The sequence below is a fragment of the Acetobacterium bakii genome (assembly GCF_001263355.1).
GTDB lineage: Bacteria > Bacillota > Clostridia > Eubacteriales > Eubacteriaceae > Acetobacterium > Acetobacterium bakii.
In genome coordinates, this window is sequence record NZ_LGYO01000011.1 from 115,343 (window position 1) to 173,013 (window position 57,671).

Below are 57,671 nucleotides of genomic sequence, written 5' to 3' on the forward strand. Positions count from 1 at the left end.
ACTTGCTGCCGATAGTGCCCGAAAACATCGGCCGAATTCTTCACGAATTGGAGGTTCATCAGATTGAATTGGAACTGCAGAATGAGGAGCTTCGCTGCGCCCATCTGGAACTCGATCATGCTCGAGCCCGGTATTTTGATCTGTATGATCTGGCACCGGTAGGTTACCTTACACTGAGTGAAAACGGATTGATTTTGGAAGCCAACCTCATGACGGCAATTTTACTGGGTCTTGATCGCAAACTCTTAAAAGGAAATCCCATCCAAGAATTTGTGGCCTTTGAAGATCAGGATATTTATTATTTTTACAGAAAGCATCTTCTTGAAACCAAAGAGTTTCAGGAGTGCGAGTTACGGATGGCAAAAAAAAATGGCGCATTATTCTGGGTCCACATGATTGCCACGCTTGCCAAGGATGAAGAAGGCGTTGTAGTCTGTCGGGTTGTGATCAATGAAATTTCCGAACGCAAAAAGGCGGAAAAAGAAATAAGTCACCTAAATTATTACGATTATCTTACCGGATTATACAATCGAAGATTTTACGAAGAAAAGTTAGTGGAACTAGATACGAAAAAAAATCTACCCATCACTTTGGTGATGATTGATATTAATGGTCTCAAGCTGATTAATGATTCTTTTGGACATCTGGTTGGTGATGAACTTTTAAAACTGTCCGGTGCCACAATCGAAAAAGGATGTCGGGAGGGTGATATTGCTGCCAGACTGGGGGGTGATGAATTTGTTATTATATTCCCTAAAACCAATGCCATTGAAGCAGAAAAAATTATTGCATCTATCCAAGACTATGCGGCGAAAGAAAAAATTGGTTCAATCAATTTGTCAATTTCTTTTGGACAGGGAACGAAGGTTACCGAGGATGAGAGCATTCAAGATATATTTAAAAATGCTGAAGATGATATGTATCGGCATAAGCTTTATGAAAGCGGCAGTACCAGAAGCCAGACCATTGGTCTTATTATGACCACGCTTTATGAGAAAAGCCCTCGGGAGATGCAGCATTCAAAAAGGGTCAGTGAAATTTGCATCGAGATTGCTACCTTGATGAATTTTGATGAGGATGCCATCAATCGAATTGGGATTGCCGGACTCATGCATGATATCGGGAAAATGGGAATCGATGAAAACATATTGAATAAGCCGGGAAAACTAAACCCTGATGAATGGAAAGAGATGCAAAGACATCCGGAAATTGGATATCGGATTTTAAGCTCGGCAAATGAATTTTCGGAAATGGCAAAATATGTGCTTGAGCATCAGGAAAAATGGGACGGTAGCGGTTATCCAAAAGGACTTAAAGGTAAAACAATATCATTGGAAGCCAGGATTATCAGCGTTGCCGATGCCTACGATGCGATTACCAGTGATCGATCCTACCGAAAAAAAATAAGCGATGCAGATGCTATGAGTGAAATTAAAAAAAATGCCGGAACTCAATTTGATCCTGATGTCGTTAGAATTTTTACGGAAAAGAGCACAGTAAAATAAGACCCAACATAAGGTTCAACAAAGGGCAGGGTAAAGAAACGTAAGAATAAACTGAAACTGTAATTTTATAACGAAACCATGCAAATTATGTTTGAAGAAAAAAGGAACAAATACAGTAAAATACTACAATAAAAGCAATAAGTTCCGTTAAAGAAAGTTTAAAGGAACTTATTCTTTTTAACGGAATAAACTCCAATGTTTCCATGATTTTAAACGTTATTTATGTTGACAACCTTGGTATTTTAGATTACTATGAAATCAGTTGAATAGATGGCATACTTACCGAAAAGTAAGGACGCAAAACTAGAGGGTCTAAATAATTTATTATATGACAGCCAGTTGCAAAGTATGGACATTCCTGATATATTTGATGCAACGCGACAGTCGTTGTTTTTTTATTGCAAAAATTAAAAAAAATAAACCCGAATCATTTTGAATAACATAAAACGAAAAGAATTATCCGTGGTATTCAAAATTATTTACTTTAAAATAATATAGATGATACATTCAATCATCATTCCCTGGTATCTTCATTTTAAGCGGCTCAATTTATACCGAGTTAGGGTGATTGTTTATATAAATGATGGAGCAATTGAGTGATTGATGGGCTCCTGTTTTTTATTATCAGGAACACTGGCACTGCCAGAAAAATTAATGAAAGGAGGTGAAAAAATGAACGCAGAGTTTCATGCAAAGATGAGTTCAGCGATAAACGGCATGACTGTAGCAGCCAAACCAAAAGGAAGTTCCGTGGCACTCAATGGCTTAAAAGACGAAGCCGACCGCTTTAAAGACATGCTGAATCGGTCAATAAAGGATCCGGGTCAACCGGCAAGAGATAAAGCAGCGTTAACCGATCGGCCAATTAAAGAGCTTTCGCCGGATGAACAATTGGCAGTCCAGGAAAAAGAAGAGAAAACTGAAGACCCACTCATTGATGGGGAATTGACGGCATTGTCCCCGGAAATGGAAAATCCGCCCACGGAGATAAACGAAAATGATTTAAAGAATTTGCTTCAAAGCAATGCAATGGGATTTGCGATGCTAAGGACAAATTCCGAGGTGAACAGCAGTTTCGATGAAAACGCGGAGGCCGCGCTTGAATCAGCTGGGATCAACCCGTTGGAAAACAAGCTGGCGGAAACAACAGAGAGTGCACCGCAGATGATTCAAAACCCAGACACCGCACAATCACAACAGATGGACAAAACCCCGGCAAGTATTCAGGGAAAAAGCTTTAATGAAATTTATTCAGAAGAAAACAATGCCAACCCGGAAAACTTTTTAGAACAAAAAAACGTGAAACCGGCAGATCCATCTTCAGCTGAGTTAAGCAACATGGAAGAGAGTGATCAAATTGATCCGCGTGTTGGTTTAGAAATGGGTACATCTGAAAATATCAAAGGATCTGAGCACATAGAAAAAAGCTCGAAAATTAGACCCGATTTAATTGATAGCAAAGAGATCCAAAACCAACTGGAATCGCCATCATCGACGATTCAGGTTGCTGAGCAGGCATCTTTTGGAAAAACAGATTCAGAACAAGAATCCATAGGTATAGAAGACAGAAATGCGGTATCCTCAAAAGAAATACAGGGGATTCCTTTCGCTAATATGGTATCCGGGAAAGCCACAGAAATACAGCCCAATAATCCGGTGGCATTGGCGGGACAGCTTGAACAGGCAATACTGAGCCAGCTTGATAAGAACAAACCCGTAAAATTTATGATGAGCCTGGAGCCCGGGAATCTGGGTAAAATAGACATCGAATTGAAGTTTGACCAGGGAAAATTAACCATCGATATTACGGCGCTTAGTAAAGAAACCCAAAATTTATTGTCCACCCAGGTTGATAAATTGATCAAAGGCCTTGCCCTGCAGAATGTTCAAGTGGAAAATGTTCAGTTAAACAGCCAGAGCCAGGAGCGCATGAATACCGACCCAAAAACCTTGATGATGAATATGGGAATGGATTTTACCCAGGGTCAGAAACAGGAACTTTTGAAGGAAAACATAATGAATCAAAACAACCGGGCCCAAAATGGAAGCCTGGAAAATACCGGCGACTTAGTCGGGGATAACCTGGAAGCGGCACCGATCACGATAGACAGAAGCCGCAGAATAAATTATTTAGTATAAGAAAGGAAAGACAATGGCAATCGATGGAATTAACAGTTTAACCAGCACGGCAGCAACCAGCACTGCAAAAACCGCAAGTAACGGGGACTTATCCACAGATGATTTCTTTAAATTAATGGTAGCCCAGCTGCAAAACCAGGACATGAACAATCCCGTTGACAACACCGAATTCATTTCCCAGATGGCACAATTTTCTATGGTACAGGCACTGTCGGATTTAAGCGATGTTACAAAAACTACCTATGGCGTGAGTTTAATGGGAAAAGAAGTAACCCTTGCTCAGACAAACGATGATGGAACCATGGATATAATCACCGGGACTGTTGACGGAATTAATCTGTATAACGGCGACACGCAACTCGTGGTGAAGGGAACAACCTATCCCCTGAGCAGCGTCATGGAAGTGGGTACTGAAAAAACAACTAAGTAGGGGAAGCTTAAGGATTTATAAAATAAGAGGTGAAATAATGGCAAACCCGATTAATCGGAATTATTACCAGTTAAATGATGCGATTATCAGACAAACGGAAAGAATTAACAAAACAACCCAGGAACAAAAGACCAGCGTGGCAAAAACAGAGAATGGAAGCTTTCAGGAGATCTTTAATCAAGAATTAAAGAACACTGTTACCTTTTCAAAGCATGCCAATGTTAGAAAAGAACAGCGAAACATTGAGGTCACCCAGAATGATTTGGAAAAATTAGGGAACGCCTGTGATAAGGCCCAGGAAAAAGGAATTGATAACGCACTGATTATGATGGATGATTCAGCCTTTATTGTAAATGCAGCGAGTAAACATGTGATTACGGTAATGGATAAAAACGAAATGAAAAATAAACTATTCAATGATATTGATGGTGCCGTATTTTTATAGTTGGACCTCGATGAGGAAACTATTAGAGCTTTGAATGAAAGATAAGCTCTTACGAACGGTACAGAAAGGATAAAAAAATGATCATAGCAATGTATTCGGGGGTTGCCGGAATGTCAGCCCATCAAACTAAATTAAATGTAATCGGTAATAATATTGCCAACGTGAACACCAATGGATTTAAATCCAGCAGAATGACCTTCAGTGATGTTTTTTACCAAAATCTTCAAAATGCATCCGCACCAACTGCCAATTCAGGTGGCGTGAATTCCAATCAGCTGGGTTATGGCTCCAAGGTTGGTTCCATTGATGTGGTGAACACCATTGCCGGTGGCGCTGATACCGGACGTGCGTTAGATGTTTACATCAACGGCGAAGGTTACCTTCCGGTAAAAGGAAATGACGGCACCGTAAAATATACCCGGGTGGGAAATTTGAAATTTGACACCCAGGGAAATTTAACCGATGCCAACGGAAACATGGTTTTGGGAATTCCGATTGATGCAACAGGCATTGCCCAGTTAAGCGAAGACGGAACAACCAACGCTCAAAATCTGACAGCAATAAATGTTCCACCGGCGGATCTTGAAAAATACACCGGCATTGCCATAGGTATTAATGGGGAAATAACCGGAATCAAAGAAGGTGACCCTGTTTTCACCGGCGCCGCCGGAACCGGATGGTTTAAATCGGTTGAAATTGATCCTGGATCTTTTTATAATGGTTCGGTTACAATGACGAAGAATCCCACATTAAAATTTACTGCTGCAACTGTGCCAATCGCAGGAATTACGGTTGCTGACGCAGCATTACCACAAACTGCTAATCTGAAAGGTCCGTTAACTCTGACCAAAACAATTGATGCTACAACATCAGCCATTACGTATACATTGTCAGGAACAGATACAAGCGAAGCTGTTGTTGGACCTATTACAGGGACACTGGGATCAGGAACCGTAACATTTAAAGTCCCTAATACAGCTACTCCTTCTGAAATGGTCGATTTTACAGTTAGTGTTGACGCTACATTGGCACCGGGAGCTAGCACAATTGGAACCGTTGAGATAAGTCCACAGACTTACACGGTTTCAGTATACAATGAAGGTGGTGTATTGCAAAAAATTGATATCACACAAGCACAGGTTGATGATTGGGATGAGGGAGAAAACTTTACCATTGGCGATATGACCTTTACAATTGCCGATAAAACAAAGTTCTTGCCCACCAGTGAAGGTACCACCATTGGAAAAGTCGGCCCAGGCAATGGTACTCCAGTCACTCTCGCCTATCTCGCCGTAGCAAAATTCGCCAATGCTGATGGTTTGAACCAGGATGGCGACGGTTATACCCTACAATCTGCCAATTCAGGGGAAGCAACCATAGCAATGGCCGGAACCAAAGGAACCGGAAACCTGCGCACCTCCGCCCTGGAAATGTCCAACGTCGATCTTGCCCGGGAGTTTACGGATATGATCATTGCCCAAAGAGGGTTTCAGGCGAATACTCGCATGATCACCGTGTCGGATTCCATTCTTGAAGAGTTGATAAACCTAAAACGATAGGCTAAATTGAACAAGAATAAAATAATTCAACAGTGCTTTTCCTGGAGGATAAGGTTATTCTCCAGGAAAAAATTTTTTTATTTGAACTGGAGGCAACTAAATGATAGAATTAACAAAGCTGAATAGAAGAAATGATGAAAAATTTATTTTGAATTGTGAGTTGATTGAAACAATTGAAGAAAAACCCGACACCACCATAAAGCTTCTTAATGGTAAATACTATGTGGTCGGAGAAAGCTCAGGAGAAGTTCTGTCAAAGATTATTGCCTTTAAAAGAAAGATTTTCACAAGATAAAGACTACATTGAAAGGAGAATGAGCTTTTGGAAATTACCACAATATTAGGGTATGTTCTGGTTGTATTTACCATTATTTTTGGGATGACATTTGGTGCGACTGGATTTGACTTTGGGGCCATCGGAAATTTTATTAATATACCCAGTGTTTTTATCACCATAGGGGGAACATTTTTTGTTTTACTGGCTTCATTCCCTTTCAAGACCTTTAAAAACATACCAAAGCACCTTAAGATGGTCATTCAGAAAGATAAAAAAGATCCCTATGAATATGTGGAAATATTAACTGAATTATCCAAGGAAGCCAGACGAAAGGGACTGCTGGCTCTGGAAGATAAGGCCAACGAATTTGAAGACCAATTTTTAAAGGAAAGTGTTCTGCTGATTGTGGATGCTATTGAACCGGATAAATTAAGGGACTGGTTTGATCAAAAACTTTCCTATATTGAAATGCGCAACGAGGAAGACCGTAAGTTTTACGATATGGGCGCCACCCTTGGGCCGGCCTTTGGTATGATCGGAACCTTGATTGGTCTCGTTAATATGCTGGCAAATATGAGCCTGGATGGTGGGGCAAGCACTCTGGGTGCCGATATGTCCGTTGCCTTGATTACCACCCTGTATGGTTCGATCCTGGCAAATTGTATATTTATGCCAATATCTACTAAACTCCAGATCATCCAGGAACGAGAAGTTCTGTTTAAAGAACTGATTATTGAAGGCGTTATTTGCATAAAAGAAGGGGAAAACCCCAAATACATCAAAGAGAAACTGCTTAATTTTCTGAATGAAAATGAAATTGCCAAAGCCATGGGAGCAGAAGGCGCAGACGGAAAAGAAGGTAAAAAAGCAAAAGGCAAGGCCAAAACAAAGGTTAAAGCCAAGGTTAAAGAAGGCAATGCATAAGAAACAAAAAAGACAAAGGGATGATTATTATGGCAAGACGTCAAAGAAAAAAGAGTACAATCAATAAAGATGCCTGGTTGAACACCTATGCGGATATGATCACCCTGGTGCTTGTTTTCTTTATTCTTTTATATTCCATGTCAACCATCGATGCTAAAAAATATGAAATGTTGGTGGAAACCTTCAATCCTTCAGCCATTGAAAAACCGGCAGGGGAGGCAAGTACAGCAACCGAGACTCCCGATGCGGCCACAGCTCCGAAAGAGGATATTGCCATTGAAGAAATTGTGGATCTTGATGACTTATACCAGTACCTCAGTGAATATACCAAGAAAAACGGTCTGGAAGACTCGGTCCAGGTCGTTAAAGGTGAAGATACCGTCTTCATAAAATTCATGTCCGATATTTTTTTTGAACCTGATAAGGCGCAGATTAAACCGGGCGGGGTGGCCATCCTTGCCAATATCGGAGGGGCTTTGGCGGCGGCTGAACCGGCCATAAAGGCCATCAGAATTGATGGACATACCGCCCAGGCGGATTCCCCGGTGAATGATCGCGACCTGTCCACCGATCGCTCCAATGAGGTGTTGAAATTTTTTGATGATGGGTATATTGTTGATTCTTCCAAATTGCTGGCGGTGGGTTATGGGATGTTCAGACCCATTGCACCCAATGATACCGAGGAAAACCGCGCCAAAAACAGACGGGTTGAAATTCTGATTTCCAAGGACGATACCATCCAGGATGAGTTGGATAAAATATATGAGCAGCAAAAGGCACAAACTGAAGTGCAGAATTAAGAGCACAACATTAGGTAATTGAAGAATTCGAAAGAATTGAACAATGGTTGCTTTGATGTCAGTTTTCACAAACAATTTTGTAACGTGTAGGCGAACAGTCGACAGACTGTACGCCGTGCAGTGTAAAAATTGTTTCGTGTAAGCTGGCAGCGAAGCTCACGGTAGTTTCGCAATTACTTAGCACAACACTAAATAGGAGAAATGATAATGGCGGAAATTCTTTCACAAAGTCAAATTGATAGTCTTTTAAGCAGCTTAACCAGTGGCAAAGATGAAGTTGAACATCAGGATATCAGTACCGAAAAAAAAGTTAAAGACTATGACTTTAGAAGACCTAAGTTATTTACCAGAGAACAGCTGAAGCTTCTGTTCAGTATTTATGAAAACTACGCTAAATTATTATCCTCTCACACCACCGGAATTCTCCAAAGCCACAGCTTAATTGAAATTGTTGAAATTGAAGAGCAACAGTATTATGAATTCAATAATGCGCTGCCGGATTCGGTGCTCATGGGCCTGATTAATTTTGAAATAAAAGACAGTGAAAATGAAGAAGATTTGGTCATTATGGATATGTCAAAGGATATTGGATTTTGCAGTATTGAAAGGCTGTTAGGGGGGGTGGGAAAGCCCCTTAAAGATGACCGGGAATATACGGAAATAGAAATTGGCATCCTCGAATACTTCTTAAGAGGCATGGTTAACCTCATGAAAAATGTCTGGTTTGATTACCTGGAAACAGCCCCTCATTTAATGAAAATTGAAACAAACTCAAGAATTTTACAGGGCATCAGCGCGGATGAAAATGTCGTTATCATTGTTATGAATATTACGGTCAATGAAACCCAGGGAAAAATTAATATTTGTATACCGGCGACGACGTTGGACATGTTGTTTAAAAAAAGGATTTCTCAAACTAAAAAAAATGTCAAAAGAGGAGATCAGGAAGCAGAAGAGAAAAGAAGAAAAAATATTATTGATGAAATTAGGAAAACAGAGCTGGAAATCACCGGTGTTTTAGGGGAAGTGGAAGTATTATCCCAGGATATCTTTGATTTGGAAATCGGAGACATTATCAAGCTGAATAAACCCAAGAATGCAATGGTTGATATTGTTGTGAATGACGAAGTTTGGTTTCGGGGCGAGATGGGTGCCTATAAGAATAAAAGAGCCATCGTAATAAAAGAATTTAATGAGACGGGAAGTGAGCCAAACAGATGACCAGTAATGAAAATAACATAAACAAATTGACAGATATGGAAATTGACGTTATCGGGGAAGTAATGAATATCAGTATGGGAACAGCGGCCACGGCCATGTCAACCATACTGAGCACCAAGGTAAGTATTACAACTCCAAGAATTGAGACTATTCTTGTGAATGATTTCGAATTTTCTCAATTTGAGCCGGTCATTGGTGTATTAATCAATTACATTGAGGGCATTGACGGATCAAATGTCCTACTGCTAAAAGAAGAGGACATGAAAAAGATTCTTTCCCAGCTATTCGGCATGGACACCACCGACACCGTGGAATTTGATGAAATAAGCAGAAGTGCCATTGGCGAAATCATGAATCAGATGATGGGTGCCGCAGCCGGAGCCCTGGCATCTTTTTTGGGAAGAATTGTCAATATCTCACCTCCTGAAATTCTCGACACCACCAATAAAAAAAGCATCCGCGAGCTGTTTTCATTAAAAGGTGAGAGCCTGGTAAGCATTAAATTCAATTTAAGTATTGATGGTTTGGTGGAAAGTGAATTTATCAGTGCCATGGATCCCATCTTAGCCAGGGAAATTGTTAAAATGTCCATGGCGGTTATGGGCATTGATGGTGGCGAAGAGGAAGAATCTGAGCCAGAAGAGGAAGCATACGTACCACCTCAGATTCAGGAAAAACCGGAACCTAAGCAAGCGCCTTCATCCCAATCTGTTGTGAAACCCAGACCGAGTTCAGCGCAGGCAGAACCCGAGCGGATGGTTGCCAAGAAAAAACAGGTACAGGTTTCGTCCTATAACTATAAACAACTTGATGATGAAGACGCCACTGTGGAAATGGTGAAAAGCAATAATCTGGACTTAATTATGTCAGTCCCCATTCAGATCACGGTTGAACTGGGTAAAACCCAAAAGAAAATAAAAGATATTGCGGATTTAACCCCTGGAAATATTATCGAACTGGACCGACAGGCAGGGGATCAGGTTGATGTTATCGCTAATGGACGGCTTATTGCCAGAGGTGATGTGGTGGTGGTTGATGACAATTACAGTGTGAAAATCACTGAAATTATAAAAGTTAAACAGGATGACAGTCGTAAAAATAAAAATAATTGACATTATTGAAAAGAGAGAGGGTTTAAAAATGGTTAAAATATTAATCGTGGATGATGCCGCATTTATGCGAATGATGATTAAAGACAACTTGAAAAAAGGTGGTTACACCGACTTTATCGAGGCCGAAAATGGCGAAGTGGCAATTGCCGAATATAATGAGAATCACCCGGATATGGTTTTACTGGATATTACCATGCCCATAATGGATGGCATACATGCCCTGAAGGCAATTAAAGAATTGGATCCCCAGGCGAAAATTGTAATGTGTTCCGCAATGGGTCAAGAAGGAATGGTGGTTGAAGCCATAAAATTCGGAGCATTGGATTTTATTGTTAAGCCCTTTAAACCCGATCGTCTCATCCAAACCGTGAAAAATGTACTTGGCGAATAGTCGGAGGAAAAGCTAAGGTGAGTGGCAGCGAAATATTTTCTATAATTCCCGGATTACTTGGCGCCATTGGCGTTCTTGTGCTCACCTATTACGGCAGCCGCTGGTATGTTAAACGATACCCCGGCGGACCGGGGTCCTTAACTGGTACAAACAATATTAAGGTGGTGGAACGGCTTGTTGTCAGCAAAACCGGATCCATTATCATTATCGATGTTCAGGGGATTCAATATATGGTTGGCATAAGTGAACAAAACATTCAAATCATGAAGCAGCTGGATGAACCGATTTTATATCCCCAAAAGGCAGAAATCACAAAGGAAAGCTTTTTGGGTGTTTTAAAAACATTCACCCAAAAGGAAAACCACAATGAAAAAACTTAAATGCCTGATTAACAAAAAAAAGGGGAAGCTCAAAAAAATTGTGGGGATGATCCCTATTTTCGCCCTTGTTTTTCATCTGACCTTGACCACGGTATACGGCGCGGCGGATTTATCGGTTGAAAATATGTTGACCGGCGAAGGGTCGGACAGTGTTAAAATTATTGTGCTGCTGTCTCTGATTGCTGTTGTTCCCACTATTTTACTGATGATGACATGTTTTGGACGGATTATCATCGTGTTGTCATTTTTGCGAAATGCCCTGGGTCTTCAGCAAACCCCGCCCAACCAGGTTCTCGTTGGTTTGGCCCTGGCGATCACGTTTTTTGTGATGGCCCCGGTGTTGACTCAAATTAACCAAACCGCATTGCAGCCATACAATGCTGGCACAATCGATACCCAGGTGTTTCTGGAAACCGCTTCGGTTCCCATCCGGGATTGGATGCTGAAACAAACCACCACCGAAGATGTCAATCTGTTTATCAGTCTGTCGACGCAAACGGATTTAACCAATGTTCTCCCTGGGGATTTACCCATGACCGTTGTGGTTCCAGCCTTTGTCATCAGTGAGCTCAAGCGTGCCTTTCTGATTGGATTTTTAATTTATATACCATTTTTAATCGTTGATATGATCGTGGCAAGCGTGCTTATGTCGATGGGAATGATGATGCTTCCTCCGGTTATGATTTCTTTACCGTTTAAAGTAATGCTATTTGTTGTGGTGGATGGTTGGGGATTGTTAGTAAAAACCCTGATCATGACCTATAACTGAAGAAAGGGGCGAAATCCTTGGGTACAGAAGAATTAATGGACATTTTCAGAGATGCCATCTTAACCGGTTTGAAAGTTGCCGGACCAATCCTTGTGGTCAGTATGCTGGTGGGGTTGATTATTTCAATTATTCAGGCAGCTACCTCCATTAATGAGCAAACCATGACATTTGTGCCAAAATTAGTTATTATGGGTATTCTGCTCATTATATCCGGAGGATGGATGCTCCAGCAAATGATGGATTTTGTTTTTCGGATCTTTGAACTAATCGCAACAAAAATTTGAGAATGACAGGATAGATGAGTCATTCAGTAAAAATGGGTGACAACATTGCCATTTGATATGAACCAATACATGATTTTTCTTTTTGCCAGTTGCCGAGTCGCCGGCATGATTTTATTCAATCCAATTTTTGGAAGAAAAAGCATTCCCAATGGTTTGAAATTAGGACTGTCCATAATGATTGCGCTCAATGCTGTGTATCAGATTGATGATATTTCGGTGATCGACTATACCACCATCGAATTAATGATTGCCATGATCAAGGAGTTTGCCATTGGGTTTGTCATTGGACTGATTATGCAGATGTTCCTGTCAATTTTTCACCTGGGCGGTGAATTGATCGATATGCAAATTGGTTTGAGTATGGCTTCCGCCTATGATCCTTCCAGCAATGCCAGTATTTCCGTAACCGGAAATCTTCTGAGCACCATGTATATCTTCATCTTTTTTATTTCCAACAGCCATTTGGCGCTGATCAACGTTGTGGTTAAGTCATTTCAGGTCATTCCCATTGGTTTGGAAGCAATCAGCACCCGGGTTGGCGTATACTTTATCGAACTTTTTGGTTATATTCTGATTTATGCGGTGCAGCTGGCTCTGCCGATCATTGTGGTGGAAATCATTGTGGAAGTCGCCGTGGGCATTCTGATGCGACTGGTGCCCAATATTAATGTCTTTGTCATCAACATGCAGCTTAAAATTATGATTGGACTGGTGGTTATTTTAACCATTATCCCGGCCCTCACCCAGTACATGACCAAAGTAGATATGATTATGATGGAAAAAATAACCCAGGTCCTCACATTTTTTATGTAATAACCTTAAAATAATCGGAGAAATATATGGCTCAGTCAGATAAAACAGAAAAAGCAACCCCGAAAAAGAAAAAAGACGAGCGAAAAAAAGGAAATGCCTATCAAAGCAAGGACGTTGTCAGTGTCATTCTTTTATTTATGGGCTTTTTTTTAATCAGTCAGTTGGGATTGTTTATTGTTCTGCAAATCAGAGGTTTATATCAGGGACAAATGGCTAAGATCGGTGAGTTACAGACATTAACCGTGACCACCTGCATGCAAATCCTCCGCGAGTCGATCCAAGTTTTTTTTATTGCAACCCTGCCCATTGTGATTGTTTTAGCCATTAGTGCGATTATCATGGTTGGCGTGCAAACTGGATTTTTAGTTTCCGGGGATCTGATTAAATTCAAGCACAGCAGAATCAGTTTAATGCAGGGCATAAAACGGTTGTTTTCCCTGCGATCGCTGATGGAACTGGCTAAATCCATTGTCAAAGTGTTGTTGGTTCTGATTACTATTTATACCTTTGTTAAAGGGCTGCTGACGGTGGCCCCGGACCTGTTAAGCACCCAGTTAAATGAAAGCATATCCTATATGGGGGAACAAATCATCGCTATGGTTACTAAGATCTGCCTGATCTTTTCAGTGGTTGCCATTTTAGATTATGCCTACCAGAAATATGATTATGAGAAAAAACTGATGATGACAAAACAGGAAATAAAGGATGAATACAAACAAAGCGAGGGCGATCCGCAAATCAAGGGCAAAATCAAGGAAAAACAACGTCAAATGAGTCAGAACAGAATGATGCAGCAGGTGCCCACAGCCGATGTAATTGTGAGAAATCCAACCCATTTTGCGATTGCCTTAAAATATGACATTGACCATGATGCGGCACCTATTATTATTGCCAAAGGAAAAGACAGTCTGGCCCTGCGAATTGTGGAAGTCGGCGAAAAGCACAACGTGCCCATTAAAGAAAACCGACTGCTGGCAAGAGGACTTTACGAAATGGCCGAAGTCAATGATTATATCCCGGCGGAACTTTATCAGGCGGTTGCCGAACTCATCGCCTGGGTTTACAGTGAGAAAGAAAAGGGTAAAGGAGCAGCATGAAAATCACACAACATCTTGTCGTCGCTTTTGTTGTTCTGATAATTGCTCTGATTATCATTCCATTGCCGCCTTTTTTACTGGATTTTATGTTTATCATCAATATCAGCATCTCCCTGATGATTTTATTGACCACCATGTTCATCGGCGGACCTTTGGAATTTCCTATTTTTCCATCACTGCTCCTGATCACAACCCTCCTGAGGCTGGCCCTGAATATATCCTCAACGCGTTTGATTTTATCAAATGGCGGCGATGCCGGACAGGTCATTAAAACCTTTGGATCATTCGTTCTCGGCGGAAATGCCGTGGTTGGGTTTATTATCTTTATTATTATCATCCTGGTTCAGTTTCTGGTTATCACAAAGGGTGCAGAACGAATTTCCGAGGTAACCGCACGGTTTACCCTGGATGCCATGCCGGGAAAACAGATGGCCATCGATGCCGATCTGAGTTCCGGGGTCATCACCGACGAACAGGCCAAGGAACGACGGATCAACATTCAGCGGGAAGCGGAATTTTACGGATCCATGGATGGGGCCACAAAATTAGTCAAGGGCGATGCCATTGCATCGATGATCATCGCCGTGATCAATCTGATTGCCGGGAGCATCATCGGGATGGTCCAGGGATCCATGGACATTGCTGAAGTTATCAGCGTCTATTCCATTGCCACCGTCGGTGACGGTCTGGTGAGTCAGGTGCCGGGGCTGATGATTTCAGTGGCCACCGCCATGATTGTAACCAGAGCCGTGTCCGAAAGCAATTTAAATGAAGAAGTTATCAAGCAGTTTTTATCTCAGCCACGAGTCTTAATCATCGCCGGAATTTCGGTTTCGATGATGTGTTTGATTCCCGGAGCGCCGATCCTGCAAATTCTGCCCATTGCGCTGTTTCTGATTTTCCTGGGGTACTCCCTCATCAGAAAGGCAAAAGTTGTGGTGGAAACCGGCGTAGAGGATCAGATGAGTCAAATGATGGATGAAGAAAACAACGAGGTTGAATTCTATCGCAACATCGACAACGTCTACAATGTGATCGGGGTTGAACCCATTGAAATGGAATTTGGTTATTCGCTGCTGCCGATGGTGGATGAACGCAGTTCCGGAAATTTCATCGACCGGATTGTAATTTTCAGAAAACAATTTGCCCTGGATATGGGAGTGGTGATCCCAACCGTACGGCTGCGAGACAACGGCATGATTAATCCCAACCAGTATCTGATTAAGATTAAAGGCGAAGAAGTGGCCAAGGGCGAGGTATTGGTTGACTACTTTTTAGCCTTGGACTCCGGTGGCAACAGCGAGCCCATTGAAGGCATTGAAACCATTGAACCCGCCTATGGCATTAAAGGCAAATGGATTACCGAAAACGAAAAAGAAATGGCGGAAGTTTACGGTTATACGGTTATTGATGCCATTTCGGTGATTGTCACCCATATGTCTGAAGTCATAAAAAAACACATCAACGAGTTATTGAGCCGCCAGGACATCAACACCCTCCTTGAAAATGTTTCGAAAACCGATCCGGCCATTGTTGGTGATGTGATTCCGAACATCATCTCCATTGCTGATTTTCAGAAGATTCTCATTAATCTTTTGAAAGAAGGGGTTCCCATTCGCGATTTGCACAGCATTCTGGAAACTCTGAGCGATCATGGTGTGACCATCAAAGACACCGATATGCTCACAGAATATGTGCGACAAAAACTAAAACGGACCATCACCAGAAAATACACCGATGGAAACAGCATCAAGGTGATTACCCTGGACCAGGAAATCGAAAATATTATTTTGAATTCCGCCAAGAAAAATGAACATGGCACCTATCTGGCCATTGATCCTCAGGTGGTGGAAAAAATTGTTGAACGGGTAACCGAGCAAATTGAACGGGTAAAAGATATCATTGACCGATCAATTATTTTAACCTCACCCATTGTGCGCATCTACTTCAAACGGTTAATTGAACAGTTTTTTGGTGATCTGACGGTGCTATCCTTTAATGAGATAGAGGCAAACATTCAAATTCAAGTCATTGGTATGATCAAATTAGAAAATTAAAAATGCGATTCCCTTTGAAACCAAGGAGTGTGAAATATGAACGGTGAAGAACTGCAATGCGAGGAAAGACAAGTCGAAGAAAAAGACCGGGATCAATGGCAATTGTACAAGAAAACAGGAAGTACAGAAGTCAGAAATGACATTGTTCTGGAATATACCGGCCTGGTCAAAAAAATTGTATTAAGATTCAAGGGAAGCTACAATAATTTTGGTCAACTCGATGACATGGTGAATCAGGGGATGATTGCCCTGATCAATGCTGTGGAAAAATTCAATCCCGAGCTGGGCAATAAGTTTGAAACCTTTGCTTCCTTAAAAATCAGAGGTGCCATCATTGATTTTATGCGCAAACAGGATTGGGTCCCCCGCAGCCAGCGCAGTCTGTCGAAGGTACTGGAAGACACTTTTGGCGAACTTTATGTTCAAAATGGCCGGGAGCCCACGGAAGCCGAAATTGCCGAGAAAATGGGAATTACTATTGGAAATTTGCAAAAAATCCTCCAGCAACGCCACAATTCCTTCGTTTTATCCTACGAGGAAGCCATCAATGAAAAAATGATGGAAGTATCGCCGCTGATCACCAATCAGAAAAGAGATGACTTACCGGAATCGCGGATTTTGCACGACGAACTCAAAGCAAAACTGGGAGAAGCCATTGATCAGCTCAAGGAAAAAGAAAGAATTGTCGTGTCCCTGTACTACTATGAAAATCTTAAACTAAAGGAAATCGCCGAGGTCCTGGGAGTCACCGAATCCCGAGTATCGCAGATTCATTCCCAGGCAATCATTAAAATGAAAACCAAGCTTAAAAATTATTAGAATAGATTTTAGCTATTTGCAAACTACCGTGAGCTTCGCTGCGGGTTTTCACGAAACAATTTTTACACTGCACGGCGGACAGGCTACCGCCTGTTCGCCTGCACGTTACAAAATTGTTTGTGAAAACTCACATCAAAGCAATTATTGTTCGATTCTTTAAAGTTTCGAAATTACCTAAAAATAGATTAAATAAGGAGGCAGGAACATGAATAGAGGATTTTATTCCGCAGCGGCGGGATTACTTACCGGCCAGAAGGCGGTCAATGTGCTGGCAAACAATGTGTCCAATGTGAATACCGCAGGTTTTAAAAACCAGTCGACCATTCAATCAAGCTTTTCAGAATATCTCATCGCCCGATTAAGCGATTCCAACAAGATTGCCAGTCCGGATATTGGAACCGGTGCTTATATGACCGTGAATAGTGCCCAATTTTCAGACTTTACCCAGGGCAGTATTGAAGAAACCGGCCGAAGTGTTGATGTGGCCATTCAGGGTGAGGGTTTCTTTCTGGTTCAAAGTGACACCGATGGGGAAGTGCTCACCCGAAACGGACAATTTGAAGTTAATGAGAATGGAAACCTGATTCTGCCGGGGGTGGGAAGAGTTTTAAACAGCAATAAACAGCCCATTACCCTGACCGGCAGCGATTTTACCCTTAGCTCAAATGGTCGGATTATTCAAAACGGGGCAGAAAAAGATGCGCTTTATATTGCCACCGTGGCAAATAAAAATGAACTTACCCAGGTGGGTAACGGTTTTTTCCAGAGTCCGAACGGGTTTCAACAAGCTGCTACCGGAGTCTATTCGCTGATTCAGGGTTCCATAGAAAAATCCAATACGGATATGACCACCGAAATGAGTCAGATTATTTCCCGGCAGAATAACTTTCAATCCTGCTCCCAGGTACTGAAAATAATGGACAGAATCAGTGAAATCTCAGCCAATCAAGTTGGCAAAGTCGGTTAAATCGCAAAGGAGAAATGATGATCAGAGGATTTTATTCAGCTAATCAAGGCTTAAAAAGCCAGCAGACCTATTTAAATAACATTGCCAATAACATTGCCAATGTTAATACAACCGCTTTTAAACCCCAGCAGACTGCTTTTGCCTCGCTTCTGTACAGCAATGTCAATGGCGGATCAGGAACCCTTGTTTCCACCGGAAGCGGCGCCAAGGTTGAAAAAACAGGCATTGATTTTACCAAGGGAAGCCTTGAGAAAACAGATTTGCCCATGGATTGCGCCCTCACCGGAGAAGGCTTTTTCGCCATTGAGAATAAAGGCACCCAAACGGTTACCTATACCAGAAATGGGGCGTTTTCCATTAGTGTTGAAGGCAACCAAAGCTTTCTGGTGGATGGCAGTGGCAACTATGTGTTAGGTGCCAACCGCAATCGAATCGACATTACCCAGGGCTTTGATGCCAAAGCAGTCGGCATTTTCAATTTTTCAAATCCTTATGGACTCAGTTTATTGGGAAATAATCAATTCGGAGCAACAACCCAGTCCGGACAGGGAACGATCTACCCGGAAGGGACCTTGAGAACCGGTTATCTGGAAAGTTCGGCGGCCCAGGTATCACGAGAAATGGTGAAAATGATCGAAGCATCCAAAGGTTTTTCATTTAACGCAAAAATTCTTCAGGCAACCGATGAAATGGAAAAAACCATAAATCAATTGAGATAACCCGCACAATAATCTTTTGAGGCTATCAATGAACCAGGATTAGAAAAAAGGGAGAAAACAATGAATGAAGAAACCAACGCTATTAATGAGATTCAAGGCTTAGTTGAGGTTCTCATAAGTGACGATGGCATGCTCGGCTACATCAAATTGACCAAGGATCCGGAAAATCCAACCCCCTTTTCAAAGGAACAGCTTATGGAAGCACTCAGAGAAAAAAAGATTTGTGATGGGATTAATAAGGAAGCCGTATTTAATTTAGCCCAGCGGCCGATTTTTAATATGAAAATCAATGTGGCCAAGGGTCAAAACCCCATTGCCGGAGAGAATGGCAGGGTGGACTATCTGGTGAAAAGAGACTCTGAGTATCATCCGGAGTACGAAGAGGATGGTGTGGTTGATTATAAGAACTTGAACTATTTTCAAATGGCCGTTGCCGATCAGGTATTGTGCGTCATCACCAAACCAACCGCAGGAATACCAGGGAAGAACATTTTAGGTGAACTGCTTGTTGCCGAAAAAGGAAAAGATCCGGTATTTTCTGTTGGTGAAAACACGGCGCTCAATGCCGATGAAACAAAAATAGTGGCAACCTGCGATGGCATGGTGCGATTTGCAAACAATACGGTGAGTATTAAAAAAATCCTTCATATCCACAAAAATGTTGATATTTTCACCGGAAACCTCGACTTTTCCGGCGATATAACCATTGATGGAGATGTCGGTATGGGCTTTTCGGTAAAATCCGGGGGGACGATCACAATAAAAGGCGTTCTGGAAGATGCCCATATCGAAGCAGCGGGAAATTTATTTATTTCCAATGGAATCAATGGCAGCGGCAGACGGATCATAAAAGTTGGCAAGGATTTGCGGTGCAAATACATTGAGGATGCCGTTCTTGATGTTAAAGGAAATATTACCGCCGATTATATTATCGACAGTAAAATCACCTGTATGGGGGATATTACATTAGCCGGCAGCAAAGAACTAATCAACGGCGGCGAAATCCATCTGGCCGGAAATTTATTCGCAAAAGAAATCGGCAGCGAAAGAGAGCGGCCCACCAAAATTAAAATACTGGGGACCAATTCAGTGGATACCCCTGCCATTGAGGCTTTGGAAAAAGAAATTGAAGACCTTTCGGTTAAGTTGGAAGTGATGTTTGAAAAAGAAGATCAGCTAAATAAATGGGCACTATCCCAGGATAAAGCCGCCGTTATCAATAAACATCAGGATCGGGCGGTTAAAGAAAAAATTGGGGTTTTAACCCGGGAAATAAACAAAGAAATCATGTGTTTAAAGAATGAAATTAACAAAAACAAGGCCGAAATCAAGAGAATAGAAGGTCAATTTATAACAACCTATGATGGTCTTGTCAGTTTTAAAAGAAAATTATACCGGGGTGTGACAATCAGCTTTGGGGATAATATCTTTCAATTTGACCTGGATAATCTGGAACACTCCAAAATCTACTGGGATGATGAAATTGTTCTGGGATTATTGTAAAAGAAGAAAAGAGGTGTCGACGTGTTTGAAAATTACGAAGAACTAAGTGCTGAACAGATCGATTTATTAAGAGAAATTGGCAATATCGGAGCCGGCAATGCCGCCACCGCCCTGGCAACCATGCTGGATGAAAAGGTGGATATGACGGTCCCAAGCGTCAGAATTACCGGGTTTGATGAAGCGGTAACGAGTCTTGGCGGTGCAGAAACCATGACCGTGGCGGTTTTGGTGAATTTCAGCGGCGATGCCAATGGCATGATTATGTTTTTATTGAATGTTGAAGATGCTAAAAGCATTATGGATATTTTAATCGGCGAAGATGACGGCGAAGAAGAACTCAGTGAGATGAAGATCTCCGGCATCAAAGAGATTGGCAACATTCTAAGCTCTTCCTATCTTAATGCCATTTCCGCCCTGACCGGATTAACCATCCACGTTTCCGTGCCCTATGTGGCCATCGATATGGTCGGAGCATTAATGAGTGTGCCGATCATTGAATTCGGAGCAATCGGAGAGAAGCTGATGTTTATCGAAGAAAATTTTCTTGGGGAAACCAATGAGCTCAAAAGCAACATGATCATGTTTGCAGAGATTGATACCTTAAAAGTTATTATGCAAAAGTTAGGGCTTGAAATATGAGCCAGTTGATCGTTATCGGAATATCGGATTATAAGTTTGCCAAAGCTCCGGAAGTATTGGTGACTTATGCTTTAGGCTCCTGTGTGGGAGTCTGTTTATACGACAAGATTTCAAAAATCGGCGGGCTATCCCATGTAATGCTTCCGGACAGCACTAATTTTTCCAGCAAGGATTTCAATCGCATGAAATTTGCGGATACCGCTTTGGTGGATTTAGTTCAGGAATTAAAAAGAGCGGGCTCCGGGAATAATCGGATTGTTGCAAAAATTGCCGGCGGCGCCCAGATGTTTGCGGTGCAGCAAGGCAGTAAAATGGGGGCAATTGGGGACCGAAACATCCAATGTGTTAAAAAAGCCTTATCTGAATTAAGAATTCCCATTTTAGCAGAGGATACCGGTTTGAATTTTGGGCGAACTCAGTATTTTGATTTAGAGACCGGAATAATGAAAATTCAATCCCTGAATAGACAGATTAATGAATACTAAAAATAGTTATATGCAAAATAGACCAGTGAACATTTATTACAGTGTTTCAGTGGTTTTATTTTGCGCTAAAAAAGCCATTAGATCATTATTAAAGAGCCGAATAAAACATATTTATCTTCACAGAAAATAATGCTGCGATTGGAAAATATTGGGAGAATAAAAGTTAAGTTTTCGTTGGGAATGTCGATTAGAGATTAGAGATTAGAGATTAGAGATTAGAGATTAGAGATTAAAAGCATAAAATAAAGATAATTAAAGTGAAGGGAGAAAAGTAAGCGCAAGAGCAAAAAAGAGCATGACAATAAAATTTTAAATAAAGGAGAAAAACAATGAAACATAAAAAAGGATTATTGACAAAAATGCTCTTATCAATTGGGTTGCCGGTTGCAGTTATATTTACATTGGTGGCTAGTATATCTTTGTATATTGTGAATCAGGCGATTTCAACGATTACAATAAGCGAATTAACAGCAAAGTCACAGGCAGTTTCCAATGAAGTGGAAAGCTATTTTACCAAGTATTTGGAAGTAGCGAACCAAATGTCCGCTAATCCAGAAATGGAAAAATTGTTTGAAAAATCTACACCTGGGGTGGTTATTACTACGGTGGATAACTTCCCGGAAATTAAACAGGTATTGGACAACGTTTATAACACTGATCCGGAGAATATTATGGTATCCTGGATTGCAGACATTGATTCCAACCAATTTACTCAGTCTGATGGCTATGTATCAGATTCTTCCTACGATATGAAAACAAGATCATGGTATCAGGATTTAGTGGAAAAGAAAGAAGCTTTTATCACCGAGCCCTATGAGGATGCAGTCACTAAAAAAATGATTGTGAGTGTTGTAGCGCCAGTATTTAGAACCGGAACACAGGAGATGATTGGGGCAACCTGCATCGATGTGTCCATTGATCGAATTAAAGAAATCATTGCTGAAAATAAAATAGGTAAAACTGGATTCTTTGTAGTAGCTACCAATAAAGGAATGGTTTTTGATCATCCAAATCTTGCGTACAATAATTTGCCATTGGCTGAAACCGATATGTCTGATAATATTATTACAGCGTTAACAGACAAGACAACGGGTGAAATAAACTATACGACAGATAAAACAGAAAGCAAAGGATATGTGACCGAAATTGGGAACACCGGTTGGATGTTGGCAACAGGACTTCCTGACAAAGAATTCAATGGTCCGTTGGTAGGGGTTCAAAATGTCATGCTGATAATCTTTTGTTTAGGATTGCTGGCAATTATTGGCCTAGTCATCTTAGCTGCCAACAGCGTGGTGAAACCCATAAAGCGCCTTGTCGAAGCAGCCGATCTGCTTGCAGTCGGTGATATCGACATCGATTATAATATGGCGGCCAAAACTACCAATGACGAATTAGGAGAGCTCACCGTTGCTTTTGTGAATATGGCAGAAAATATTAAAGTTCAGTCTCAAGCGGCTGAACAGATAGCTGAAGGAAACATATCCATTGAAATTGAGCCAAAGTCTGAAAAGGATGTGCTTGGCATCAGTATGATGGCCATCAAGAATGCGATTACAAACCTTATTTCAGATACCATTATGCTTTCAGATTCAGCCATCTCCGGTGACTTTACAAAAAGAGCAGCGACCGAAGGACATTCCGGAGACTATCAGAAGGTCATTGAAGGGGTCAATCAAACCATGGATACCGTTGTCGATAAGATGATCTGGTATGAATCCATCATTGATGCAATTCCACTTCCGATCCATGTCACTGATAATAATATGAAATGGGTGTTTTTAAACAAACCCTTTGAAGCATTAATGATTGCCAATGGTGTGGTTAAAGATCGCGATTCAGCCTGCGGAATGGATTGTTTCAATGCGGGAGCCAGTATCTGTCAAACAGAAGGCTGTGGAATACGGCGGCTGGTTGACCAGGGCTTGTCGGATAGTTATTTTGAATGGTTTGGAAGAAACTTTAAACAGGATACTGCATATCTCAAAAATGCAAAAGGAGAAAATGTCGGTTTTGTAGAAGTCGTCACAGATTTAACGCCAATTATAAGGGTTAGTACGTACACCACAGAAGAGGTTAAACGTCTGGAAAAAAACCTGATATGCCTGGCCGAAGGTGATTTAGATTTTGACATGAATATCGGCGATTCCAATGAACATACAGCCGAGGTTAGTGCACAATTTAATGCAATCAGTAGAAGTATGGTTGAAGTTAGAACAACAATTGGGAATTTAATCCAGGATGCATCTATGATCACGGATGCAGTTGCTGAAGGAAAGCTGAAAACCCGGGCAGATACAACAAAATTTAAAGGTTCCTGGGAAACCCTGGTTGGCGGGATGAACAATATTCTTGAGGAAATTGCAAAACCACTGCAAGAGATTTCCAAAGTAATGAGTGGAATGGCCAACGGCAATCTGCGAATCATGATAACCGGTTCTTACAATGGTGATTTTGATGAATTGAAACAGGCAGTGAATAACACGATGACGAGCTTAAACACTGTTGTTGGTGAAATATCAAACAAAATAGAGCAAATTGCGGAAGGAAACCTTAACATTGAAAATGCAAGGGAATTCAGGGGAGATTTTGTCAGGATATCCAGCGCATTAAATGTTATTATTGAGTCATTAAATGGTATAATGGGTGATATTAATGATGCAGCGGAACAAGTTGCTTCGGGTTCGAATCAAGTTTCAGCCGGAAGTCAGTCATTAGCCCAAGGCTCCACAGAACAGGCCAGCTCCATCGAGGAATTAACTGCTTCCATTACTGAAATTGCATCTCAAACCAAAAACAATGCAGTAAATGCAAATCAAGCAAAAGAATTGGCTACTACAGTAAAGGACAATGCAACTAAAGGCAATGCACGAATGACTGAAATGCAGGATTCAATGGTGGAAATTAATGAGTCTTCTAAAAATATTTCAAAAATCATAAAAGTCATTGATGATATTGCGTTTCAAACAAATATTCTAGCACTGAATGCAGCGGTTGAGGCCGCGCGAGCCGGCCAGCAAGGCAAGGGTTTTGCAGTGGTTGCCGAAGAAGTCCGAAACCTGGCAGCCCGAAGCGCCGATGCGGCAAAGGAAACAACCGTATTAATTGAAGGGTCCATAAACAAAGTCGAAACAGGAACCAGAATTGCGGATGAAACAGCGTTAGCCCTGAATGAAATAGTTGATGGAATTGAAAAAGTTGCAAATCTCGTTGGCAATATTGCGATCGCCTCAAACGAACAGGCGACGGGCATTGCCCAGATTAACCAGGGTGTTGAACAGGTAGCTCAGGTTGTCCAAAACAATTCAGCAACGGCAGAGGAAAGTGCTGCTGCAAGTGAGGAATTGTCCGGCCAGGCAGAATTGCTAAAAGAAATGATGGATAGGTTCCAATTAAGAAAAAGCTGAAAATAGGTAAAAAATAAAAAAAAGAAAGGTTATCTAGTTTAGAAATCGAGAATTGCATTACAACCATTGATGTAGTTCTCGATTTTAAAAAGACTGGATAAAAAGGAGAATAATAATGGCTGTGAATGATATTGATATGAACAATTTTGAGGAAGATACTCAACACGGAAGATTTTTGACCTTTTCCCTGGAAGAAGAAGTTTTTGGCATTGAAATTAAATATGTTACTGAAATCGTCGGAATTCAATCCATCACCAAAGTACCCGAAGTGCCGGCTTACATAAAAGGAATTATCAATTTAAGAGGAAAGATCATACCCGTTATTGATGTGCGCATTAAATTCGGGAAAGAAGCCATCGCGTACAATGACCGAACCTGTATTGTCGTGATTGATATTCAGGAAATTTCAGTAGGATTGATTGTGGATAATGTTGAGGAAGTTTTGACCATTGATGATGATGCTATTTCACCACCACCCACCAATAAAACAGGATTTGAAAACCGTTTTATGAAGGGAATCGGAAAGGTTGGCGGAAAAGTACAGTTGCTGCTGGACTGCGAAAGATTGCTTAAAAACGATGAAAAGGAAATAATTGAAGATATTGCATAAGAAATTTAAGGGGAACGGCCAAGATGAGAGTTAAACATAAAATAAAGGTATTAATCGTAGACGATTCCCTTTTGTTCAGGGAAACACTGGCCAAAGAAATAGCTCAGGATTTAGGTATTGAAGTGGTCGGAACAGCATCAGATCCATATATGGCAAGGGATATGATATTGCAGTTAAAGCCGGACGTTTTAACCTTGGACGTAGAAATGCCGAAAATGAATGGCATCGAATTTCTAAAAAAACTCATGCCCCAATACCCCCTGCCGGTGATTGTGGTAAGTTCAAGTTCAAAAAATGTTTTAGACGCTTTAGATGCCGGAGCTGTGGAATTTGTAACCAAACCTGAAATGACACGATCCGGAGGGATGAGTTCCTTTATTAATGAACTCAAAATTAAAATTAAAATCGCTTCGACCGCAAAGGTCGGGAATTTAAAAAAAGAATACATCCCCACAAATCTTGTTTCCGGTACGGGGATCGACATTAAGAATGCCATCATTGCCATCGGTGCTTCAACCGGTGGAACAGAAGCTATTTTCAGCGTGGTTTCGGCACTGCCCCGGGATATGCCGCCCATCATCATCGTCCAGCATATGCCTCCGGTTTTTACCAAGCTTTATGCCGAAAGACTTAACCACTCCTGTAATCTTGAAGTGAAAGAAGCAGCAGACGGCGATGCCTTAAAACCGGGAAGAGTGTTGATTGCCCCAGGGGATTACCAAATGCGGTTGATTAAAAAATCCGGCGGTTTTTTTGTTAAATGCTCAAAGGAAGAAAAAGTCAGCGGCCATTGTCCTTCAGTTGATGTTCTTTTTGATTCCGTGGCAGAAGTGGCAGGAAAAAAAGCAATTGGGGTTATTTTAACCGGAATGGGTCGCGACGGTGCCAAGGGTTTATTGAATATGAAGAAAACTGGGGCTTATACCATTGGTCAGGATGAAAAAACATCCATTGTATATGGTATGCCAATGGTGGCTTTTAATATCGGCGCTGTCGACAAACAATTACCGTTAGAAAGAATATCCGAAGAGCTGGTCCGTTTTTTATCAAAACAATGAAAAGTCCAGCCAAAAGTTAAGTTAATCTATTTCCGAAAATGAAGGGAAACAGCCTTCATTTTTTTTCGAATAAATAACGACTTGAAAGGAGTCAATTAATGAATAAACCTAAACTGCTCAAGAAAAATCCAGACGATGTAAATCAATCAGCCGATAATGGGAAACTAAAGTTTGGGTTAGCTAAAAAACTCACCTTGCTTTTTATCTCGGGTTTTGCAGCAATTGTGCTGATCCTGGGGATCGTTTCCGTGAATATCGGCGCGAACACAGTGATGAATCAGGCAAGTGCCGATATGGAAGACTATGCAATTGCCAGCGGCAAGCAAATTGGGGCGGTTATTCAGGGAAACCTGTCAACGCTCAACGAAGTCGCTTCACGGGCCCGGGTGACACCGATGGACTGGAATACCCAGGTGGCCGCCATTTCGGTGGATGTTAACCGATTGGGTTATCAGGATATTGCGGTGATGAATCTCAGCGGACATGCAAAGTATGTTGTCGGCGGCGGAGAATTCGATTCAGCGGGACAGTTTTGGTATGAAGACGGATTTAAAGGCGAAAATTCCATTTCAGATGTTGCCATCAGTAAAGTTACCCTCGAGCCGGTTGTTTTTGACGTCGCCCCGATTAAGCAAAACGGACAGGTTGTGGGACTGCTGGTGGGCCGACGGGACCCAATCTATTTGCAGGAAGTTGTATCAAACATGGGCGCCGAAGGGGATCGGGAATACGGCTTCATTATTGCCCCGGATGGTATTATGATGGCACATCCCAATGCCGAACTGGTGAAAAATCAAACCAATATTTTCAATGAAGAAAAATTTAAAAGCCTGACAGCAACCATGCAGGAATTGGGTGTCGGCAATGCCGGCGTCATTGAGTACAATTATAATGGGGATAAAAAAATAGCCGGCGTCGCGCCAATACCGGGAACCGATTGGACCATGGTATTTACGGTTTACGAAACAGATCTTATCGCCCCCATCACCAATTTAAGAAATATTACCATTTTAATATCCCTGTTCATTTTAGCAATCGGCGGCTTCATCGGTTTTATTATGTCAAAGCGGATTGCCAGCCCGATTGTTAAAATAAAGGATGCCCTCGACAAACTAGCCATGGGCGATGTGGACATTGAGATTCCAACCATAACAACTAAGGATGAAATTGCCGATTTATTGATATCCTTTAAAACCATGGTTGATAATCGCAAGTTCCAGGCCCAGGCCGCTCAGCGTCTGGCGGAAGGAGATTTTTCGGTTGTCATAGAACCCCAGTCGGATAAGGATGTGCTTTCCCATGCCATGATTGCCATGATCAAGGAATTGAACAAGCTCTATGAAGGCATATCGGCAACTGAAAAAGCTATTGCCGAAGGGCGGTTGAATTTCCGAGGAAACACCAATGAGTATGCCGGTGTTTACAAACAAATCATCATTGGCTTGAATGGCATTATCAACGCGTTTACAAAACCCATAAAAGTTGCCTCAAAAGCTATTGAAAGAATTGGCAGCGGCAGGATTCCGCCAAAGATCACAACTGAATACCATGGCGACTTCAATGAGCTTAAAAACAGCATCAATGCCTGCATTGACGGTCTGGGAGCCCTGGAGGAAGGCAATAAAGTACTGGCATTGATGAGCAAAAATGATTTCTCGGAAGCGATTGAGGGGAATTATTTAGGAATCTATGCCGAGATCTCTGAATCCATCAATGGTGTTCATGGAAAACTGATTCATATTGTCGGTATTGCCAACAATATTGCCAGTGGGGAAATGCATGATTTGGAAGATTTAAAAGAAACAGGGAAAAGGTCGGAAAACGATCAACTGATACCAAGCTTAATTGGCATGATCGAAAACATCGTTCTGCTGGTGAATGAAACCGATGAAATGGCCCATATTGCCGTTGCCGGGGACTTAAATCATCGTGGCGACGTCAGTAAATTCCCCGGTGAATACGCCAAAGTCATTGAAGGCTTCAATCAGACCCTGGATGTGGTTATTGCCCCCATCAAGGAAGCCTCAAGCGTCTTAAAAGAACTGGCAAATGGCAACTTGAACACTAAAATGACTGGCAACTACCAGGGCCAGCACGCCAAGATAAAAGAGGATATGAATACAACCATAGAGTTTTTAAAACGTGTGGTTAATGAAATATCAGCGACACTGGAAGAAATTGGCAAAGGGAATCTTGACCAGGAAATTACTTCTTCTTATAGCGGCGATTTTGTGAATATTAAAACCGCCATCAATGATATCACGACGAGTTTAAGTGGCATTATGTCGGACATCAACATTTCAGCCAATCAGGTCGATTCCGGAGCCCGTCAAATTTCCGACGGCGGCCAGGCTCTGGCTCAGGGAACCACCGAACAGGCCAGCTCCATTGAAGAACTCAGCGCCTCGATTGAAGAGGTGGCCAATGAAACCAAGCGCAATGCGGTCAATGCCAATGCGGCCAATGAGCTTTCAGTGAAGGTTCGCACCAATGCTGAAATTGGCAATGCCCAGATGCAGAATATGATTTTGGCCATGGGTGAGATCAATGACTCCTCACACAGTATTTCCAAGATCATTAAGGTCATTGACGATATCGCTTTCCAGACCAATATTCTGGCGCTCAATGCCGCCGTGGAAGCTGCCCGGGCCGGACAGCACGGCAAAGGCTTTGCCGTGGTTGCCGAAGAAGTCCGAAGTCTGGCCGCCCGGAGTGCGGAAGCCGCCAGATCAACCACCGGCCTCATTGAAGGCTCCATTGAGAAAGTGGAAGTCGGAACAAAAATCGCCGACAACACCGCCAGCAGCTTGGAAGAGATGCTCACCGAAATTGAAAAGGTAACTGGCCTGGTGGCGACTATTGCCCAGGCATCCAACGACCAGGCCTCGGAAATTGCCCAGATCACCCTGGGGATTGAACAGGTTTCCCAGGTGGTTCAAACCAATTCTGCCACCGCCGAAGAAAGTGCCGCCGCCAGCGAAGAGCTTTCCAGCCAGGCCCAGATGCTGACCGAAATGGTGGGCACCTTCAAAATAAAAGAAGGCGGCAATGTCAACCAGGAAATGAATAAAAGAACTGTATCAAAAGCAAAAGAAGAGCCACGTTCAGTTCCGCCAAGAATTGTATTGGATGACAATGAAATAGATAAATATTAGTTTTTAGTACAAAAATGAATTAATTTCACAGGATAGCGCAATCAGGCTCCGATCAATTGATCGGAGCCTGATTTTTTTTAAATGCGTCTAATTTTTATATGTTTTAGACGAATGTTTACTTATATATTAGTTAAAGTCGTCTTATAGTTAGACGATAAGTAAGTAATGCAGAATGAATAACGCAATAATTTACCCTTGAAAAACTATAAAGAATATGTAGTAAGAATGATTATTGATTAAATAGAAATATAATAGGAGGCAATAAAAATGGCGTTTACCTACTTTTTCAGAGATTTACAAACACTTCAAATGATATGCGATCATGCGATTCCGACCTTGAGGTCAAGACGATACATTAATGTTTGGGATGCCGGTTGTGCCATGGGTCCAGAACCATATACCCTGGCAATGCTTCTCAGAGAAGGGATTGGGCATATGTATTTCAGAAATATAAAAATAAAGGCAACCGATATTGATGGAAGCAACCTTTTTGACAAAATTATTCTGGAGGGAATTTACCCAAAAGAACAGGTTGAACGGATCCCAAAAGATGTTTTTGGAAAATATTTTGTAAACGATAACAAAGAAGGCCATTTTAGGCTCACTGACGAAATCAGAAAGTCAGTAACTTATCAAAAGCATGATTTGCTGACACTCAAAAGTATTGGCAAGGATTTTGGATTGATACTCTGCAAAAATGTATTGTTGCATTTTAATGAGGTGCAGAGAATTGAAGTCCTTCGGATGTTTCATGAGTCTCTGATTGACGGTGGGTATTTGGCAATGGAACAGACACAAAAGCTTCCCAAGGAGCTGGAAGCTTTATTTGAGCCCGTTGTATCCAATGCTCAATTATACAGAAAAATAAGCAGTTAGGTGATGAGAATGCATGAAAGCAGGCAATTTAACGAGTCACAGCGAAGTATAAACTTCAAATGTATATTTGCTCACTGGTGAATGGAATACCCTCAGTGAGACAAATACAATGATTGATGCTATTCTAAAAGGCGGTGAAACACTCAAAATAGCAGACTGTGAATTTGAAGTCATTTATACTCCCGGACACAGCAATGATTCAATCTGTCTTTATTGTGAAGCAAATAAGGTTTTATTTGCCGGAGACAAGCCATTGGTTATAAGGTCAAAAGACACTACCTATGAAAAAAGATTCATAAATGCTCTTGAATATATCGTTACAAAAAAGATTGAAACCATATATTTTGGGCATGGTGAACCGCATAAAATTAAGTGTAAAAGAACACTGATAAACTCCCTGGAAAATGCAAAAATTAAAATTTAACAACAGGAGATTGATATTTATGAAATGGTTTTATAATATGAAAATCAGTGCCAAGCTTTTAGCTGGATTTATCTTGATGGCACTCATCGTAGGCGTTGTGGGCACAATAGGGGTTGTAAATATTAAATCTCTTGAGAAATCAGATACTGAGCTTTATGAAAATATGATGGTACCAACGGCCCAGATTGCCGAAATGTCAACGGCATTTCAGGGTTTGCGGGTGAACTTACGAGACATGATTATTGCAAACGATGCTCAGTCCATAAGTGAAAGTGCGAACAGCATCACCGAAAGACGAGCAGAGATCGATACCCTTGCAACAGAATTTGAAAAAACAATTATCTCAGACGAAATGAAAACAGCCTATGATGAGTTTATCCAAACACGATTGGCATATAGCACCCAATTGGAGCAAATAATGAATCTTGCCACCCAGAACCAGGATGCTGAAGCAATCGCAATGATGAGTGCGGGCAGCCTGGCCGGAAAAGCATCGGTTGCCGAACAGGATGCCATTGATAAAATACTTGCTATGAAATTGGAAGATGGCAAGATAAAATCAGACGGAAACACAAGCAACGCTGAAAGTACTGTTATAACAATGCTTATAATCATTGCAATAGGCGTGATTCTTTCCATAGCTTTGGGGCTTTTCCTCAGTTCAGCCATCAGTAAACCCCTCAAAAAAGCAGCCAATATGTTAAAAGAAATGAGTATGGGGCACCTGGGCCTGCGCCTGAATATGGAAACCAAGGATGAAGTTGGGCAGATGGCAGTGGCCATGGATAGTTTTGCGGATGATCTTCAAAATGTTGTGATTGGAACAATGAAGCAGATTTCAGAGGGTGATGTTTCGGCAGATATCAAAATTAGGGATGATCAGGATGAAATTTCTCCGGCGATCAAGCAGACCATTGAGTCCATAAAAGGTCTTATTATTGAGGCAGATGCGCTTTCCAAGGCAGCCGTTGAAGGGAAATTGGATACTCGAGGCAATGCAGCCAATTTTAAGGGCGGCTTTAAAGAAATCGTGGAAGGCGTCAATAACACCCTGGATGCCGTCGTCGGCCCGCTGAACGTGGCCGCTGAGTACATCGAACGGATCGGCAACGGTGATATTCCGGCGAAGATTACCGATACTTACTACGGCGACTTCAACGAAATCAAGAACAACCTCAACAGCTGCATCGACGGCGTAACCGCCCTGGTCGACGATGCTGCACAGCTGGAACAGGCCGGTGCCGCCGGGCGGCTGGATGCCCGGTCCGACACCACCAAACATCAGGGCGACTTCGCCAAGATCATGGAAGGCGTCAACAATACGTTAGATGCTGTGGTCGGTCCGTTGAACGTAGCGGCCGAATACATCGAACGCATCGGCAACGGTGATATCCCGCCGAAGATCACCGATACCTATTACGGCGACTTCAACGAAATCAAGAACAACCTCAACAGTTGTATCGATGGGGTCAATGCCCTGGTTGCCGATGCAAGTCAGCTGGAACAGGCCGGCGCCGCCGGCCGACTGGATGCCCGGTCCGACACCAGCAAACATCAGGGCGACTTTGCCAAGATCATGGAAGGCGTCAACAACACCCTGGATGCCGTCGTCTGCCCATTGAATGTGGCCGCCGAGTACATCGAACGGATCGGTAACGGTGATATTCCGCCAAAGATCACCGATACCTACTGCGGCGATTTCAACGAAATCAAGAACAATCTCAACAGCTGCATCGATGGGATCAACGCCCTGGTTGCCGATGCTGGGATGTTGGCACAGGCTGGTTTCGAAGGCCGATTGGATACCCGATCTGACACGACCAAACATCAGGGTGACTTCGCCAAGATTATGGAAGGCGTCAATACGACGCTGGATGTGGTTATTGCTCCCATCAAGGAAGCCTCAGGGGTTTTAAAACAACTGGCAATCGGAAATTTAAATGCTATGATGATGGGCGATTATAAAGGACAAAATGGAAAAATCAAAGATGACATGAATAAAACCATTGAGTTTCTAAAAAGTATTGTACAAGAAATAACCATTAAGCTCCAATACATTGGCGAAGGCGATCTTAATCAGGAAATAACAACAACCTATCATGGCGACTTTGAACATATTAAAACTGCCATTAATGGTATTACTACCAGCCTTAGCGAAATTATGTCAGATATTGATATTGCGGCGAGCGAGGTAGAAATAGGATCCAGACAAATCTCTGATGGGGGTCAGACACTGTCACAGGGCACAACCGAACAGGCCAGCTCCCTGGAGGAACTCACGGCATCCATTGACGAAGTAGCCGAAGAAACAAAGAAAAATGCTCTCAACGCCAACGAAGCAAATGAACGGGCCATTGAAGTACGAAAAAATGCCGAAATCGGCAATACCCAAATGGAAGAAATGGTCAGCGCCATGGTTGAAATCAATGATTCTTCCAAAAATATTTCCAAAATTATTAAAGTCATTGACGACATTGCTTTCCAAACCAATATTTTAGCACTAAACGCCGCAGTAGAAGCTGCCCGGGCCGGACAGCATGGCAAGGGCTTTGCAGTGGTTGCCGAAGAGGTTCGCAGCCTGGCGGCACGAAGTGCTGAAGCAGCCAAGGAAACAACCGGACTAATTGAAGGCTCCATCTTTAAGGTAGAAGCAGGCACTAAAATTGCTGACAATACGGCTGAAAGTCTGAAAGAAATTCTGGGCGAAATTGAAAAGGTAGCAGGATTAGTTGGGGATATCGCTCAGGCCTCCAATGATCAGGCAACAGAAATTTCTCAAATCACTCAGGCCATCGAACAGGTTTCCAAGGTGGTTCAGACGAGTTCCGCAACCGCCGAAGAAAGCGCCGCTGCCAGCGAAGAATTATCAGGACAGGCAGAAATGTTAAAAGAGATGGTTGGAACCTTTAAAATAAAAAATAAAGGCAACGAAAGACAGCGATCGAAGCAAAAAAAAGCATCAGAAAAAACGCCGAGAAAAATTGTGCCAATAGAAGAAGTGTGGATTGATTTAGATGATACTGCAGGGGACAAATATTAATCCAAAATGATTGAATTTAATAAGTAATGCAGACAGGCTTCGATCAATTGATCGAAGCCTGTCTGCATTTTGAACCTAAAGTTTTTCCCGAAAATGACGATGGTTAAGGTAGTCAGGCAATGCACAGATGCCAAAAGAAATGGGTCAAAGCTTTATCCTGGCGGATAAGCCGGAATAAATCAAAAAGAATTCAAATTTCCAAGGATTGTTCTAAAGTATTACCCTGGAATGACGATAAATACAATAAGAAGATAGAACAACATGAATCGTTCAGGAAGAATAAAATAAATAAGTTTATAATATTGATGGTATACTATTAATATTAAAGGGAGGTTTTAACTATGGTCATCTCATTTTCAAACAATACTAAATCGATACAACCAAAACAAACCCAGGACGTTACTACCGATCCTGTAAGAAATGCCGATACTGAAGAAAACGCAAAGTTTATTCGTAAAAATAAAGTAGATAGTACCGAAATTTCAAGCAGCCATAACGGATCCTTTGATGACAAACGATTGTCATCCGCAAAGTCCGCTATTTTATATGAAGTATCTGTAAAAGATACCGACCATATCAACGAATTAAAAGAAGCCGTTAAAAACGGAACCTACAAGATCCCAACAGAATTGCTTGCAGAAGAGATTCTGAAGTAAAGAAAACTATTATTCCGAGGAGGCTCAATATGTCAGAAACTAAAGATTACAAACAGGTACTTGATGCTTTTTATGAGTACCTTTTTGGCGTTTCAAAGCTCCATCGTGAAGCAGTGCCCAAATTAAAGGCCGAGCTAGCATTGATCCAGGAAGATGACATTGACGGACTCAACACAAATTTGAATCAGCAGCAGATCTTCCTGTATCAGATAAAAAGCTTTGACAAAGAAGTTGCCGGCTACATGAAGCAGCTGGGGGTATCCGGAAAAAACCTCTCCGAAGTGATTCTTAAGCTTCCTCAGGATGAGCAAATGCGATTTTATGAGCTGCTCAGTCAATTTGAGGTCACCATTAAAGAATTTCAGTTTTATAAAGAAAAATGCCAAACCATGCTTAATACAAAGCTCCATGTGGTCAATAAAAAGATTTCCGCATTCGAACTTAAAAAAGACAAAAAAACCTATGGGGAAGATGGTAAACAATCGGAAACCACAGCCTTCCCAAAGACTTTTGAAAAATCTATTTAATCAGTAAGGAGAAACTTCGATGGCATCAACATTTTCAGCATTTCATGTCGCGAGCAGAGCCATGGAAGCCAGCCAGGCAACCATTAATGTGACCGGTAATAATATAGCAAACATTAATACCGACGGTTATTCAAGACAACGGGTCGATATCAACTCAATTACCAGCAGCGGTGGTGTTCAAAAATATGCAAACCCAAAGGTGTCCACAGGTCTGGGGGCAAAAGCCGTGGGAACCAGCCAAATACGGGATCCTTTCCTGGATGCCCGGTTCCGAAGCCAGAATGCTGAGACCAGCCGCTACCAAACCATGGTTTCCGGATTGTCGGATTTGGAATCGGTTTTAGACGAGGCTCAAACCGACGGTTTGCAAAATGAATTGTCCAACTTTATCACCGACCTGCAGAGTTTTTCGGAAACTCCCACCAGTTCAGATATTGCCCAGGTAATACGGACATCCGCACAAAAGGTAACCCAGATCATCAATATGTATGCCAACCAGATTAAAGAGGTACGGACACAGCAGGTCAAAGATCTGGGTGTGGTGGTGGAGAATGATTTTAATGCCATTGTCAAGAGTATCGCCAATTTAAACGATCAGGTTCAAAAAGAAGAAATTTACGGAAACACCCCCAATGAGCTCTACGATCAGCGGAATTTACTGATTGATAAGCTTTCGGGTATTGCCAACATAAAAGTGACCACCAACCCTGAAAAGATATCTGAAAATTTATCCATTGACCGGCTGAGCATCTCGCTGGTCGATCCGAATACCGGAACATCAATTGGTTTAGTGGATAACAATTTATTCAATACTCTCAGTGTGAAAGACCAGGATGACAAGGTGGTCTTATCCTTAAACAGCAGCTTTACACTTGCAGGCAGCACCCCGGTAGACAACAACGATATCACAGAATTTATTTCCGATGGTGCCATAAAAGGCTATGTCGACCTGATCAACGGCAAGGGAACTTTTGCAGATATAGTCCAGGGTGAAAATGATGCCAGGGGAATTCCCTACTATGAAAAAACCATGGATGTATTTGCCGCTAAATTTGCGGATGTTTTTAATCGCATTAATTCGATCAATGACCCTCTGAATTCTACAGATCCGCCAACCGAGCCATTATTCACCAACTCAGACGGAACGACGACGAATATTACCGCCAAAGACATTCAGGTTTCCAGTGCCTGGTTAAAAGATCCAATGGAGATTAAAACAACCAATAACCCAATCGGCACTCCCGGGAGTGCCGATAATGTGCTGCGCATGATCAGTGCCATGAGCAAAGATCAGGAATTTAAAAAAGATTCGAACGCCTTGTTCTTCAATGGCAGTTTCAACGAATACTTGACCGGACAGCTCGGAGACGTTGCCATGGATGTGGGGCTTAATACCAATTTTGCCGACACCGCAGACAATGTACTGCAAAATATTTATACCGCCAGGGAGTCGGTTTCAGGGGTTTCCCTGAATGAAGAAGGCACCAATTTAATGGCTTTTCAAAAAGTTTATAATGCTGCCATCCGGTATTTTAATGTGCTTGACGAAAATCTGAATACCATCATTAACACCATGGGCCAGTAAGTATTGTTTAAATTTGGAAGGAACGTGAACCACGATGAGAATTACCTATAAAATGATGACCACCAAATACACCACGAATTTAAACAATATGTCCACCGAACTGGATCGCTTAAATACCCAGGTGGCTTCGGGACGAAAGTTTGCAAAAACCTCCGAAGATACATCTTCGGCCATCAAGGCCTATCAAATCAGACGGGATTTAGCCAAGCTTGACGGCTATCAGAACAATATTGCACATGCTTCCGATTATTTAACAAATTCCGAAACTAATCTGGGAGATATTACTGAAACCCTTGCGGATGCCACGGATAAAATACTCCAGGGTAAAAACGATACCCAAAATCCGGATACCCGAAAGATCATTGCCAACGAGCTACGGGTGATGCAGAAACAAATGCTGGACACCTTAAACAGCAAAGTCGGTGATAGTTATATTTTTGGCGGGTCTAATACTGTTGAAAAACCCTTTACTGTGGATGAAGATGGTAAGCTTCTGTATAATAAAATTGACGTGGACAGCCTGGATGATAGTACCCAAGCGCTAAAAGATACCCTGAATAATCTAAAAGCGGATTCCCTTTATGTGGATATCGGTCTTGGTGTTTCCGTTGATTCTGCAGGAACAGTTAATCCCAACACAATATTTAATTATTCCATTCCCGGAATTAATATCGTTGGGAATGGAACAACCACCATCGATGGGATAGCCGGAAATGTTTCCAATAATGCGTATAACTTATTGGGTAAAATTGCTGAACAATTTGAATCAGCAAATTACTCAAGCGATATTACCGACAAGTTATTCGGAAAGTTTCAGAGCGCAACCAGCCAGGCCAGCAAAGCGACCACTGAAATTGGCGCAAAAGCCAATTACCTGGAATTTATGAAGGAGCGCTACGATTCCCAGGAACTCAATCTGCAGACCCGGCAAACTGAGGTGGAAGGCATCGACGCCGCCTATACCTATATTTCGTTTCAAACCCAGAAAGTCGCTTACCAGGCGGCCCTGCAAATGGGTAACAGCATTATTCAATCATCAGTGTTTGACTATATGTCCTAAACAAAAATAGATTATTAAACGAAGGGGCTTTTTAAGGCTCCTTTTTAGGAGGGAAAATAATGGAACCGCTAATTACCATTGAAACAGTCCCCATTAAAATTGAATATGTGGAAAAAGAACCCCTGCGGATGTCATCGGTACATTCTCAACTGGTGGACGTTACCGGAGAACAGGGAAATGAACGGGTTGAAAGTCGCCCCATCAGAATTTCGGTCAAGGATTCTTTTGAGCCGAGCTCGGTTTACAACTGGAACAACCTTACCTATACCGCCACGGCAAAATACGGCGATGATGGCAACCTCAAGCTTGAGGTCAGCATGGAGGATGGCGAGGCAAAGCCCATCCATTTCAAGGAAATCACCCGCAACATTGACCATATGGCAGATTTGCTCGTTTCGTCTGAAGCCCAGACTGGTGAGGATTCCGCCAGCATGGAGATCAGCTTTGATATGGGCGGGCTTCCCAGTGGCATGCCCAGCGCCACTAATCAGAACATCCAATTTTTCCCGCCGGACATCGAATTGAAAATGACCCAGCGCCCCCAGGTCATTATCAAATACGTGGGAGGCCCCATTTATGTGCCCATGAGTGCCGATCCCGACTACGTTCGGCCGGAGGGACTCATGGAAATGCCGGAGCTGGCCCAGGGCCTGAAAATGGACCTTAAGGTCTGAATGAAAAATAATTATAAAAAAAATAAAAAGTTTTTAAAAATTCACTAAAGTATCTCAGCCGAAGACCGATATATAAGTCAGAAGCAAAGAAAGCTTAATAATTTGGCTAACCTATCGTACGGAGGAAAGCCTCAATCAATTCAACCTGGGTCGGGGGTTACTGGCAAAATAAATTAATGGAGGAAACAAAAATGAGAATCAATCATAATATCGCAGCACTGAACACCTATAACAAATTGTCGGCAAACCAGGCAGCTACTTCCAAGTCATTGGAAAAATTATCATCCGGTTTAAAAATCAATAAAGCCGGGGATAATGCCGCAGGCTTAGCCATTTCCGAAAAAATGCGTGGCCAGATCAGAGGCTTAGATCAAGCATCTGCCAATGCCAGCGATGGCATTTCTTTAATCAATACTGCTGAAGGCGGATTAAGCGAAACCCATTCTATTTTACAGAGAATGCGGGAATTAGCGGTACAGTCTTCAAATGATACCAACACCACGACAGATCGTAAAGAAATTCAGAAAGAAATTGATCAATTAACTTCTGAAGTAGATCGAATTTCCACCGATACCGAATTCAATACCCAGAAACTTTTAAATGGAGATAAAGCAACAAAAATTAACACAAATGGTTATGCAGGAATCACAAGTCCTAATGATGTCAGCGTCGAGAAAAGTGTCGCAACAGGTACTTATACCGCTACTGTTGCTGTCGAAGCTGCAACAGTAGCGCAGTCAACTACTTATAACCAAATAGCGACTAAAACAGATGCATCAGGAGATGTGAAAAGTTTTACATTTGCTGGGGCATCCGGAGGTTCTTATTCAGGAACGGTAGTAGCAGCTGGTAGTACCGTTGCAGGGAGTGGCGTCGCAGCTGCAGGGAGTGGCGCTGATAGTTTGGCTACGGCACTTCATTTGGCTAAGGGTGATTATACAATAGAGCTAAAATCAGAAGGTTCAGGAGGTATTGACGCTACATTTATTTTGAAAAATTCTGCAGGAACTGAAGTTGCTTCAGGTACTGCAACTGGTTCTGGTGTTACTGTATCAGGGATTAAATTCACATCAGCTACAGGTAGTGGAACATTGACCACTAGTGATTATTCAGCTGTTTCTGGTAGTATTGGTACATCATCGGACTTAACAGTTGCAGCTGGTTACAAAATTGGTGCTACTGGGGCAGCGACAGTTTCTTCAGGGCTAGAAGCCGCGAGCAATCTTAATGTCACATTGTCGAGTACGGCAGCGATTGGTGATTCCTTTACGATAAACGTTGGTGCAGCAGCCAAACCAGAGGCGACTTTAACTGGAGCTGATTTGGACAAGGGAACCTATACGATAGCCGTTACTGCTTATGATAAAGCTTTAGATACAGCAACAATTGCTCTTCAAGATGCAAATGGCAATGCTGTTAAAGATACCGCTGGAAATGCTGTTACGTATAGTGGATCCTTGACTAGTGACAATATATCTCTTGCAGGAGTAAAAGTGACCGGAAGCTCAGTTACCGGCACCGGTACCAGTACCTTTGAAATTACAAAAGCGCAAGTATCGGAAGTTGCATTAACGAATTCTGCCGGTGCCGAAGTAGAGGGACTTACATTCAACCTAAATGAAAATGCTGTAAATGGTGAAACATTTACCGTTAATGTGGATGCAAGCAATGAAATGAAATTCCAGATTGGTGCCAATGAAAAGCAGAGCACGGCCTTGTCAATATCGGCAATGGGATCTAAAGATTTAGGGATTGACAAATTAGATTTAACCACTCAGGCTGGTGCAGATGCTGCCATCACGACGATTAACGATGCCATTACATCAACATCATCAGAACGTGCAAAACTTGGTGCTGTACAGAATCGTTTGGAACATACCATTAACAACTTGAGTACATCTTCAGAAAATGCAACATCAGCTGAATCGCGTATCCGTGACGTTGACATGGCCAAAGAAATGATGGAATTCACTAAGAATAATATTCTTTCTCAGGCTGCTCAGTCAATGTTGGCACAAGCAAATCAACAGCCACAAGGCGTGCTACAATTATTACAGTAATCAATTTAAAGTTTCGCAATTAATAACTTCACAAAAGACCACCCTAGGGTGGTCTTTTGTGGTTTATTTTAAAATAGGCAACTTCATTTAGAGAGAATTACTAATAATTTAGGTAATACGTTAATATTATTGGTTGCAAAGCCTCACGGTTTTCATTGGAATTGTTTCATTATTATGATAAAATATTAGTGAGAACTTAATTGATGTTTTAAGCCATCGGGAAGACCAAGTTCAGATTTAAGAATAGAATGAATAGCACAGGGTGCCGAAGTTAAGTGTTGAGATAAACCTAATGTAGCAGATGTTTAACAAGTTGTGCAATGATTGTATAATCACGAAAAAGGGGATCAGAATCTGATGAGGATTCAATCTTATGAAAAGCTTGGCAAAAAGTCCGCGCACAGCTAAATATTTAGCAACATTAGCCGATATTAATACTAAGAAGTACAATTTCAAACCAGGTAGACAGGATGGTCTTTCTTGTGTTTTAATCCTAATATTTTTTAAAAGGTAACACGAAATTATTGCCAAGGGTGCAATGCCCTTAAGTAATTATAAACAATTGATTATAAAGCGTATACAATTGAAGGAAGAAGGTAAAATATGGTAATTCACTTACAAGATGAAGTCTTAGAATTTGATAATGATCCAAAAATAATAGAACAAATGCTGACTACGATTAATGAAAAATTGGATGAAAAAAAACTAAAGTTTTCGCATCTCATTGTTGATGAAACCCCAATTTATGGTGACTATTATAATTATTTTATTGAGCATATAGAAAACACGAAAAAGATAGAAGTTGTACTGCTGACAATTACTGATTTAGTCAATGAATCTATAATAACCGCTAACGATTATATCAGTAATGCAATTCCCTTAATCACTCAATTAGCAGAAGGATTTTATCAGCAACCCGATAAAGAAACATGGACTAAATTAAACGATTTATTTGAAGGCGTTCAGTGGATTATCGAATCATTAACCCAGATTGATACCATTAAGAATTTAAGTAACATGGTTAATGATTACGAAACTTGGAATGAATATGTTCAAGGCGTATCGAAACTTAGTGCCATTATTCCTGAACTTGAAAGCGCTATCATCGCAAAAGACATTATTTTGATTGGTGATATGCTTTTGTATGAAATAAAACCAATATTTAAAAGTATGTTTGATAAATTACAATTTTTATTACCTAGGTTGGAGGAAGACAGTGTTAGCTGATAATATTATATTTTTAAAGAAAAATTATCCTGAAATATACAATGCACTAAAAAAAAATGAAGAGTCTGCTGACCAAAATTCTATTACGCAAGAAGACACCAGGAGTAGTCATAAAACTTTAAAAGTTAAACAAGCTGAAAAGTTTCTATATTTGCATAGTAAATACGATCCAATTCATGAGGCCGAAGCCATCATTGATAAATTAGAAGAAAGAGAAGACATTGATGATAAAACCCATGTTGTTTTTTACGGATTAGGTTTAGGATATCATATCGACGCTTTTGTCAGGAGATTTCCAGATACGACTTTTTCACTATATGAGCCGTCTATCGAAGTGTTTCAGCATTTTTTGAGTCTTGAAAATATCAATAATCTACCGATGAAGAAAATACATACAATTCAATGTGAGTATAAACCTGAAGCAATGGATGAATTTTTTAATAAACTTTTAAGTAATACAGACGAAAAAACGGTTATTATGGATTTGCCAATTTATCAAAGTATATTTAAGGAACAATATATTCTTTTTTTTGATGGGTTTAGAGCGGTAGTTAAAAGCAATAGAAGTTCATTGAATACAAATTATGCTTTTAAAAAAAGATGGGTAATAAATAGCGCTATTAACTTTAAAAAGGTTCTTAACACACCAAATATTATTATTGAAAATAATGGTGTGTTTAAAAAAAAAATAGCGATTCTAGTTTCTGCAGGGCCATCCCTGGATTATGAAATTGAAAATTTAAAGTTGATTAAAGAAAAAAAACTGGCTCATATCTTTGCGGTGGGATCAGCTCTGAATACATTGATTCATAATAATATATACCCCGATGCAATGTGCACCTATGATCCTTTAGAAGAGAATCAAGCAGCGTTTATTAAGGTTAATGAATTGAATATTACGACGATACCAGTTATTTTTGGTAGCAGTGTGGGATTTGAAACACTACAGAACTATCAAGGCCCCAAATATCATATGATTACCAGCCAGGATACCGTTTCGCAGTTTTTTTTAAATCTGGTTAATGGTGAGGAGTTAGTTACAGTGAAGGATGCACCATCTATTGCAGTTGTGACTTTAGAACTACTCCATAAGCTTGAGTTTGATCAAGTCATTCTTGTGGGTCAAAATCTAGCCTACAAAGATGGTAAGCATTATGCTGAGGGAATTGACTATCAAATAACAATTGATAAGGAAAGGGATGAACATTTAATAAAAGCAGTTGATGTTAGTGGAGATGCCATTTTAACTAGTGAAAGCTTTAATTCAATGAGAAAACAAATTGAAGCGACCATTAAAAATTTTGATATGGTTGTCATTAATACAACCTTAGGAGGTGCTCATATTGAGGGAACTCAATTCATGCCAATGAGTGATGTTATCAGTAAAAAGTTGAAAGCATCTATTTTAGTAGGGGATGAATTTAAAAATATCCTTCAATCTGAAATCTATGACAAGGTTTATTTAAAAGTTCAACTGGTGAAAATGACTAAGGCATATGAAAGCTATCAAAGGTTATTAACTTTATTAAAACAGCAGCTTATTAAGGTTGATGAATTGGTCGTGAATAAAAACACGAAGCAAAGCAGTTTAATGTATCAAAAATTAGATAGCTTATTGGTTAAGTTAGAAGCAAATGAATTTGGAAAAGTATTTGCTTTGCCCATGAATAGGGTTGAGCATGAATTATTAGCCATTAATGTTCAACGCATAAAAATTAATAAAAACGAATTAAAAAAAATACGCGAATTAATAGCCTATGTGGATCCCTTTATTAATTTACTCAGTTGTGACTCTCAATTAAATCAAAAGATTATGGAAATACTTACAGAAAGTATCGGCTCCATATTCAGTGAAGATCAAAAAAAGAAATTTTAGAAGTATTAGAAATAGAAATTTTTGCTATAGAAAATAGTTAGGAGATCGGATGTTAACAGGCAAAGTTATTTTAATTACAGGTGGAACAGGTTCGTTTGGTAAAAAATTTACAGAAATGATTTTAAATAATTTTGATGTAAAAAAAATAATCATCTATTCCAGAGATGAATTCAAACAGGATGTAATGAACAAAGAATTTTCATTGAAATTTCCTGACAAAATTGAAAAAATAAGATTTTTTATTGGGGATGTCAGGGATAAGGACAGACTTTATAGGGCTTTTAACAGAGTGGATTATGTCATCCATGCGGCAGCAATGAAGCAGGTACCTGCCTGCGAATATAATCCTTTTGAAGCCATAAAAACAAATATAAATGGAGCTCAGAATGTCATCGATGCTGCCCTAGATCGAAATGTAAAAAAAGTAGTTGCCCTTTCAACAGATAAGGCAGTTAATCCCATCAATTTATATGGCGGAACAAAATTGGTTTCAGATAAACTGTTTGTAGCGGCTAATTCTTATGCTGGAGTCGATGGCACTGTTTTTTCCGTGGTAAGGTACGGTAATGTAGCCGGAAGCAGAGGCTCTGTCATCCCGTTCTTTAAAGACATACTTAAAACGGGATGCAAAGAGTTACCGATTACAGATATTAGAATGACTCGATTTTGGATAACCCTAGATCAGGGGGTTGAACTTGTTTTAAAAGCTTTGAATGAGTCAAAGGGTGGAGAAACATATATATCGAAAATACCTTCCTTTAAAATAACAGATTTAGCAGAGGCGATGCTCCCAGAGTGCAAGCTTAAAGAAGTAGGAATCAGAGAAGGTGAAAAACTTCATGAAGTGATGATCACAAAGGATGACTCAAGATATACATATGAATACTCAGAGCATTATATTATATATCCGCATTTTAATTGGTGGAATGCAGAAAAACATTTAACACTTCAGGGAAAGCTTATTGAAGAAGGTTTTGAATATAATTCAGAGACGAATACTCAATGGTTAGAAGTCAGTGATTTAAAAAAAAAGTTATTAGAGTCGGAGGAGTAAATGAAAATAGCTTTTAAAGGCGGAACACCAGCACGAGATATTTTCATTCCGTATGGCAAACAATATATTGATGAGCATGATATTGAAGCTGTTACCAAAGTACTAAAATCACCATACTTAACAACTGGCCCTAAAGTTGAAGAATTTGAAAAGAAATTATGCGGTATTACCGGAGCAAAGTATGCTATTGCCTTATCAAGTGGAACATCAGCATTACACGCAGCCTGCCATGCGGCTGGAATTCAGCAAGGTGATGAGGTAATAACGACTCCAATGACGTTCGCCGCATCAGCAAATTGTATATTATATTGTGGCGGAACACCGGTATTTGCAGACATTGACGCAGGAACATGGAATATCAAGCCGGAAGAAATTGAAAAAAATGTAACAAGCAAGACTAAAGCAGTTATAGCCGTTGATTTTACAGGGCAGGCTGTTCAATTAGATGAAATCCGAGATATCTGCAAAAGATATAATCTAATACTGATTGAAGATGCAGCACATGCAATCGGAACTAAATATAACGGTATCCCAGTTGGAAATATTTCTGACTTAACAACCTTCAGTTTTCATCCTGTAAAAACAATCACATGCGGAGAAGGTGGAGCAGTGTTAACAAACAATGAAGAATACTATAAAAAAATCATGCTTTTTCGTTCTCATGCAATAACTCGAGAAATTGACGAAATCTCGCAGCATCCTTTCAATGGATACAACGAGCAGATCGGATTGGGTTATAATTACAGAATGACAGATATGCAGGCGGCGCTTGGAATAAGTCAATTGGATAAGCTTTGGATTTTCTCGAATAGAAGAAGTGAAATAGTCAAAAAATATAATGAAGCTTTTTCTGAAATACCGCAACTTACAATTCAGCAAGAAATACAGGAATCAGATACGACTCGACATCTTTACATCATAAGAATTAAGTCTTCTTTACTGAAAGTTAATAGAAATGAAATATATAAAGCATTAAATGCGGAGAATATTGGTCTTCAAGTTCATTATATCCCAGTATATTACCATCCTTATTATCAATCACTTGGTTATAATAAGGGGATTTGTCCCATTGCAGAAAAATTATATGAAGAAATTATTACAATACCATTATATTTTTCATTAACAGATGATGATGTGCAAGATGTTATAAAAGGAATTAAGAAGGTTATCAATTATTACAAATGCTAGATTTTTACGTGAATGTGTAATCTTCGAATTGTGTTGTAGAAACCGAAATAGAATAAGCACTGAACATAGTTATGCTTGATTTAGAGAATAATGAATAACTTTTTACCATGTGATAAATGAAAATAATTAGATGAGGTAAATAAATTGGTAATAGCCATCATACAAGCTCGAACTGGTTCAACCAGATTACCTGGGAAAATTTTCATGGAATTTAGTGGGAAATCTAACTTATTTCATGTTTACAACAGGGTCCAAAAAAGCAAGAAAATTGACAATGTTATAATCGCTACAACTGATAAAAAGGTCGATGATGCGGTGTTTGAATTTTGTGTGAAAGAGAAGATTAATTGTTATAGAGGCAGTGAAGATGATGTGCTGGATCGCTTTTATCGATGTTGCAAACCGCTTGATTTATCAAAGAAAGACATCATCGTCAGGATAACCGCAGATTGTCCGCTTATTGATCCAGTTATTATTGATGAAGTGATTGCATTTTTCGAAGAAAACCAATATGATTACGTTTCAAATGGCATAGAACCAACTTATCCTGATGGTTTAGATGTGGAAGTTTTTTCATTTTATGCATTAAAAAAATCTTGGGAGGCTGCAAAATTATTATCAGAAAGAGAACATGTGACACCCTATATCATAAACAATGAGAAATTATTTAAAATAGGAAGTTATAAAAACAACACAGACTTATCTCATTTTCGTTGGACCTTGGATGAAATAGAAGACTATCAATTGATTGGTGAGATTTATAAAAACCTCTATTCGGAGGATAAGATGTTTACAACCCAAGATATCCTTTCATTTTTAAATGACAAGCCTCAATTAAAGATGATTAACAGTAAATATGCCAGAAATGAAGGCTACTTAAAATCAATAGAAGAAGATAAAAAAATTGAAAGCAGTGATTTAGATGAATAATCGATTGTGCTTAGGGACTGTTCAATTTGGTCTTGATTATGGTGTGAATAATAAAAAAGGAAAACCGAGTAAAGATCATGTATTTGAAATGTTGGACATTGCTGTTGACCGAGGGCTCCAATATTTTGATACAGCTGCGGCCTACGGGAATGCAGAAGAATTAATAGGCGAATACGTAGCAAGCAGAGGGATTAAGAATAAGTTGGAAATTATATCAAAATTAAAACCGAATTTAATTGATACTAACAGTAAAAGCCCAGAAACTGTCGTTGAAAAAGAAATAATAAATTCGTTGAAGAAAATGAATCTAGAAGCATTAAATGGTTATTTGCTCCATACTCCGACAGATTTTTATAATTCAGAAATTATGGAGGGCCTCGTTCGATCAAAAGAAAAGGGACTGGTTAAAAACATTGGGGTTTCAATTTATGAATTCAGCCACGCAATGGATGTCGTTTCTTCAGATAGCGTAGATTATATTCAAGTTCCATATAGTATTTTTGATCAGAGAATGGATCGAGATCTTTTCTTTCAAAAGGCAAAAGGAAACAATGTAAAAGTTTTTGCAAGAAGTGCTTTTCTGCAAGGCCTTTTAGTGATGGATGGTGACAGCTTACCCCATCACTTGGAACATGCCAAAAGATATTTGAAAATTTATGAAGAAATTTTAAATAAATATAGGATGACAAAAATTGAAGGCGCGATACATTTTAGTTATGATAATCCCAATATTGATTATGTGGTATTTGGAGTGGATAATAAAGAGCAACTGATCAAAAATCTTGATATTGTTGACAAAAATGAGATTAATAAAGATTATTTAAATAGCATAAAAGCAGCATTGTCAAATATTGAAGAAAGTATCATTTTTCCCAGTCTCTGGGCAAAAAAGTGAGGTTTTTGCATGGATAAATACAAGAAAAGCAATGAATTGTTAAAAAAAGCGAGAGAGCTGACTCCGTTAGGTGCCCAAACTTATAGTAAGAGTTTTCGTTATTATTGCGAAGGTTATTCACCCTCATTTATTGAGAGAGGAAAAGGTTCGCATTTATGGGATGTCGATGGAAATGAATACATTGATTTTGTTTGTGCATTGGGTCCCATTACAGTTGGCTATAATGATGAGCGTATCAATGAAGCCATTATAAAACAATTGGAAAAAGGGATCATATTTTCACAGCCATCTCCCATATCCATTGAATTAGCCGAAAAATTAGTCGAAATTATTCCCTGCGCTGAAATGGTTCGTTTTGTGAAAAATGGATCAGATGCCACAGAAGCCGCGGTAAGATTGGCCAGAGCTTATACAGGAAAGGATATCATTGTTTCCTGCGGTTATCATGGCATGCATGACTGGTACATAGGATCAACAGCTAATCATCGCGGTATACCGAAAGAAATAAGACAGCTGACGAAAAGTGTTGACTATAATAATGCTGGGGCACTCGAAAAGTTATTAAGCGAATATGAAGGTCAGATAGCTGGCGTCATACTGGAACCGATACAGGGAAATGGCCCTGAAGAAGGATATTTACAAAGACTGAGAGAACTTACACAGGAAAATGGTGCAGTTTTAATTTTTGACGAAGTCGTATCAGGCTTTAGATACGCGATGGGCGGTGCGTCTGAGCTTTATAATGTAGCCCCGGATCTGATTGCATTTGGAAAGGGAATGGCCAATGGAATGCCGATTTCTGCGGTGGCGGGTAAAAAAGAAATAATCGATTTAATTTCAGAAGGGGTATTTGTTTCAACAACATTTGGGGGGGAAACATTATCAATGGCAGCGGCTATAAAAACCATAGAGATTTTGGAAACTGAAAATGCTTTTGAAAAATTCTGGTCCTTAGGTAAGCATATGAAGGAAGGCCTTGAAAACTTAATTTCACAAAATAACTTGGGGGATGTACTGCTTATAAGCGGTCTTGGTCCACATTGTGGATTAATCTTTAAGGGCATTGGCGATTTAAGTTACTTGGACATTAACACTACTTATCAACAAAAGATGATCGAAGAAGGGATTCTTAGCTTAGGAATCAATAATATAAATTTATCCCATTCAAAAGAAGAGATCGACGCGTATTTGATTGCTGCTGATATGGGGATGCACGATATTAAAAAGGCAATAAATAATAATTCTATAGCTGGCATGACTAAAGGTGGAAAAATTGAGCCAATCTTTAAAAGATGATTTAAAAGCAAAAAAAGAAAAAAATAAATTAATTTATTAATTTTAATAAATTTTTAACGATAAATTAGTAATTGTGAAAGTCTTATGTTAAATAATTTTAGTCATTACTAGGTTATGATGGGGAGGTTACAATAAAAAATGAAACTGGGAGTGATTATTAAAATGAATCAACAACTTTGTATATGGTGTAAGTCAAATATACATATGGAGGAATAACATGAAAATAATTTATGCCAGTTGGGAAAAGAGAAATCTTGGCGTGAACTGTGAGGAACTAAATGCTGGGTACAATGATTCTCTGAACGAATTCATTGTTTTTATAAGGGAATTGAAGGCAGAATATCAAGTTGTAAAGATTCCAGCTGGTAGAACTGATATGCTTTTAACAGCACAGAGTTTTGGATTTCAAGTAATTGAGCTGAACATACAACTGTCAAGAATAATGAATAAGTATTCACTACCAAGTATCTATAAAAGATTTGAGGCAGTAATAAATGTAGTGGAAGCAGAAAAAAAAGATATTAAATTTGTTTTGGATGAAATTAAAAAGGGAGATTTATTTGTAACTGATAAAGTGGCTAGAGACCCATACTTTTCAACACGAAAATCTGGAAATCGATACTACGAATGGTCAAAGGATGTTTTAGATCAAGGTGCACACCTTTATTTGGCCCAGTACAAGGGTATGAATGTCGGTTTTGGATTAAACCGTTCGGATGACGGCCATTTTTATGATGCTTTTTTAGGAGGGGTTTTCCCGCAATACGCCAATAAGGGATTAGGTTTTTTAACTTTACATACAAATTTAATGTCAATAGCCTCACAAGGTGGTAATAAAGTGAAAACAGGGGTTTCATCAAATAACAGTTCGATACTTAGATTGCATTTGTTATTTGGATTTGATATTCAGGAAATGAAGTACATATTAATAAAACATGCATAGAAAGAATCAATAGCATTTAGGTATATGAATAAGACACAATACTTTTAAATACAAAGCGAAAGAAACAAGCAAATTCTAAGTTGCTTAATCGGATTAAAGAACCATACTTTCAGGAGAAAAATACATGAATATATCAGATTTTGATTTTAACTCGGAAAAAACATTTATTATTGGAGAGTTATCTGCAAATCATAATGGAAGTCTAGATGTGGCCTTGAAAACTATTCGGGCGCTTAAAGATATTGGAGCAGATGCAGTAAAAATTCAAACATACACGCCGGATACTATTACATTAGATTGTAATAATTCGTATTTTCGGATTACACAGGGTACAATATGGGATGGAACCACATTACATCAATTGTATCAAACCGCATTTACACCATGGGAATGGCATAGCCAAATATTTGAAGTGGCAAAAGAACAGGGATTGATTTGTTTTTCTTCTCCATTTGATAAAACAGCAGTAGATTTTTTAGAGGAATTAGATGTTCCAGCGTATAAAATTGCCTCCTTTGAAATTACAGATACAAATCTAATTGAATATGCTGCAAGCAAAGGAAAACCGATGATTATCTCTACTGGTATTGCTACAATTGGTGAGATTCAAGAAGCAGTCAATATCTGTAAGCGAGTAGGAAATGAACAGATTATTCTTCTTAAATGCACAAGCGTATACCCATCGCCCAAAGAGTCAATAAACTTAAGGACTATTCCCAATTTGAAAGAGACTTTTAATGTTATTTCAGGACTTTCCGACCATACTTTAGGAATATCTATACCAATTGCAGCAGTGGCTTTAGGTGCCAGAGTAATTGAAAAGCATGTAATTTTGGATAAATCTATAGGTGGACCAGATAGTTCTTTTTCGCTAGAGATTAGTGAATTCAAACAAATGGTTGATTCAATAAGAGAAGTTGAAAAAGCTATGGGTACTGTAAGCTATGACCTCGATTTAAAAAGCTTAAAGAGCAGAGAGCATGTTAGATCTTTGTTTTTCGCACAAGATATGGAGCGAGGAGAAGTTATTAACGAAGAGAATGTTCGCTCTGTTAGACCGGGATTTGGTTTGGAACCTAAGTATTTTAACGATATATTGGGTAAAAAAATTGTAAAGGCAGTTAAAAAAGGCACGCCCGTAGCATGGAAATTAGTAGAATTATAAAGCTTCGAATTTTTAAAGGAAAGATAATATGTATATGGAGATTATATTTGTGAATTTGCTCTAAAAAACACTTGCAATCAACTTAAATGAAAGCATTGCAAATTATAAAAGAAAATTATTAGGAGTAATGATGTTAGGAATAAGAGTTGATGCAAATGCTGATATAGCAACTGGTCACATAATGCGCTGTTTATCGATTGCGTATGGAATGAGAAATATTGGTTTAGATTGCTTATTTATTGTAGCTGATGAAAACGGAAAAGAAATATTAGTTCCATATGGGTTTGAAATTATTTGTTTAAACTCTCAATGGAATCAACTGGACCAGGAAACAAAGCAACTTGTAGAAGTTATTCACAAGCTTAAAATAGATAAACTGATTATTGATAGCTATTATGTAACAGCTCAATATTTAAAAGAGTTAGAAGCAGTTATAAAAGTCATCTATATTGATGATGTGAATTTATTTCAATATCCTATTTCAATGGTTATCAACTATGACATTTTTCTTAATAAAGCTTCTTATTCTAAAAGCTATAAGGGATCTTCCACGCATTTGTTGCTTGGGAATAATTATGTTCCATTGAGAGAAGAATTTATGGGATTGTTGCCACAATACAGAGAAAAAGTTGGAAGAGTATTAATCACCACAGGAGGAACGGATCACTTTAATGTGGTCGGGAATTTATTGAACAGAATTATTAAAGAAGGTTTATTTAACGATATAGAATTTCATGTGATAGTGGGGATAATGAATAAGAATTATGAACACTTAAAAAACTTGGCTGAGGTAGGCAATTCATTTATATTGCATAAAAATATTAAGAGAATGGCGAAGTTAATGAGCAGTTGTGATATAGCAATAACTGCCGGTGGTACAACAATTTACGAATTGTGCGCGTGCGGTGTTCCTACAATAAGTTTCTCTTTTGCAGATAATCAATTGTGTGGCGTGAAAGGTTTTGCAAAAGAGGGAATCATGTCTTATGCAGGTGATGTACGGTATATAGGAGATCAATGCATCACAAATTTAATAGATTATTTAGAAGAATACATAAATCGTGCTGATATTAGAAAAGAAAAGTCCATAAGCATGAGAAAAAAGGTTGATGGAAATGGTGTAAAACGTATAGTTAAATATATTAATGATTTATAACAAGTTTTAAATTGTAATAATTTTGTTCGAGAATTAAATAATAAACAGGGTATGAAAAATTAAAAAATATTTTAGTAATATAGTTTAATAATTTTCTTCGCAAATATGGCTTATGTACTCCTCAGTTCATTCCGACAAATATATAAGGAAATAATTTTATGCAGAGTTTATTCTGAGAAGGAAATCCGCTTATTAATGCACTAATGGAAAGTTGCAGCATGCTAAAAAGAGAATTGTTATAATTGATTTATTTCTATTTGAAATAAAAAAGTCAATGTTTTCAACAAACAATAGTGATATGTTGAAGTTACTCAATTATGGGTTGTGAATATAGAGAAATTAAATATGGTTACATTTGACATAATTAATTAATGAGGGAATGATGTTTAAAAATAAAAATATAATGATTACCGGTACAAATCGAGGGATCGGTCGAACAATGTTAGAAGCATTTGCTAGAGAAGGTGCCAATATATGGGCACACGCCCGAAAAGAAACGTCTGAGTTTACAGAAAATCTGAAACATGTTTCAGAAATAAATGCGGTGGAGATAATGCCGATTTTTTTCGATATGACAAATAGTCTGGAAATGAAGCAAGCAGTAAAAGAGATCTCTGATTCGAAAAAAACAATCGATGTTCTAGTCAACAATGCAGGTATCGCCCATGGCGGTTTGTTTCAAATGACGTCACTGGAAAAAATGCGTGACGTTTTTGATGTGAATTATTTTTCGGTATTGGAGTTGACACAATTAATATCGCGTTTAATGGTTCGCCAGAAAAAAGGAAGTATAATAAACATTGCATCTATTTCAGGATTGGATTTGAAAGCAGGAAATTGTGCCTACGGAACTTCTAAAGCGGCATTAATAGCGGCTACTAAAGTCTTAAGTTATGAATTAGCTCCTCAAGGAATCAGAGTCAATGCTATTGCACCAGGGTTAACAGATACTAACATGACAGTTTTAATGGAAAAAAAAGCTGGAGATGCCATGGTACGGGAGACTGCTCTAAACCGATTAGGATTACCGGAAGAAATTGCCCAAACTGCTATTTTTTTAGCATCGGATAAAGCGTCTTTTATTACTGGTCAAACACTACGCGTGGATGGAGGAATGTAAAATGAATCATGATAGATTATTAGAAAAATGCAAAGCGGTTTCACATCAAATGCGTAAGGATTCATTAAAAATGTCACTAAGAACGGGTGCAGTTGGAGCACATCTGGGCGGTGGGCTTTCTATGATTGAAATAATGGCGGTTCTTTATACTGCTATTTTGAAATATGATTTAAAAGAACCGGAAAACGAAGAAAGAGATCGTTTTATACTTAGTAAAGGACATGGTGTTTTGGCATTATATACAGCGCTTAATCAGGCCGGATTTATTCCGGACGAGGATTTAGATTCATTCAAATCCAACGAAACCTATCTTTATGGGCACCCTTCAATGGACATAAAAAAGGGCATTGAATTTTCAAGTGGGAGCTTAGGACAAGGCCTATCACTCGGGGTGGGAACAGCATTGGCCCTAAGGCATAAAAAAAATGAGACGTCACGGATTTATGTGCTTTTGGGAGATGGCGAGTGTGATGAAGGGTCGGTTTGGGAAGCAGCAGCTTCGGCTGCCCACTATAAACTTTCAAATCTCATTGCAATCATTGACGAAAATGAGTTGCAATATGATGGTCCCACTCATGAGGTCTTATCAATGGGCAGTTTTTCTCAAAAATTCGAGAGCTTTGGTTGGGATGCCATAAACGTTGATGGGCATAGCCTCAAAAGTTTATATGATGCATTTACACAGATCCGCGAAAAACCCCTTGCAGTTATCGCCCATACCATAAAAGGAAAAGGGATTTCTTTTATGGAAAATAAACGTGAATGGCATCATTCCAGACTTTCACAAAAACAATATGAAGTAGCTATCCAGGAATTGGAGGAGAAAAAATGATAGAATATACTCCGAAAAACATAAAAACCTGGGCCCGATTAGGTTCTTGTGGAGCATTTGGTATTGCCGCAACAGAAATACCTGAAGAAGACGATAATGTTGTAATGTTAACATCAGATCTATTATATTACTCAGGCTTAGAGCGTTTTAAAAACAAATATCCGGATCGTCTTTACAATATGGGTATTGCAGAGCAAAACATGGTAGGTGTTGCTGCAGGTATGGCGAAAGAAGGTTTAAATCCTTTCGCAACAACCTATGCTACATTCGCAACAACCCGTTGTTGCGATCAAGTGCGAGTCAATATGGGATACATGAAACTTGGTATAAAATTAGTTGGGCTAACATCAGGCCTTTCAGTAGGAATTTTGGGAGCAACCCATATGAGTATTGAAGATATGGCGATTATGCGTTCGATTCCTAACATCACAATTCTTTCACCTGCTGATTGTACAGAAACAATCAAAGCGACCATTGCAGCAGCAAAGCATAAGGGACCGGTCTATTTGAGATTAACAGGGGTAATGGGGAATCCGGTGGTATACAAGCAAGATTATGATTACCAAATTGGCAAAGCAATTACGCTCAAAGAAGGAACGGATATTAGTATTATTGCTACTGGAACCATGGTATATTACGCACTTGAAGCATCGAAAGAATTAGAAAATAAAGGGATTTCGTGTAAAGTTGTGGATATGCATACAATAAAACCATTAGATAAAAAAAGCATCAAAGACGCATGTGACGGAAAACTTATTGTAACCCTGGAAGAACATAGTATTATTGGTGGACTCGGAAGTGCTGTTGCAGAAGTACTAGCAGGGTGCAAAAAAAGACCACCACAATTAATCATTGGGATAGCTGATGAATATAAACATGCTGGATCTTATGAATATCTTCTGCAAAAATATGGTTTAACAACAACACAAATCGTTAATAAAATTAACAATAAATATAGTGAGGTAAGATAAATTGACAAATATTGAAAAGTATATTCAATCTTTCACCGCGGCATTTGATATCGAAGCAGAACAATGTGAGGGATTAGAATATCAAGGCATTGAAACCTGGGATTCCGTTGGACATATGGGTCTTATTGCAGAATTGGAAGACGTTTTTGATATCATGATGGATACTGACGATATCATTGATTTTAGTTCCTTTGAAAAAGGAAAAGAGATTTTAGGGAAATATGATGTGGAGTTTTAATAACCACAAAGAAAAAGTTGCAGCCATTCAGGAGAATGGACAATCCATAACCTATGGACAATTGGAAGAAGTCTCGCATGAAATAAGTATGCAAATTCCACATCGAAGCCTTATCTTTTCACTGTGCGAAAATAGCATTGGCTCTTTAGTGGGTTATACGAGTTTTCTTAATAACCAGATGGTACCACTCCTTTTAGACAGTGGATTGGATCAAGAACTATTAGACAATCTCATTGAAGTCTATCAACCCGGCTATTTTTGGATTGCTAATCAAAAAAAAGCAGCTTTCTTACAACAATATCCCCAATGTCTCCAGACGTGGGAAGCGTATGATTACGCTTTGATTAAAACCCCTTATGATGTGACACCACTACACGAAGACCTAGCATTGTTACTCACGACCTCTGGATCCACAGGAAGTCCTAAATTAGTGCGACAAAGCTATAAAAATATTGAGTCTAATGCGAAAGCCATTGCCGAATATTTAGAAATCACGGATCAAGAGCGCCCCATTACAACGCTTCCAATGAATTACACTTATGGGCTGTCCATTATCAATAGCCATTTGTGTCAGGGAGCGACTATTCTTTTAACCAACAAAGGACTGATGCAAAAAGAATTTTGGACGTTTTTCAAGCAAGAAGAAGCCACTTCTTTTGGCGGCGTTCCCTATACCTTTGAAATGCTCAAACGGTTGCGCTTTTTCAGAATGGCATTGCCCAGTCTACAGAGCATGACCCAGGCAGGAGGAAAGCTTTCACCAGAACTGCATAAAGAATTTGCCCAATATGCCCAGGATCATCAAAAACGTTTTTATGTCATGTATGGACAAACCGAGGCGACTGCACGGATGTCATACCTACCATACAAGGAATCTTTGAAAAAATATGGGAGTATGGGTATTGCCATTCCAGGTGGAAAATTTTCACTTATTGATGTCGATGAAAAAAAAATTACAGAGCCTGAAATTACGGGGGAACTGGTATATCAAGGGCCAAATGTCACTTTAGGTTACGCTGAAAAAAGAGATGATCTATTAAAGGGTGATGAAAACCAAGGCACCCTCATCACAGGAGATATGGCAAAGCAAGATGAAGACGGTTATTATTACATTGTTGGTCGAAAAAAACGGTTCATTAAAATTTTTGGTAATCGCGTGAATCTTGATGAAACTGAAAGAATGCTAAAAGCTGCCTTTGAAGATATGGGTTGTGCGTGTAGTGGAATCGATGATAAAATGTCAATCTACATCACCGATGAGTTACACAAAGAAGCTGTGAAAAAATTTGTTTCAAAAAAAACAGGGATTCATTTTTCAGCCTTTACGGTGAACTACATCCCGGAAATTCCTATAAATGAAGCGGGAAAAACACTTTATATTAAATTAGAAGAATAATGAGAGTTGAACTTAACAAAGTTGAAAAAGTATCTGGAAAAGAGGGCAGCCATGATAGATTACAACCAAATATTGAATATCCCACCCTATTCTTATCGCAAAAAAGAAAAAGAAGATTTTCTGACTGCGATTCTGGGTGAGTTGACAAAACATCATTATCAAAAAAGTCCTCTCTATAAAAGAATGATGGATACCTTAAACTTTAATCCTGAAGCAGTCATAAAAAGTTATCAGAACATTCCGTTTCTGCCAGTAAGTCTCTTTAAAGAGCTTGACCTAAAAAGTATTAATGATGATGAAATTTTTAAAACCATGACCTCTTCAGGGACTACGGGACAAGCGGTATCAAAGATATATTTAGACAAAGAAACCGCAAGTCACCAACAAAAGACCCTGGTAAAAATCGTCTCAAATTTTACCGGATCAAGTCGAATGCCCATGCTCATCATTGATTGTTCATCTGTCATTAAAAACAGAGCCATGTTTTCGGCCAGAGGTGCAGGTATTCTGGGGTTTTCTATTTTTGGAGCGAATAAAACCTACGCTTTAGATGATGACATGAATCTAAATTTAGAAGTGATTGAGGCTTTTTTAGAAAAGCATCAGGGTAAACCCATTTTTGTTTTTGGGTTTACCTTTATGATATGGCAGCATTTCTATAAAGAACTTAAAAAGCAAAACATAAGGATTGATTTATCCCAGGGGATATTGATCCATGGTGGTGGTTGGAAAAAATTGAAAAATGAAGCGGTGAGCCCTCAAGCTTTTAAAGAGTGCCTTAATGACGTGTGTGGGATTACAAAGGTTCACGACTATTATGGTATGGTTGAACAAACTGGTTGTATTTATATGGAATGTGAAGAAGGCCATCTCCACGCCAGTATTTTTTCAGATATCATCACCCGGAGACCGATTGA

52 protein-coding genes and 1 riboswitch (2 of these 53 running past the window's edge) are annotated in these 57,671 nt (G+C 39.8%); all 52 genes read left to right on the top strand.

The window, feature by feature from the left end; genetic code table 11:
• A protein-coding gene (locus AKG39_RS05630; protein ID WP_160316150.1) for an HD domain-containing phosphohydrolase crosses the window boundary here: on the top strand, positions 1-1,505 show its 3' portion. It extends 106 nt beyond the left edge of the window; the window shows 1,505 of its 1,611 coding nt (coding positions 107-1,611); its start codon lies beyond the left edge, outside the window; its stop codon occupies positions 1,503-1,505.
• A gap of 262 nt (positions 1,506-1,767) precedes the next feature.
• A riboswitch (cyclic di-GMP riboswitch) is annotated at positions 1,768-1,852 on the top strand.
• 325 nt (positions 1,853-2,177) lie between these two features.
• The gene (locus tag AKG39_RS05635) at positions 2,178-3,644 is read left to right on the top strand and encodes a flagellar hook-length control protein FliK (protein ID WP_160316151.1); all 1,467 of its coding nucleotides are present in this window, start codon (positions 2,178-2,180) and stop codon (positions 3,642-3,644) included.
• A gap of 13 nt (positions 3,645-3,657) precedes the next feature.
• On the top strand, positions 3,658-4,074 hold the full coding sequence (locus AKG39_RS05640; protein WP_050739390.1) for a flagellar hook capping FlgD N-terminal domain-containing protein: 417 nt from the start codon (positions 3,658-3,660) through the stop codon (positions 4,072-4,074).
• Between the two features lie 37 nt (positions 4,075-4,111).
• Positions 4,112-4,519, top strand: coding sequence for a TIGR02530 family flagellar biosynthesis protein (locus AKG39_RS05645; protein ID WP_050739391.1), 408 nt, complete (start codon positions 4,112-4,114; stop codon positions 4,517-4,519).
• Between the two features lie 77 nt (positions 4,520-4,596).
• Positions 4,597-6,078, top strand: a complete 1,482-nt coding sequence (locus AKG39_RS05650) for a flagellar hook-basal body complex protein (protein WP_050739392.1) — start codon at positions 4,597-4,599, stop codon at positions 6,076-6,078.
• 100 nt (positions 6,079-6,178) lie between these two features.
• On the top strand, positions 6,179-6,373 hold the full coding sequence (locus AKG39_RS05655) for a flagellar FlbD family protein (protein ID WP_050739393.1): 195 nt from the start codon (positions 6,179-6,181) through the stop codon (positions 6,371-6,373).
• Between the two features lie 27 nt (positions 6,374-6,400).
• Positions 6,401-7,279 carry a motility protein A gene (locus AKG39_RS05660; RefSeq protein ID WP_050739394.1) on the top strand — a complete coding sequence of 293 codons (879 nt, stop codon included), beginning with the start codon at positions 6,401-6,403 and terminating at the stop codon, positions 7,277-7,279.
• Positions 7,280-7,308: 29 nt separating this feature from the next.
• Positions 7,309-8,079: an OmpA/MotB family protein gene (locus AKG39_RS05665; protein ID WP_160316152.1), complete on the top strand. Its 771-nt coding sequence runs from the start codon at positions 7,309-7,311 to the stop codon at positions 8,077-8,079.
• A gap of 207 nt (positions 8,080-8,286) precedes the next feature.
• The gene (locus AKG39_RS05670; protein ID WP_050739396.1) at positions 8,287-9,300 is read left to right on the top strand and encodes a flagellar motor switch protein FliM; all 1,014 of its coding nucleotides are present in this window, start codon (positions 8,287-8,289) and stop codon (positions 9,298-9,300) included.
• Complete coding sequence (gene fliY / locus AKG39_RS05675) at positions 9,297-10,412, top strand: flagellar motor switch phosphatase FliY (RefSeq protein WP_050739397.1); 1,116 nt, start codon at positions 9,297-9,299, stop codon at positions 10,410-10,412. Before AKG39_RS05670 ends, fliY begins: the two co-directional genes overlap by 4 nt.
• Positions 10,413-10,440: 28 nt before the next feature.
• Positions 10,441-10,803, top strand: a complete 363-nt coding sequence (locus AKG39_RS05680) for a response regulator (protein ID WP_050739449.1) — start codon at positions 10,441-10,443, stop codon at positions 10,801-10,803.
• A 17-nt stretch (positions 10,804-10,820) separates the two neighbouring features.
• Positions 10,821-11,183 carry a FliO/MopB family protein gene (locus tag AKG39_RS05685; protein ID WP_050739398.1) on the top strand — a complete coding sequence of 121 codons (363 nt, stop codon included), beginning with the start codon at positions 10,821-10,823 and terminating at the stop codon, positions 11,181-11,183.
• On the top strand, positions 11,170-11,952 hold the full coding sequence (gene fliP, locus AKG39_RS05690) for a flagellar type III secretion system pore protein FliP (RefSeq protein ID WP_201780250.1): 783 nt from the start codon (positions 11,170-11,172) through the stop codon (positions 11,950-11,952). The genes AKG39_RS05685 and fliP overlap by 14 nt, the downstream gene beginning before the upstream one ends.
• 17 nt (positions 11,953-11,969) lie before the next feature.
• Positions 11,970-12,236 (top strand): flagellar biosynthesis protein FliQ, encoded by a 267-nt coding sequence (gene fliQ, locus AKG39_RS05695; RefSeq protein ID WP_242852561.1) that lies wholly within the window; start codon positions 11,970-11,972, stop codon positions 12,234-12,236.
• 57 nt (positions 12,237-12,293) lie between these two features.
• Positions 12,294-13,049 carry a flagellar biosynthetic protein FliR gene (gene fliR / locus AKG39_RS05700; protein ID WP_126981267.1) on the top strand — a complete coding sequence of 252 codons (756 nt, stop codon included), beginning with the start codon at positions 12,294-12,296 and terminating at the stop codon, positions 13,047-13,049.
• Between the two features lie 26 nt (positions 13,050-13,075).
• Positions 13,076-14,146, top strand: a complete 1,071-nt coding sequence (gene flhB, locus AKG39_RS05705) for a flagellar biosynthesis protein FlhB (protein WP_050739400.1) — start codon at positions 13,076-13,078, stop codon at positions 14,144-14,146.
• Positions 14,143-16,203 carry a flagellar biosynthesis protein FlhA gene (gene flhA, locus AKG39_RS05710; RefSeq protein WP_050739401.1) on the top strand — a complete coding sequence of 687 codons (2,061 nt, stop codon included), beginning with the start codon at positions 14,143-14,145 and terminating at the stop codon, positions 16,201-16,203. Before flhB ends, flhA begins: the two co-directional genes overlap by 4 nt.
• Before the next feature lie 36 nt (positions 16,204-16,239).
• Positions 16,240-17,022: a sigma-70 family RNA polymerase sigma factor gene (locus tag AKG39_RS05715; protein ID WP_050739402.1), complete on the top strand. Its 783-nt coding sequence runs from the start codon at positions 16,240-16,242 to the stop codon at positions 17,020-17,022.
• 205 nt (positions 17,023-17,227) lie between these two features.
• Positions 17,228-17,989 (top strand): flagellar hook-basal body protein, encoded by a 762-nt coding sequence (locus AKG39_RS05720; protein ID WP_050739403.1) that lies wholly within the window; start codon positions 17,228-17,230, stop codon positions 17,987-17,989.
• A 17-nt stretch (positions 17,990-18,006) separates the two neighbouring features.
• Positions 18,007-18,708 (top strand): flagellar hook-basal body protein, encoded by a 702-nt coding sequence (locus AKG39_RS05725; protein WP_050739404.1) that lies wholly within the window; start codon positions 18,007-18,009, stop codon positions 18,706-18,708.
• 60 nt (positions 18,709-18,768) lie between these two features.
• Positions 18,769-20,211 (top strand): FapA family protein, encoded by a 1,443-nt coding sequence (locus tag AKG39_RS05730; RefSeq protein WP_050739405.1) that lies wholly within the window; start codon positions 18,769-18,771, stop codon positions 20,209-20,211.
• 21 nt (positions 20,212-20,232) lie between these two features.
• A complete protein-coding gene (locus AKG39_RS05735; protein WP_050739406.1) occupies positions 20,233-20,850 on the top strand; it encodes a chemotaxis protein CheC in 618 nt (205 codons plus the stop codon).
• Complete coding sequence (locus AKG39_RS05740) at positions 20,847-21,335, top strand: chemotaxis protein CheD (RefSeq protein ID WP_050739407.1); 489 nt, start codon at positions 20,847-20,849, stop codon at positions 21,333-21,335. The genes AKG39_RS05735 and AKG39_RS05740 overlap by 4 nt, the downstream gene beginning before the upstream one ends.
• Before the next feature lie 329 nt (positions 21,336-21,664).
• Entirely contained in the window at positions 21,665-24,742 is a 3,078-nt protein-coding gene (locus AKG39_RS05745; RefSeq protein WP_050739408.1) for a methyl-accepting chemotaxis protein, read from the top strand.
• 115 nt (positions 24,743-24,857) lie between these two features.
• Positions 24,858-25,352 (top strand): chemotaxis protein CheW, encoded by a 495-nt coding sequence (locus tag AKG39_RS05750; RefSeq protein WP_115028212.1) that lies wholly within the window; start codon positions 24,858-24,860, stop codon positions 25,350-25,352.
• 23 nt (positions 25,353-25,375) lie between these two features.
• Positions 25,376-26,410 (top strand): protein-glutamate methylesterase/protein-glutamine glutaminase, encoded by a 1,035-nt coding sequence (locus AKG39_RS05755; protein ID WP_050739409.1) that lies wholly within the window; start codon positions 25,376-25,378, stop codon positions 26,408-26,410.
• A 98-nt stretch (positions 26,411-26,508) separates the two neighbouring features.
• A complete protein-coding gene (locus AKG39_RS05760; protein WP_050739410.1) occupies positions 26,509-29,565 on the top strand; it encodes a methyl-accepting chemotaxis protein in 3,057 nt (1,018 codons plus the stop codon).
• A gap of 267 nt (positions 29,566-29,832) precedes the next feature.
• Positions 29,833-30,441, top strand: coding sequence for a CheR family methyltransferase (locus tag AKG39_RS05765; protein ID WP_050739411.1), 609 nt, complete (start codon positions 29,833-29,835; stop codon positions 30,439-30,441).
• A gap of 109 nt (positions 30,442-30,550) precedes the next feature.
• Positions 30,551-30,865 (top strand): MBL fold metallo-hydrolase, encoded by a 315-nt coding sequence (locus tag AKG39_RS05770; protein WP_050739412.1) that lies wholly within the window; start codon positions 30,551-30,553, stop codon positions 30,863-30,865.
• Between the two features lie 19 nt (positions 30,866-30,884).
• On the top strand, positions 30,885-33,905 hold the full coding sequence (locus AKG39_RS05775) for a methyl-accepting chemotaxis protein (RefSeq protein ID WP_050739413.1): 3,021 nt from the start codon (positions 30,885-30,887) through the stop codon (positions 33,903-33,905).
• A 341-nt stretch (positions 33,906-34,246) separates the two neighbouring features.
• Positions 34,247-34,561: a flagellar biosynthesis anti-sigma factor FlgM gene (locus AKG39_RS05785; RefSeq protein WP_050739415.1), complete on the top strand. Its 315-nt coding sequence runs from the start codon at positions 34,247-34,249 to the stop codon at positions 34,559-34,561.
• A gap of 29 nt (positions 34,562-34,590) precedes the next feature.
• Positions 34,591-35,088: a flagellar export chaperone FlgN gene (gene flgN, locus AKG39_RS05790; protein WP_050739416.1), complete on the top strand. Its 498-nt coding sequence runs from the start codon at positions 34,591-34,593 to the stop codon at positions 35,086-35,088.
• A 19-nt stretch (positions 35,089-35,107) separates the two neighbouring features.
• Positions 35,108-36,673 carry a flagellar hook-associated protein FlgK gene (gene flgK, locus AKG39_RS05795; protein ID WP_050739417.1) on the top strand — a complete coding sequence of 522 codons (1,566 nt, stop codon included), beginning with the start codon at positions 35,108-35,110 and terminating at the stop codon, positions 36,671-36,673.
• Between the two features lie 34 nt (positions 36,674-36,707).
• Complete coding sequence (flgL, locus tag AKG39_RS05800; protein ID WP_050739418.1) at positions 36,708-37,733, top strand: flagellar hook-associated protein FlgL; 1,026 nt, start codon at positions 36,708-36,710, stop codon at positions 37,731-37,733.
• A gap of 59 nt (positions 37,734-37,792) precedes the next feature.
• A complete protein-coding gene (locus AKG39_RS05805; RefSeq protein WP_050739419.1) occupies positions 37,793-38,407 on the top strand; it encodes a hypothetical protein in 615 nt (204 codons plus the stop codon).
• A 191-nt stretch (positions 38,408-38,598) separates the two neighbouring features.
• The gene (locus AKG39_RS20655) at positions 38,599-40,467 is read left to right on the top strand and encodes a flagellin N-terminal helical domain-containing protein (RefSeq protein ID WP_050739420.1); all 1,869 of its coding nucleotides are present in this window, start codon (positions 38,599-38,601) and stop codon (positions 40,465-40,467) included.
• A gap of 603 nt (positions 40,468-41,070) precedes the next feature.
• Complete coding sequence (locus AKG39_RS05815) at positions 41,071-41,694, top strand: hypothetical protein (RefSeq protein ID WP_050739421.1); 624 nt, start codon at positions 41,071-41,073, stop codon at positions 41,692-41,694.
• A complete protein-coding gene (locus AKG39_RS05820; RefSeq protein ID WP_050739422.1) occupies positions 41,684-43,570 on the top strand; it encodes a motility associated factor glycosyltransferase family protein in 1,887 nt (628 codons plus the stop codon). The genes AKG39_RS05815 and AKG39_RS05820 overlap by 11 nt, the downstream gene beginning before the upstream one ends.
• Before the next feature lie 49 nt (positions 43,571-43,619).
• Positions 43,620-44,624, top strand: coding sequence for a UDP-N-acetylglucosamine 4,6-dehydratase (inverting) (pseB, locus tag AKG39_RS05825; RefSeq protein WP_050739423.1), 1,005 nt, complete (start codon positions 43,620-43,622; stop codon positions 44,622-44,624).
• A complete protein-coding gene (gene pseC / locus AKG39_RS05830; RefSeq protein WP_050739424.1) occupies positions 44,625-45,812 on the top strand; it encodes a UDP-4-amino-4,6-dideoxy-N-acetyl-beta-L-altrosamine transaminase in 1,188 nt (395 codons plus the stop codon).
• A gap of 144 nt (positions 45,813-45,956) precedes the next feature.
• Positions 45,957-46,742 (top strand): cytidylyltransferase domain-containing protein, encoded by a 786-nt coding sequence (locus AKG39_RS05835; protein WP_050739425.1) that lies wholly within the window; start codon positions 45,957-45,959, stop codon positions 46,740-46,742.
• Positions 46,735-47,637: an aldo/keto reductase gene (locus AKG39_RS05840; RefSeq protein WP_050739426.1), complete on the top strand. Its 903-nt coding sequence runs from the start codon at positions 46,735-46,737 to the stop codon at positions 47,635-47,637. Before AKG39_RS05835 ends, AKG39_RS05840 begins: the two co-directional genes overlap by 8 nt.
• A gap of 9 nt (positions 47,638-47,646) precedes the next feature.
• On the top strand, positions 47,647-48,933 hold the full coding sequence (locus tag AKG39_RS05845; protein WP_050739427.1) for an aspartate aminotransferase family protein: 1,287 nt from the start codon (positions 47,647-47,649) through the stop codon (positions 48,931-48,933).
• Positions 48,934-49,150: 217 nt separating this feature from the next.
• Positions 49,151-49,876, top strand: a complete 726-nt coding sequence (locus tag AKG39_RS05850) for a GNAT family protein (protein WP_050739428.1) — start codon at positions 49,151-49,153, stop codon at positions 49,874-49,876.
• Positions 49,877-50,000: 124 nt separating this feature from the next.
• On the top strand, positions 50,001-51,041 hold the full coding sequence (gene pseI, locus AKG39_RS05855; protein ID WP_050739429.1) for a pseudaminic acid synthase: 1,041 nt from the start codon (positions 50,001-50,003) through the stop codon (positions 51,039-51,041).
• Positions 51,042-51,171: 130 nt separating this feature from the next.
• On the top strand, positions 51,172-52,197 hold the full coding sequence (gene pseG, locus AKG39_RS05860; protein WP_050739430.1) for a UDP-2,4-diacetamido-2,4,6-trideoxy-beta-L-altropyranose hydrolase: 1,026 nt from the start codon (positions 51,172-51,174) through the stop codon (positions 52,195-52,197).
• 382 nt (positions 52,198-52,579) lie between these two features.
• Complete coding sequence (locus tag AKG39_RS05865; protein ID WP_201780251.1) at positions 52,580-53,317, top strand: SDR family NAD(P)-dependent oxidoreductase; 738 nt, start codon at positions 52,580-52,582, stop codon at positions 53,315-53,317.
• Between the two features lies 1 nt (position 53,318).
• Positions 53,319-54,149, top strand: coding sequence for a transketolase (locus AKG39_RS05870; RefSeq protein WP_050739432.1), 831 nt, complete (start codon positions 53,319-53,321; stop codon positions 54,147-54,149).
• Positions 54,146-55,120 (top strand): transketolase family protein, encoded by a 975-nt coding sequence (locus tag AKG39_RS05875; protein ID WP_050739433.1) that lies wholly within the window; start codon positions 54,146-54,148, stop codon positions 55,118-55,120. The genes AKG39_RS05870 and AKG39_RS05875 overlap by 4 nt, the downstream gene beginning before the upstream one ends.
• Position 55,121: 1 nt before the next feature.
• Positions 55,122-55,358 (top strand): hypothetical protein, encoded by a 237-nt coding sequence (locus tag AKG39_RS05880; RefSeq protein WP_050739434.1) that lies wholly within the window; start codon positions 55,122-55,124, stop codon positions 55,356-55,358.
• Positions 55,345-56,754, top strand: coding sequence for an AMP-binding protein (locus AKG39_RS05885; RefSeq protein WP_083439443.1), 1,410 nt, complete (start codon positions 55,345-55,347; stop codon positions 56,752-56,754). Before AKG39_RS05880 ends, AKG39_RS05885 begins: the two co-directional genes overlap by 14 nt.
• A gap of 51 nt (positions 56,755-56,805) precedes the next feature.
• Positions 56,806-57,671, top strand: the 5' portion of a protein-coding gene (locus AKG39_RS05890; RefSeq protein ID WP_050739436.1) for a LuxE/PaaK family acyltransferase. It continues 220 nt past the right edge of the window; the window shows 866 of its 1,086 coding nt (coding positions 1-866); its start codon is at positions 56,806-56,808; its stop codon lies off the right edge, out of view.

Coding starts and splice junctions, on each gene's coding strand:
- AKG39_RS05635 (WP_160316151.1), top strand. CDS start 2,178: ATGAACGCAGAGTTTCATGCAAAGATGAGTTCAGCGATAAACGGCATG.
- AKG39_RS05640 (WP_050739390.1), top strand. CDS start 3,658: ATGGCAATCGATGGAATTAACAGTTTAACCAGCACGGCAGCAACCAGC.
- AKG39_RS05645 (WP_050739391.1), top strand. CDS start 4,112: ATGGCAAACCCGATTAATCGGAATTATTACCAGTTAAATGATGCGATT.
- AKG39_RS05650 (WP_050739392.1), top strand. CDS start 4,597: ATGATCATAGCAATGTATTCGGGGGTTGCCGGAATGTCAGCCCATCAA.
- AKG39_RS05655 (WP_050739393.1), top strand. CDS start 6,179: ATGATAGAATTAACAAAGCTGAATAGAAGAAATGATGAAAAATTTATT.
- AKG39_RS05665 (WP_160316152.1), top strand. CDS start 7,309: ATGGCAAGACGTCAAAGAAAAAAGAGTACAATCAATAAAGATGCCTGG.
- AKG39_RS05670 (WP_050739396.1), top strand. CDS start 8,287: ATGGCGGAAATTCTTTCACAAAGTCAAATTGATAGTCTTTTAAGCAGC.
- fliY (WP_050739397.1), top strand. CDS start 9,297: ATGACCAGTAATGAAAATAACATAAACAAATTGACAGATATGGAAATT.
- AKG39_RS05680 (WP_050739449.1), top strand. CDS start 10,441: ATGGTTAAAATATTAATCGTGGATGATGCCGCATTTATGCGAATGATG.
- fliP (WP_201780250.1), top strand. CDS start 11,170: ATGAAAAAACTTAAATGCCTGATTAACAAAAAAAAGGGGAAGCTCAAA.
- fliR (WP_126981267.1), top strand. CDS start 12,294: ATGAACCAATACATGATTTTTCTTTTTGCCAGTTGCCGAGTCGCCGGC.
- flhB (WP_050739400.1), top strand. CDS start 13,076: ATGGCTCAGTCAGATAAAACAGAAAAAGCAACCCCGAAAAAGAAAAAA.
- flhA (WP_050739401.1), top strand. CDS start 14,143: ATGAAAATCACACAACATCTTGTCGTCGCTTTTGTTGTTCTGATAATT.
- AKG39_RS05715 (WP_050739402.1), top strand. CDS start 16,240: ATGAACGGTGAAGAACTGCAATGCGAGGAAAGACAAGTCGAAGAAAAA.
- AKG39_RS05720 (WP_050739403.1), top strand. CDS start 17,228: ATGAATAGAGGATTTTATTCCGCAGCGGCGGGATTACTTACCGGCCAG.
- AKG39_RS05725 (WP_050739404.1), top strand. CDS start 18,007: ATGATCAGAGGATTTTATTCAGCTAATCAAGGCTTAAAAAGCCAGCAG.
- AKG39_RS05730 (WP_050739405.1), top strand. CDS start 18,769: ATGAATGAAGAAACCAACGCTATTAATGAGATTCAAGGCTTAGTTGAG.
- AKG39_RS05740 (WP_050739407.1), top strand. CDS start 20,847: ATGAGCCAGTTGATCGTTATCGGAATATCGGATTATAAGTTTGCCAAA.
- AKG39_RS05745 (WP_050739408.1), top strand. CDS start 21,665: ATGAAACATAAAAAAGGATTATTGACAAAAATGCTCTTATCAATTGGG.
- AKG39_RS05750 (WP_115028212.1), top strand. CDS start 24,858: ATGGCTGTGAATGATATTGATATGAACAATTTTGAGGAAGATACTCAA.
- AKG39_RS05755 (WP_050739409.1), top strand. CDS start 25,376: ATGAGAGTTAAACATAAAATAAAGGTATTAATCGTAGACGATTCCCTT.
- AKG39_RS05760 (WP_050739410.1), top strand. CDS start 26,509: ATGAATAAACCTAAACTGCTCAAGAAAAATCCAGACGATGTAAATCAA.
- AKG39_RS05765 (WP_050739411.1), top strand. CDS start 29,833: ATGGCGTTTACCTACTTTTTCAGAGATTTACAAACACTTCAAATGATA.
- AKG39_RS05770 (WP_050739412.1), top strand. CDS start 30,551: ATGATTGATGCTATTCTAAAAGGCGGTGAAACACTCAAAATAGCAGAC.
- AKG39_RS05775 (WP_050739413.1), top strand. CDS start 30,885: ATGAAATGGTTTTATAATATGAAAATCAGTGCCAAGCTTTTAGCTGGA.
- AKG39_RS05785 (WP_050739415.1), top strand. CDS start 34,247: ATGGTCATCTCATTTTCAAACAATACTAAATCGATACAACCAAAACAA.
- flgN (WP_050739416.1), top strand. CDS start 34,591: ATGTCAGAAACTAAAGATTACAAACAGGTACTTGATGCTTTTTATGAG.
- flgK (WP_050739417.1), top strand. CDS start 35,108: ATGGCATCAACATTTTCAGCATTTCATGTCGCGAGCAGAGCCATGGAA.
- flgL (WP_050739418.1), top strand. CDS start 36,708: ATGAGAATTACCTATAAAATGATGACCACCAAATACACCACGAATTTA.
- AKG39_RS05805 (WP_050739419.1), top strand. CDS start 37,793: ATGGAACCGCTAATTACCATTGAAACAGTCCCCATTAAAATTGAATAT.
- AKG39_RS20655 (WP_050739420.1), top strand. CDS start 38,599: ATGAGAATCAATCATAATATCGCAGCACTGAACACCTATAACAAATTG.
- AKG39_RS05815 (WP_050739421.1), top strand. CDS start 41,071: ATGGTAATTCACTTACAAGATGAAGTCTTAGAATTTGATAATGATCCA.
- pseB (WP_050739423.1), top strand. CDS start 43,620: ATGTTAACAGGCAAAGTTATTTTAATTACAGGTGGAACAGGTTCGTTT.
- pseC (WP_050739424.1), top strand. CDS start 44,625: ATGAAAATAGCTTTTAAAGGCGGAACACCAGCACGAGATATTTTCATT.
- AKG39_RS05840 (WP_050739426.1), top strand. CDS start 46,735: ATGAATAATCGATTGTGCTTAGGGACTGTTCAATTTGGTCTTGATTAT.
- AKG39_RS05845 (WP_050739427.1), top strand. CDS start 47,647: ATGGATAAATACAAGAAAAGCAATGAATTGTTAAAAAAAGCGAGAGAG.
- AKG39_RS05850 (WP_050739428.1), top strand. CDS start 49,151: ATGAAAATAATTTATGCCAGTTGGGAAAAGAGAAATCTTGGCGTGAAC.
- pseI (WP_050739429.1), top strand. CDS start 50,001: ATGAATATATCAGATTTTGATTTTAACTCGGAAAAAACATTTATTATT.
- pseG (WP_050739430.1), top strand. CDS start 51,172: ATGTTAGGAATAAGAGTTGATGCAAATGCTGATATAGCAACTGGTCAC.
- AKG39_RS05865 (WP_201780251.1), top strand. CDS start 52,580: ATGTTTAAAAATAAAAATATAATGATTACCGGTACAAATCGAGGGATC.
- AKG39_RS05870 (WP_050739432.1), top strand. CDS start 53,319: ATGAATCATGATAGATTATTAGAAAAATGCAAAGCGGTTTCACATCAA.
- AKG39_RS05875 (WP_050739433.1), top strand. CDS start 54,146: ATGATAGAATATACTCCGAAAAACATAAAAACCTGGGCCCGATTAGGT.
- AKG39_RS05885 (WP_083439443.1), top strand. CDS start 55,345: ATGTGGAGTTTTAATAACCACAAAGAAAAAGTTGCAGCCATTCAGGAG.